Origin of the sequence: Streptomyces canus, from assembly GCF_001514145.1 — a bacterium.
Taxonomy (GTDB): domain Bacteria; phylum Actinomycetota; class Actinomycetes; order Streptomycetales; family Streptomycetaceae; genus Streptomyces; species Streptomyces canus.
On the sequence record NZ_KQ948666.1, the window covers coordinates 18,196 to 73,512 of the forward strand.

Annotated in this window: 55 protein-coding genes (1 of these 55 only partly in view); 28 read left to right on the top strand and 27 right to left on the bottom strand. The window is 71.5% G+C overall.

Features of this window, described 5'->3' with window-relative positions:
- The first annotated feature begins 437 nt into the window (after nucleotides 1-437).
- Nucleotides 438-887: an RpiB/LacA/LacB family sugar-phosphate isomerase gene (locus tag AQJ46_RS30725; RefSeq protein WP_059208656.1), complete on the top strand. Its 450-nt coding sequence runs from the start codon at nucleotides 438-440 to the stop codon at nucleotides 885-887.
- 213 nt (nucleotides 888-1,100) lie between these two features.
- Here the strand turns inward: AQJ46_RS30725 and AQJ46_RS30730 are convergent, their stop codons facing one another.
- Together AQJ46_RS30730 and ilvY are read right to left on the bottom strand one after the other, a co-directional pair.
- Nucleotides 1,101-2,072, bottom strand: coding sequence for an NAD-dependent epimerase/dehydratase family protein (locus tag AQJ46_RS30730; RefSeq protein ID WP_059208657.1), 972 nt, complete (start codon nucleotides 2,070-2,072; stop codon nucleotides 1,101-1,103).
- Nucleotides 2,073-2,103: 31 nt separating this feature from the next.
- Entirely contained in the window at nucleotides 2,104-2,967 is an 864-nt protein-coding gene (gene ilvY, locus AQJ46_RS30735) for an HTH-type transcriptional activator IlvY (protein WP_059208658.1), read from the bottom strand.
- An 85-nt stretch (nucleotides 2,968-3,052) separates the two neighbouring features.
- Between ilvY and AQJ46_RS30740 the strand changes: the two genes are divergently transcribed.
- Together AQJ46_RS30740 and AQJ46_RS30745 are read left to right on the top strand one after the other, a co-directional pair.
- Nucleotides 3,053-4,522, top strand: coding sequence for a ketol-acid reductoisomerase (locus AQJ46_RS30740; protein WP_059208659.1), 1,470 nt, complete (start codon nucleotides 3,053-3,055; stop codon nucleotides 4,520-4,522).
- Nucleotides 4,523-4,557: 35 nt separating this feature from the next.
- A complete protein-coding gene (locus AQJ46_RS30745; RefSeq protein WP_059208660.1) occupies nucleotides 4,558-5,085 on the top strand; it encodes a hypothetical protein in 528 nt (175 codons plus the stop codon).
- A gap of 6 nt (nucleotides 5,086-5,091) precedes the next feature.
- Here the strand turns inward: AQJ46_RS30745 and AQJ46_RS30750 are convergent, their stop codons facing one another.
- From AQJ46_RS30750 to AQJ46_RS30765, 4 genes are read right to left on the bottom strand one after another with little or no spacing between them, the layout of a single operon-like run.
- The gene (locus AQJ46_RS30750) at nucleotides 5,092-6,015 is read right to left on the bottom strand and encodes a phosphotriesterase family protein (protein ID WP_059208661.1); all 924 of its coding nucleotides are present in this window, start codon (nucleotides 6,013-6,015) and stop codon (nucleotides 5,092-5,094) included.
- Nucleotides 6,009-6,593 carry a DUF4865 family protein gene (locus AQJ46_RS30755; protein ID WP_059208662.1) on the bottom strand — a complete coding sequence of 195 codons (585 nt, stop codon included), beginning with the start codon at nucleotides 6,591-6,593 and terminating at the stop codon, nucleotides 6,009-6,011. Before AQJ46_RS30755 ends, AQJ46_RS30750 begins: the two co-directional genes overlap by 7 nt.
- Nucleotides 6,594-6,604: 11 nt before the next feature.
- Nucleotides 6,605-7,000: a (R)-mandelonitrile lyase gene (locus AQJ46_RS30760; RefSeq protein WP_059208663.1), complete on the bottom strand. Its 396-nt coding sequence runs from the start codon at nucleotides 6,998-7,000 to the stop codon at nucleotides 6,605-6,607.
- A 14-nt stretch (nucleotides 7,001-7,014) separates the two neighbouring features.
- Entirely contained in the window at nucleotides 7,015-7,593 is a 579-nt protein-coding gene (locus AQJ46_RS30765; protein WP_059208664.1) for a TetR/AcrR family transcriptional regulator, read from the bottom strand.
- A 140-nt stretch (nucleotides 7,594-7,733) separates the two neighbouring features.
- Between AQJ46_RS30765 and AQJ46_RS30770 the strand changes: the two genes are divergently transcribed.
- From AQJ46_RS30770 to AQJ46_RS30780, 3 genes are read left to right on the top strand one after another with little or no spacing between them, the layout of a single operon-like run.
- Nucleotides 7,734-8,027, top strand: coding sequence for an SHOCT domain-containing protein (locus AQJ46_RS30770; protein ID WP_059208665.1), 294 nt, complete (start codon nucleotides 7,734-7,736; stop codon nucleotides 8,025-8,027).
- Nucleotides 8,024-8,782: an ABC transporter ATP-binding protein gene (locus AQJ46_RS30775; protein ID WP_059208666.1), complete on the top strand. Its 759-nt coding sequence runs from the start codon at nucleotides 8,024-8,026 to the stop codon at nucleotides 8,780-8,782. Before AQJ46_RS30770 ends, AQJ46_RS30775 begins: the two co-directional genes overlap by 4 nt.
- Nucleotides 8,779-11,340: an ABC transporter permease gene (locus AQJ46_RS30780; RefSeq protein WP_059208667.1), complete on the top strand. Its 2,562-nt coding sequence runs from the start codon at nucleotides 8,779-8,781 to the stop codon at nucleotides 11,338-11,340. The genes AQJ46_RS30775 and AQJ46_RS30780 overlap by 4 nt, the downstream gene beginning before the upstream one ends.
- Nucleotides 11,341-11,516: 176 nt before the next feature.
- On the opposite strand, the gene AQJ46_RS30785 is transcribed toward AQJ46_RS30780, so the two are convergent.
- A complete protein-coding gene (locus tag AQJ46_RS30785; protein ID WP_059208668.1) occupies nucleotides 11,517-12,038 on the bottom strand; it encodes an ATP-binding protein in 522 nt (173 codons plus the stop codon).
- Nucleotides 12,039-12,223: 185 nt separating this feature from the next.
- Nucleotides 12,224-12,547 carry a hypothetical protein gene (locus tag AQJ46_RS30790; RefSeq protein WP_057617772.1) on the bottom strand — a complete coding sequence of 108 codons (324 nt, stop codon included), beginning with the start codon at nucleotides 12,545-12,547 and terminating at the stop codon, nucleotides 12,224-12,226.
- Nucleotides 12,548-12,891: 344 nt separating this feature from the next.
- On the opposite strand from AQJ46_RS30790, the gene cds1 reads away from it, so the two are divergent.
- Complete coding sequence (gene cds1 / locus AQJ46_RS30795) at nucleotides 12,892-14,037, top strand: L-cysteine desulfhydrase Cds1 (protein ID WP_057617771.1); 1,146 nt, start codon at nucleotides 12,892-12,894, stop codon at nucleotides 14,035-14,037.
- Between the two features lie 128 nt (nucleotides 14,038-14,165).
- Here the strand turns inward: cds1 and AQJ46_RS30800 are convergent, their stop codons facing one another.
- Nucleotides 14,166-14,645, bottom strand: a complete 480-nt coding sequence (locus AQJ46_RS30800) for an SRPBCC family protein (protein ID WP_059208669.1) — start codon at nucleotides 14,643-14,645, stop codon at nucleotides 14,166-14,168.
- Nucleotides 14,646-14,695: 50 nt separating this feature from the next.
- On the bottom strand, nucleotides 14,696-15,526 hold the full coding sequence (locus tag AQJ46_RS30805; RefSeq protein WP_057617769.1) for a DeoR/GlpR family DNA-binding transcription regulator: 831 nt from the start codon (nucleotides 15,524-15,526) through the stop codon (nucleotides 14,696-14,698).
- A gap of 307 nt (nucleotides 15,527-15,833) precedes the next feature.
- Here AQJ46_RS30805 and AQJ46_RS30810 point away from each other — a divergent pair, with 307 nt between their 5' ends.
- Nucleotides 15,834-18,152 (top strand): hypothetical protein, encoded by a 2,319-nt coding sequence (locus AQJ46_RS30810; RefSeq protein ID WP_059208944.1) that lies wholly within the window; start codon nucleotides 15,834-15,836, stop codon nucleotides 18,150-18,152.
- Here AQJ46_RS30810 and AQJ46_RS30815 read toward each other — a convergent pair.
- The 4 genes from AQJ46_RS30815 to AQJ46_RS30830 all read right to left on the bottom strand — a co-directional run bounded on the left by AQJ46_RS30815 (nucleotide 18,122) and on the right by AQJ46_RS30830 (nucleotide 22,801).
- Nucleotides 18,122-20,557 carry a right-handed parallel beta-helix repeat-containing protein gene (locus AQJ46_RS30815; protein WP_059208670.1) on the bottom strand — a complete coding sequence of 812 codons (2,436 nt, stop codon included), beginning with the start codon at nucleotides 20,555-20,557 and terminating at the stop codon, nucleotides 18,122-18,124. The two genes, AQJ46_RS30810 and AQJ46_RS30815, sit on opposite strands and share 31 nt — an antisense overlap.
- A 111-nt stretch (nucleotides 20,558-20,668) precedes the next feature.
- Entirely contained in the window at nucleotides 20,669-21,274 is a 606-nt protein-coding gene (locus AQJ46_RS30820; RefSeq protein WP_059208945.1) for an Rv1733c family protein, read from the bottom strand.
- A 219-nt stretch (nucleotides 21,275-21,493) separates the two neighbouring features.
- On the bottom strand, nucleotides 21,494-22,318 hold the full coding sequence (locus AQJ46_RS30825; protein WP_059208671.1) for an MOSC domain-containing protein: 825 nt from the start codon (nucleotides 22,316-22,318) through the stop codon (nucleotides 21,494-21,496).
- A gap of 42 nt (nucleotides 22,319-22,360) precedes the next feature.
- Nucleotides 22,361-22,801, bottom strand: coding sequence for a DUF6643 family protein (locus AQJ46_RS30830; RefSeq protein WP_059208672.1), 441 nt, complete (start codon nucleotides 22,799-22,801; stop codon nucleotides 22,361-22,363).
- A gap of 296 nt (nucleotides 22,802-23,097) precedes the next feature.
- Between AQJ46_RS30830 and AQJ46_RS30835 the strand changes: the two genes are divergently transcribed.
- Complete coding sequence (locus tag AQJ46_RS30835) at nucleotides 23,098-24,303, top strand: TerD family protein (RefSeq protein ID WP_059208673.1); 1,206 nt, start codon at nucleotides 23,098-23,100, stop codon at nucleotides 24,301-24,303.
- Between the two features lie 4 nt (nucleotides 24,304-24,307).
- Here the strand turns inward: AQJ46_RS30835 and AQJ46_RS30840 are convergent, their stop codons facing one another.
- Nucleotides 24,308-25,486: a glycosyltransferase gene (locus AQJ46_RS30840; RefSeq protein WP_225887427.1), complete on the bottom strand. Its 1,179-nt coding sequence runs from the start codon at nucleotides 25,484-25,486 to the stop codon at nucleotides 24,308-24,310.
- A 57-nt stretch (nucleotides 25,487-25,543) separates the two neighbouring features.
- On the opposite strand from AQJ46_RS30840, the gene AQJ46_RS30845 reads away from it, so the two are divergent.
- Together AQJ46_RS30845 and AQJ46_RS30850 are read left to right on the top strand one after the other, a co-directional pair.
- Nucleotides 25,544-26,332 (top strand): glutamate racemase, encoded by a 789-nt coding sequence (locus AQJ46_RS30845; protein ID WP_059208675.1) that lies wholly within the window; start codon nucleotides 25,544-25,546, stop codon nucleotides 26,330-26,332.
- 89 nt (nucleotides 26,333-26,421) lie between these two features.
- Nucleotides 26,422-26,970, top strand: a complete 549-nt coding sequence (locus AQJ46_RS30850) for a hypothetical protein (protein ID WP_057617762.1) — start codon at nucleotides 26,422-26,424, stop codon at nucleotides 26,968-26,970.
- Between the two features lie 15 nt (nucleotides 26,971-26,985).
- Here the strand turns inward: AQJ46_RS30850 and AQJ46_RS30855 are convergent, their stop codons facing one another.
- Complete coding sequence (locus AQJ46_RS30855; protein ID WP_059208676.1) at nucleotides 26,986-28,014, bottom strand: O-antigen ligase family protein; 1,029 nt, start codon at nucleotides 28,012-28,014, stop codon at nucleotides 26,986-26,988.
- A gap of 239 nt (nucleotides 28,015-28,253) precedes the next feature.
- Here AQJ46_RS30855 and lnt point away from each other — a divergent pair, with 239 nt between their 5' ends.
- The 4 genes from lnt (at nucleotide 28,254) to AQJ46_RS30875 (ending at nucleotide 33,205) form a co-directional block, all read left to right on the top strand.
- On the top strand, nucleotides 28,254-29,858 hold the full coding sequence (lnt, locus tag AQJ46_RS30860) for an apolipoprotein N-acyltransferase (RefSeq protein ID WP_059208677.1): 1,605 nt from the start codon (nucleotides 28,254-28,256) through the stop codon (nucleotides 29,856-29,858).
- A 10-nt stretch (nucleotides 29,859-29,868) separates the two neighbouring features.
- On the top strand, nucleotides 29,869-30,348 hold the full coding sequence (locus AQJ46_RS30865) for an NUDIX hydrolase (protein WP_059208678.1): 480 nt from the start codon (nucleotides 29,869-29,871) through the stop codon (nucleotides 30,346-30,348).
- Nucleotides 30,349-30,402: 54 nt separating this feature from the next.
- Nucleotides 30,403-31,203, top strand: a complete 801-nt coding sequence (locus AQJ46_RS30870; protein ID WP_059208679.1) for a 3-hydroxybutyrate dehydrogenase — start codon at nucleotides 30,403-30,405, stop codon at nucleotides 31,201-31,203.
- A gap of 82 nt (nucleotides 31,204-31,285) precedes the next feature.
- Nucleotides 31,286-33,205, top strand: coding sequence for a helix-turn-helix domain-containing protein (locus AQJ46_RS30875; protein WP_059208946.1), 1,920 nt, complete (start codon nucleotides 31,286-31,288; stop codon nucleotides 33,203-33,205).
- Nucleotides 33,206-33,257: 52 nt separating this feature from the next.
- On the opposite strand, the gene AQJ46_RS30880 is transcribed toward AQJ46_RS30875, so the two are convergent.
- Nucleotides 33,258-34,646 (bottom strand): MFS transporter, encoded by a 1,389-nt coding sequence (locus AQJ46_RS30880; RefSeq protein ID WP_059208680.1) that lies wholly within the window; start codon nucleotides 34,644-34,646, stop codon nucleotides 33,258-33,260.
- 270 nt (nucleotides 34,647-34,916) lie between these two features.
- Between AQJ46_RS30880 and AQJ46_RS30885 the strand changes: the two genes are divergently transcribed.
- Nucleotides 34,917-35,573, top strand: coding sequence for an alpha/beta fold hydrolase (locus AQJ46_RS30885; protein WP_225887428.1), 657 nt, complete (start codon nucleotides 34,917-34,919; stop codon nucleotides 35,571-35,573).
- Nucleotides 35,574-35,699: 126 nt separating this feature from the next.
- Nucleotides 35,700-36,620 carry a squalene/phytoene synthase family protein gene (locus AQJ46_RS30890; protein WP_059208682.1) on the top strand — a complete coding sequence of 307 codons (921 nt, stop codon included), beginning with the start codon at nucleotides 35,700-35,702 and terminating at the stop codon, nucleotides 36,618-36,620.
- 131 nt (nucleotides 36,621-36,751) lie between these two features.
- Here the strand turns inward: AQJ46_RS30890 and AQJ46_RS30895 are convergent, their stop codons facing one another.
- Nucleotides 36,752-37,015, bottom strand: coding sequence for a GlsB/YeaQ/YmgE family stress response membrane protein (locus tag AQJ46_RS30895; protein WP_059208683.1), 264 nt, complete (start codon nucleotides 37,013-37,015; stop codon nucleotides 36,752-36,754).
- A 441-nt stretch (nucleotides 37,016-37,456) separates the two neighbouring features.
- The gene (locus AQJ46_RS30900; protein ID WP_057617750.1) at nucleotides 37,457-37,723 is read right to left on the bottom strand and encodes a GlsB/YeaQ/YmgE family stress response membrane protein; all 267 of its coding nucleotides are present in this window, start codon (nucleotides 37,721-37,723) and stop codon (nucleotides 37,457-37,459) included.
- 267 nt (nucleotides 37,724-37,990) lie between these two features.
- On the opposite strand from AQJ46_RS30900, the gene AQJ46_RS30905 reads away from it, so the two are divergent.
- The 4 genes from AQJ46_RS30905 (at nucleotide 37,991) to AQJ46_RS30920 (ending at nucleotide 42,506) form a co-directional block, all read left to right on the top strand.
- On the top strand, nucleotides 37,991-38,347 hold the full coding sequence (locus AQJ46_RS30905; RefSeq protein WP_059208684.1) for an ArsR/SmtB family transcription factor: 357 nt from the start codon (nucleotides 37,991-37,993) through the stop codon (nucleotides 38,345-38,347).
- A gap of 236 nt (nucleotides 38,348-38,583) precedes the next feature.
- Complete coding sequence (locus AQJ46_RS30910) at nucleotides 38,584-40,290, top strand: LCP family protein (RefSeq protein WP_208617009.1); 1,707 nt, start codon at nucleotides 38,584-38,586, stop codon at nucleotides 40,288-40,290.
- 72 nt (nucleotides 40,291-40,362) lie between these two features.
- Nucleotides 40,363-40,626: a Sec-independent protein translocase subunit TatA gene (gene tatA, locus AQJ46_RS30915; RefSeq protein WP_059208685.1), complete on the top strand. Its 264-nt coding sequence runs from the start codon at nucleotides 40,363-40,365 to the stop codon at nucleotides 40,624-40,626.
- Nucleotides 40,627-40,748: 122 nt separating this feature from the next.
- Nucleotides 40,749-42,506: a serine/threonine-protein kinase gene (locus tag AQJ46_RS30920; protein WP_059208686.1), complete on the top strand. Its 1,758-nt coding sequence runs from the start codon at nucleotides 40,749-40,751 to the stop codon at nucleotides 42,504-42,506.
- 13 nt (nucleotides 42,507-42,519) lie between these two features.
- Here the strand turns inward: AQJ46_RS30920 and AQJ46_RS30925 are convergent, their stop codons facing one another.
- The gene (locus tag AQJ46_RS30925; RefSeq protein ID WP_059208687.1) at nucleotides 42,520-43,749 is read right to left on the bottom strand and encodes a PP2C family protein-serine/threonine phosphatase; all 1,230 of its coding nucleotides are present in this window, start codon (nucleotides 43,747-43,749) and stop codon (nucleotides 42,520-42,522) included.
- A gap of 166 nt (nucleotides 43,750-43,915) precedes the next feature.
- Between AQJ46_RS30925 and AQJ46_RS30930 the strand changes: the two genes are divergently transcribed.
- Complete coding sequence (locus AQJ46_RS30930) at nucleotides 43,916-44,611, top strand: NADPH-dependent F420 reductase (RefSeq protein WP_059208688.1); 696 nt, start codon at nucleotides 43,916-43,918, stop codon at nucleotides 44,609-44,611.
- Nucleotides 44,612-44,904: 293 nt separating this feature from the next.
- Here AQJ46_RS30930 and AQJ46_RS57385 read toward each other — a convergent pair whose 3' ends face one another.
- On the bottom strand, nucleotides 44,905-45,390 hold the full coding sequence (locus AQJ46_RS57385; protein WP_225887429.1) for a hypothetical protein: 486 nt from the start codon (nucleotides 45,388-45,390) through the stop codon (nucleotides 44,905-44,907).
- A gap of 77 nt (nucleotides 45,391-45,467) precedes the next feature.
- Here AQJ46_RS57385 and AQJ46_RS30935 point away from each other — a divergent pair, with 77 nt between their 5' ends.
- Complete coding sequence (locus tag AQJ46_RS30935) at nucleotides 45,468-45,716, top strand: hypothetical protein (protein WP_159064075.1); 249 nt, start codon at nucleotides 45,468-45,470, stop codon at nucleotides 45,714-45,716.
- A 151-nt stretch (nucleotides 45,717-45,867) separates the two neighbouring features.
- Here AQJ46_RS30935 and AQJ46_RS30940 read toward each other — a convergent pair whose 3' ends face one another.
- Nucleotides 45,868-46,146, bottom strand: a complete 279-nt coding sequence (locus AQJ46_RS30940; RefSeq protein ID WP_059208690.1) for a hypothetical protein — start codon at nucleotides 46,144-46,146, stop codon at nucleotides 45,868-45,870.
- Between the two features lie 290 nt (nucleotides 46,147-46,436).
- On the opposite strand from AQJ46_RS30940, the gene AQJ46_RS30945 reads away from it, so the two are divergent.
- Nucleotides 46,437-47,219, top strand: a complete 783-nt coding sequence (locus AQJ46_RS30945) for a DUF899 domain-containing protein (protein WP_059208691.1) — start codon at nucleotides 46,437-46,439, stop codon at nucleotides 47,217-47,219.
- 108 nt (nucleotides 47,220-47,327) lie between these two features.
- On the opposite strand, the gene AQJ46_RS30950 is transcribed toward AQJ46_RS30945, so the two are convergent.
- Together AQJ46_RS30950 and AQJ46_RS56590 are read right to left on the bottom strand one after the other, a co-directional pair.
- Nucleotides 47,328-48,296 (bottom strand): LacI family DNA-binding transcriptional regulator, encoded by a 969-nt coding sequence (locus tag AQJ46_RS30950; protein WP_263972884.1) that lies wholly within the window; start codon nucleotides 48,294-48,296, stop codon nucleotides 47,328-47,330.
- A 271-nt stretch (nucleotides 48,297-48,567) separates the two neighbouring features.
- Nucleotides 48,568-48,798 (bottom strand): hypothetical protein, encoded by a 231-nt coding sequence (locus AQJ46_RS56590; protein ID WP_208617018.1) that lies wholly within the window; start codon nucleotides 48,796-48,798, stop codon nucleotides 48,568-48,570.
- 107 nt (nucleotides 48,799-48,905) lie between these two features.
- Here AQJ46_RS56590 and AQJ46_RS30960 point away from each other — a divergent pair, with 107 nt between their 5' ends.
- The gene (locus AQJ46_RS30960; protein WP_059208693.1) at nucleotides 48,906-49,271 is read left to right on the top strand and encodes a hypothetical protein; all 366 of its coding nucleotides are present in this window, start codon (nucleotides 48,906-48,908) and stop codon (nucleotides 49,269-49,271) included.
- Between the two features lie 51 nt (nucleotides 49,272-49,322).
- Nucleotides 49,323-50,108, top strand: coding sequence for an alpha/beta fold hydrolase (locus AQJ46_RS30965; protein ID WP_059208694.1), 786 nt, complete (start codon nucleotides 49,323-49,325; stop codon nucleotides 50,106-50,108).
- Between the two features lie 127 nt (nucleotides 50,109-50,235).
- Here AQJ46_RS30965 and AQJ46_RS30970 read toward each other — a convergent pair whose 3' ends face one another.
- The 3 genes from AQJ46_RS30970 to AQJ46_RS30980 form a co-directional block, all read right to left on the bottom strand.
- Complete coding sequence (locus AQJ46_RS30970; protein ID WP_059208695.1) at nucleotides 50,236-52,221, bottom strand: glycoside hydrolase family 97 protein; 1,986 nt, start codon at nucleotides 52,219-52,221, stop codon at nucleotides 50,236-50,238.
- Nucleotides 52,222-52,393: 172 nt separating this feature from the next.
- On the bottom strand, nucleotides 52,394-53,098 hold the full coding sequence (locus tag AQJ46_RS30975; RefSeq protein WP_059208696.1) for a class I SAM-dependent methyltransferase: 705 nt from the start codon (nucleotides 53,096-53,098) through the stop codon (nucleotides 52,394-52,396).
- Nucleotides 53,099-53,118: 20 nt separating this feature from the next.
- Entirely contained in the window at nucleotides 53,119-54,249 is a 1,131-nt protein-coding gene (locus AQJ46_RS30980) for a hypothetical protein (protein WP_059208697.1), read from the bottom strand.
- A gap of 190 nt (nucleotides 54,250-54,439) precedes the next feature.
- Here AQJ46_RS30980 and AQJ46_RS30985 point away from each other — a divergent pair, with 190 nt between their 5' ends.
- On the top strand, nucleotides 54,440-54,853 hold the full coding sequence (locus tag AQJ46_RS30985; protein ID WP_057617739.1) for a cytidine/deoxycytidylate deaminase family protein: 414 nt from the start codon (nucleotides 54,440-54,442) through the stop codon (nucleotides 54,851-54,853).
- Between the two features lie 117 nt (nucleotides 54,854-54,970).
- Nucleotides 54,971-55,317 carry the 5' end (the start) of an aldo/keto reductase family protein gene (locus tag AQJ46_RS30990; protein WP_059208698.1) on the top strand. 652 nt of this gene lie beyond the right edge of the window, so 347 of the gene's 999 nt are visible here — the first part of the coding sequence; it begins with the start codon at nucleotides 54,971-54,973; the stop codon falls past the right edge of the window.

Below are 55,317 nucleotides of genomic sequence, written 5' to 3' on the forward strand. Positions count from 1 at the left end.
TTGCATCCACTGGTTGAACCTGGTCAGTGGTCGAGCCGCTTCGGGAGCAGCGGGAGCGGCAGAATCTGCAACGCATGCGGGCTGGCACGGCGTGGGTCGAAAACGACTACGTGTTCACGGGCAACCGGGGCCAGCCCATGAATCAGGATGCTTTGGCTGGCGCTTTCAAGGCCTTTGCAAGAGGTTGGGGCTGCGTGTCATCCGTCTGCACGACCTGCGCCACGGTGCCTCCAGCCTGCTGGCTGACACCGGCGCAGGCCATCTTGGGGCACAGCCACTTCGACACGACGATGTCCGTTTACACTCATGCTGCCCTCCAGGCGCAGCGTGAGACGTTGGACAGGGTCGGGTCGCTTCTGCGGGCCGACGAAACTGATGTCTAAAATTGATGTCACCGAGCCGTTCGAGGCCTCTGACTGGGGAGGACGAAGCCGCGCATGATGATCTCCGTCTCCTCGGACATGGACGAACCAGTCGCGCGCACCCTCGTCGACGAACTGGGCGCGCGGGGCCACGACGTGGTCGCCTACGGCGCCCTGAGCCCCGGCGCGGACCCGCAGTGGGCCGTCTGCTCCGAGGCCGCGGCCCGTGAGGTGGCCGCGGGGACGGCCGACCAGGCCATTGTGTGCTGCTGGACCGGCACCGGCGCCTCCATCGCCGCGAACAAGGTGCCCGGCGTACGGGCCGCCCTGTGCACGGACGCCTACACGGCGGACGGCGCCCGCCGCTGGAACGACGCCAACGTCCTGGCCCTGAGCCTCCGCCTCACCTCCGAGCCACTCCTCAAGGAGATCCTCGACGCCTGGTTCACCGCCTCGCCGAGCCAGGACGCCGAGGACCGGGAGAACGTGGCCCGAGTGGGACGCCTGGACGCCGGCCGGGCCTAGACCTGTCGTCAATTCCCGCCTGCCGTGCGGCGTCTGACACGCGCGCTCGCCGCGTTGCCGAACCGCCGACGTGGCTCCGTCACGACGGCGGTCCGGTGCCGTGCGATCGCACGCTCCCCCACGCTCGCGCGGGAGGGCCCATTGCCGCCGCTCGGCCCGCCCTCCGGAGGGACGACGGGCATGTGACGACAGGGCCTGGAAGCTCGCGTCGGGTCAGACGCCGAGCGGGCCGGCCACCTTCAGTTCCTCGCGGTCGATCAGCCATCGCACCGACTCCAGTACGGCGGCCTCCGGTTCGTAGCGCGGCGTGTAGCCGAGGAGGGTCCTGGCCTTCTCGATGGTGAGGTACTGGCTGCGGTACAGGTGCTCCCAGCTCGCCTCGGCGTGCTCCGGGGCCGTGGTCCGGCGGAACTGTTCCCAGGTCACCGGCTCCAGCGACGCGGCCCGGCCGAACCAGCCGGCCGCGATGCGGGCGTATCCGCGGACGTTCAGCGCGGTGGGGGCGACGACGTTGAAGTCCTCTCCCGCCGCCGCGTCCCGGTGCTCGACCGCCCTTTCGAAGGCCTGGGCGACATCGTCGGCGTGCACATGGTGCATCAGCTCGACACCGATCCCCGGGATCGGCAGCGGCCGTCCGGCCGAGAGGGCGTACCAGACCGCGGGGTCGAGGTTTCCCAGCGGACCGATCGGGTGCCAGCCCGGCCCGACGATGTGCCCGGGGTGCAGCGACGTGGTCACCAGACCCCCGGAAGCGGTCTCCTCCTTCAGCATCCGGGCGATCCGGTCCTTCTGGATGCCGTACTCCCCGATCGGCGCGGTGCCCGTGGTCTCGGAGATCGGCAGCTTGTCGCTCGGACCGAAGCGCCACACAGAGCCGCAGTGCAGCAGGTGCCCGACCTCGCCCCGCAGCCGCTCGACCAGTGCGGTGGCCGCTTCCAGCGTGAAGCAGACCAGGTCGATCACGGCGTCCGGGGCCAGGCCTGCCACCCGGTCACCGAAGGTGCCCTCGGCGTCCTCCTGTTGCCGGTCGGCGACGACCTGGCGGACCTGCTGCCACTCGGGAGCCTCGGTGTAGGCCCTGCGGGTGCCACGGCTGATGTTGATCACTTCGTGGCCGGCCCGCACCAGGCGGGGGACGAGGAAGGTGCCGATGTGGCCGCTTCCGCCGATGACGACGACTCGCATGCGTTTCCCCTCAGTGTCGAGCAGGTCAGTGTCAGGTAGGAGTATCCGGCGGCACCGTCAGGCTCCACAGCGCCGCCACCAGCGGTCGGCGCAGATCGGACCGCCGAACGCACAGGCCGATCGGGAAGTGTTCGGGCCGCGGATCGGCGGGAACCTCCGACAGCCGTTCGCGCCCCGCGCTGTGTTCCAGTACGAGGCGGGGGACCACGCCCGTGCCGCAGCCCAGGGCGACCAGCGTCAGCAGTCCTTCGTGACCGTCGGGCTCGCAGGCCACGTCGGGGACCGCGCCCCGGGCACGGAACCAGCGGTCGGCCGCCTCGCGGACGAGCCCGCGGTGGGGGAGGACGAACGGCCCCTCCAGGTCCGGGTCCGGACGGTCCCGCGCGGTGACGAGGACCAGGTCGGTCACCGCGACCGTCCGGCTCACCAGCCCTTCCGGCAGCCGCGCCGGGATCCCCGCCACGGCCACGTCCACCTCGCCCTCGTCCAGGCGGGCCAGGGCGGCCGCCGCGTCACCCGTGCGCAGGTCCAGCCGTACCTGGGGATGGGCCGCGCGGAACGGCGCCAACAGGTCGGGCAGCAGGGCCTGGCAGGCGGTGACCGTCGCGAACACCGCGAGGCGGCCGGTCAGTTCGGCCGGATCCGGATGCTCCTCGCGGTAGGCGCGCCACAACTCCAGGGCCTGGACGGCGTATGTGCGGAACCGGTGCCCTTGCGCGGTCAGCGACACCCCGCGCGGGCCGCGGTCGAACAGCCGATGCCCGAGGCCCGCCTCCAGCCGCTGCACGGTCCTGGTCAGCGTGGCCGGACTGACGTGGCAGTCGAGGCTCGTCCGGCCGAAGTTCAGCGTCTGAGCGAGGTGCAGGAAGAGACGCAACTCTCGGTGATCATCCATGTGACCTGAGCCTTTCAGTTCACGCAACAGTGTGCTGCGAAAGTTGCGCTTGCTGCAATGCTCGGCCGGAGCCTACAACTCCACCATGACCTCCACCACGTACACCTCCGGCGTCTTCGCCCTCGAAACCATGGACGTCCCCGGCGGCTCGGAGACCGTCCTGCGCGGCGGCCGGCACCTGTTCCCGCTGCTGCCCCGGGCCTTCGCCGGGGTCCGCCGCATCGGCGTGCTCGGCTGGGGCCCGCAGGGCCGGGCCCAGGCGCTCAACCTGCGCGACTCCCTCGCCGGCACCGGCATCCGGGTGGTCGTGGGCCTGCGCCCCGGCTCGCGCTCGGCCGCCGACGCGCGCGCCCACGGCTTCACCGAGGAGGACGGCACGCTCGGCGACTGGCTCGCGGTCGCCGCCGACAGCGACCTGGTCGTGCTGCTGATCGCGGACGCGGCGCTCGCCGCCCACCACCGGGAGATCTTCGCGGTGCTGAAGCCCGGCGCGGCCATCGGACTCTCGCACGGCTTCCTGCTCGGCCATCTCCGGGAGACCGGCGGCGAGTTCCCGGCCGGGCACCCCGTGATCGCCGTGTGCCCCAAGGGCATGGGCGACTCCGTGCGGCGTCTCTACCAGCAGGGCGCCGACGTCAACGGCGCCGGGATCAACAGCAGTTTCGCCGTGCACGCCGACCCCGACGGCCGGGCGGTCGACCTCGCGCTCGGCTGGTCGGTGGCGCTCGGATCGCCGTACACCTTCCGGACCACGCTGCACAGCGAGTACCTCTCGGACATCGTCGGCGAGCGCGCGATCCTGCTCGGCGCCGTGCACGGCATCGTCGAGACGCTGTACACGCGCTACCGCCTGGGCGGGGACGACGAGGTGACGGCGTACGAGAGGTCCTGCGAGAACGTCACCGGGCCGATCGCCCGCACCATCTCGCACTCGGGCCTGCGGGCGGTCCGCGACGGCCTCTCCCCGTCCGGCCGGGAGGCCTTCGACCGGGCGTACACGGCCACGTACGGGCCCGCTCGCGAGATCGTCGCGGAGATCTACGACGAGGTCGCCGACGGCACCGAGTTGCGCAGCGTGATCCTGGCCGAACGCCGGCTCGGGGCACGGCCGATGAGTGAGATCGGCGGCTCGCCCATGTGGGGCGCCGGGGAGAAGGTGCGGGCGCGGCGGGGCGAACGCGCCCTGCCCGTCGAGCCGGTCACCGCCGGGGTCTTCGTCGCCACCATGGTCGCCCAGATCGACGAGTTCGCCGAGCGCGGCCACCCCTGGTCCGAGATCGTCAACGAATCCGTCATCGAGGCCGTCGACTCCCTCCTGCCCTACATGCACGCCCGCGACGTGGCCCACATGGTCGACAACTGCTCCCGCACGGCCCGCCTCGGCGCCCGCCGCTGGGGGCCGCGCTTCCAGGCCGCCTACGAGCAGATCGCCTACCCGGCCGCCGAACTCCCGGCGGACGAGAGCCTGGTGGCGGCCTTCGTGAGCCACCCCGCGCACGAGGCGCTGGCCGCGGCGGCGAAACTGCGTCCCTCCGTGGACATCTCGGTGGCGTAGGGCCGTTGTCAGTGGCGGCGATTAGCCTGCTGCGCATGATCGAGACGACTGCGGGCGACCGCGCCTTTCCGCCCGCCCTGGCCGACGTGGCCCGCGTGGAGTTCGACTACGACGACGGCGAGGGCGTCGACTTCGAGCCGTACGACGCCTTCGACTCGGCCGAGGAGACCACCGACTGGCTGCGCCACTGGACCGGCAACCACCAACTGGACGGCGATGCCTACCGGGTCTTCGGGCAGGACGGCACAGGTGGCCTCGCCGCCCTGTGGTGCGTGCGGCCGGGGCGGCCCCTCGCCGAGCAGCCCGTGGTGTTCCTGGGCTCGGAGGGCGAGCGCGGTGTGGTGGCGGCGAACCTGTCCGACTTCCTGTGGGTGCTCGCCGATGGCCTGGGGCCTTTGGAGGTCGTGGATTTCGAGCAGTACGAGGGCCGTCCGAGCGCGGCGCTGACCGCACTCGCCCAACGCCACGCGACCACCCCGCGCCGCACCACCCGGGACATCGTCACCACCGCCCAGGCGGAGTTCCCGACCTTCTCCGAGGACATCGACGCGCTCTGCCGGTGAGCGGCGTCATGGCCGACTCCACTCCACGGCCAGGGCGCGACCAGGGTTGTCGGTGAGGATGCGCCGCACCAGATCCTCACCCAGGTCGGCCGTGAGGCGCGGCCGCACCCGGCGCAACAGATACGGCATCCCCGGGCCGCCGTTGACCGAGCGGGCCGCCGCGGTCGTGGTGTCACCGCCGAGCAGCAGCCGGTCGCCGTGTCCCGCGTCCGCGAGCTCCCGCACCGCGTCGGGCATGCGCCAGTCCGTGGCGTGGTTGGCGCGCGAGGGTCCGTCGAAGGCGAGGTAGCAGCCCGACGCCGCGGCCTGGCGGTGCACCGTGAAGTCGGGGGAGCGGTTGAGGTGCCCGAGGATCACTCGCTGCGCCGGCACCCCCAACTCCCCGCACAGCAGCTCCAGTACGTCCAGCGCACCGGTTCCCAGCTCCAGGTGGACGGCGATCGGCGCCCCCGTCGCGTGATGCGCCTCGGCTGCCGCGGTCATCGTCCAGCGGGCGTGCGCGTCCAGCGCGTGGAAGCCGCCCGCCACCTTGATCAGCCCCGCGCGGACCCCCGACGGCCCGATGCCCTCGGTCAGTTCGGTGACGAACACGTCGGCCAGCCGGCGGCGCAACCCGGCGAGCGTGGCGTCGTCGTAGTGGACGGCCTGGTGCAATCCGGTCGCGGCGACGATCCGCACCCCGGTCTCCCGGGACAGCGCCGGCAGCTCGTCGGCCCGCCGCCCCAGCCCGTACGGCGTCCACTGCACCACTGCGCCGCCGCCCTGCGCGGCGAACGCCGTCAGCTCGGCCCGCGCCGCCGAGACGCTCCGCAGCTCCTGCCCCGGCAGTTGGGGGCTGCCGAAGAACAGGTGGTCGTGCGCGTCGCACACACCGAGCTCCTCGGCGGGGACGTCCCCGGCCACCGTCCGGACCGCGACCGCGCTCACCACTGACGCCCCCGAGGCAGCCGCTCCCGTCCCGGCGCCGACACGTGCAGCACCTCGAACAGATCGCCGTCGGCCTTCGGTGCTTCGTGCGCCCACAGCGAGAAGTGCACGAGCTCCCAGCGGGCCGTGTCCACGGCGGCCGCCGCGAACACCGCGCCGTCCTCCCCGGCCAGCCGCCCCGTCTCCTCCACCGCGTCCACCATCAGCCCTGCCAACTCCACGCCCTCGGGCACCGGTTGACGCCTGCGGACCGCCGACCTGCCGGGAGAGCCGACTGCGCCGCCCTCCTCGTACGACAGACCTGTCCACTGCCGCACCGACGGCCGCCCGAAGTCGTTGCTGAGCCCCTGGAAGGCGCCTCCCCAGAGGAAGGTGTTCATGCCCTCCACGGTGTCCCAGAGGTAGAAGGGGGCGTACTGGTTGACGGGCGAGCCGTTCACCCCGCGCTCGCGGATCAGGTACGTCTTGAAGCCGAGCCCCTCCCAGTCGTCCAGCAGATGCCCGATCCGGGCCACCCGGGCGCGGATGACGGCCATGTCGTAGTCGGCGGGCAGGGTGAGCTCGTACTGCATGGCGTGCATCGGATGCCTCCTCAGGCGGAGTAGTCCTCGGGGGCGACGTGCGCGGCCCAGTCGGCGGTCGTGCCGTCCTCGGCGGCCTCGACGACCGCGAGATGGGTCATGAAGGTGCGCGGCCCGGCTCCGTGCCAGTGCCACTCGCCCGGCTCGATCCACACCGTGTCACCCGCGCGGACCGGCTCGACGGCACCGCCCCTGCGCTGCACCAGCCCCTCGCCCTCCAGGACATGCAGCACCTGGCCGTGCGGATGGCGGTGCCACGCGGTGTGGGCGCCGGGCGCGAAATGGACGTTGAACATCCGCAGCCGGGACGGCGAGGCGGGCGCGGCGATCTCGTCGAGCCACACCGTCCCCGTGAAGTTCTCGGCCGGCCCCTGCCGGGTCTCCGGGCGCTGTCGGGTGATCTGCACGTCGGTCGACTCCCTTACGGCGACGGTGGTGTGAGCAGTGAGAGCAGACCCCGCACGCCCGTGTCGAACGCGGCGGGCGAGCCGGACGCGCGGGCGAGGACATAGCCGCCCTGGACCGTCGCGAGAACGGTCGCCGCGATCTCCTCGCCGTCCAGCGAGGGCGCGAACTGGCCCTGTTCCTTGCCCTCTTCGACGATCCCGGCGATGCGCTCACGGATCCAGTCGATCGTCTCGTCGACGGGCGCGCGCAGTTCGTCGCTGGCGATGACGTCCGGGTCCATCGTGAGGCGGCCGATCGGGCACCCGCGCAGCACGTCCCGCTCGCGCCGCAGATACGCCTCGATGCGCTCGTACGGCGTGCCGGGCCCGCCGAGTACTCCCTCCGCGGTGGCCCGCAGGTCCTCGGCGGTCCGCCGAATCGCGGCCAGGGCGAGGTCGGGCTTGCCCTTGAAGTGGTGGTACATGCTGCCCTGTCCGGCCCCCGCGCGCTCCAGGATCGCCTTGGGGCTGGTTCCCACATAGCCGCGCTCCCACAGGAGCTCACGGGTGGACTCGATCAGTCGGTCCGAGGTGCTCATGGGCTCACTGTACATACTAGTAGTTACAAGAGTCGATGCCTTCTCGTACTCCCCGGGAGGTATCCGCACTGCCGCTGTCCGTACGACGACCCGACCCCCTCTCCGGAGCCAGTCTCGAGTCATCACGACAAGACCCACCGAGGAGATGACTCAAGATGCAGACACTCGCGCACTGGGACGGCGGCCCCGGCCCGTGGATCCTTTTCTTCCCGCTGATCTGGGCGGCCGTCGTGCTCGGCGTCGTCACCGTCCTGCGCCGCACCGTCTGGCGCGGCCGCCGCGGACCGTGGCGCGCCATGGCCGACGCCGGCCCCTCCGGCGACTCACCGATCGCCATGCTCGGCCGCCGCTTCGCCTCGGGTGAGATCGACGAGGACGAGTACTGGCGCCGGCTGTCCGTCCTGGACGAGCAGTTCGGCCGTACGGCGGGCAAGGGCGGTGCGGCATGACCACCACGACCGCCTCGACGGGGACCCTGTCGGCCGCCCGGGTGGTCGACGCCGTGAAGGTGTACGGCAGCGGCGACACCAGGGTGCGGGCCCTGGACGGGGTGAGCGTCGACTTTCCGGCCGGCCGCTTCACCGCGATCATGGGGCCCTCGGGCTCCGGCAAGTCCACCCTCATGCACTGCGCGGCCGGCCTCGACACGCTCACCGAGGGCGTCTCCTACATCGGCGACACCGACCTCGGCTCGCTCGACGACCGCCGTCTGACCCTGCTGCGCCGGGACCGCGTCGGCTTCGTCTTCCAGGCGTTCAACCTGGTGCCGACGCTGACCGTCGAGGAGAACATCAGGCTGCCGCTGGACCTCGCGGGAGGCAAGGGTGACCCGGAGTGGATCGACGCGCTGATCGAGGTGGTCGGCCTGCGCGACCGGCTCCGGCACCGGCCCGCCGAGCTGTCCGGCGGACAGCAGCAACGCGTCGCCGTGGCCCGGGCGTTCGCCGGCCGACCGGACGTCGTCTTCGCCGACGAGCCCACCGGGAACCTCGACTCCCGCTCCGGCGGCGAGGTCCTCGGCCTCCTCGCCAGGACCGTGCGGCAGACGGCCCGCACGGTCGTCATGGTCACCCACGACCCGGTCGCCGCCGCCCACGCCGACGAGGTCGTCTTCCTCGCCGACGGGCGCCTGGTGGACCGTATGGAATCCCCCACCGCCGACCGCGTCCTGGACCGGCTGAAGGCCTTCGAGGTGCCCTCATGAACGCCTCCGTACGGCTGAGCACGTCCTCCCTGCGGGCCCACAAGCGGCGCTTCGCCGGGACCTTCCTGGCGGTGTTCCTCGGCGTGGCGTTCCTCGCCGGGACGCTCGTCATGGGCGACACGCTCCGCGCCGGCTTCGACACCATGTTCGGCAACGCGACCAGCGGCACCGACGCCGTGGTCCGCAGTGCCGAGGCCATCACCACGCCGGGGGAGAGCCAGGGGGTGCGCGAGCCGGTCGACACCGACCTGGTCAAGACCGTCGAGCAGGTCCCCGGTGTCGCGGCCGCCGCCCCCGACGTCCAGGGCGCGGGCCAGTTGATCGGCGCCGACGGCAAGCCCATCGGCGGCCAGGGCCCACCCACCCTGGCCGGAAACTGGATCGACGACCCCGAGCTCAACCCGTACCGACTCGCCGAAGGCCGTGCACCGAAGAAGTCCGGCGAGGTCGTCGTCAACCGCGGTACCGCCGACCGGGGCGATCTGAAGATCGGCGACACGACGATCCTGCGTACGCCCGACCCCGTCGAGGTGACGATCGTCGGCCTCGCGACCTTCGGCGGCGAGGACGGCATGGCCCAGGTGACCTTCACCGGCATGACCCTGTCCGACGCCGAGAAGTACCTCACGGCCAGGCCGGGGGAGGCGTCGAGCATCCAGGTGCGGGCGGGTCCGGGCGTCGGGCAGCAGGAGCTCGTCGACCGGTTGACTCCCGTGCTGCCCAGGGGTGTTGAAGCGATCTCCGGTCAGGAGTCGACCGAAGAGAACACCGATATGATCTCCAGCCAGTTCCTGGACATCTTCACGACCTTCCTGCTGGTCTTCTCGGGCGTGGCCCTCCTGGTCGCCACCTTCTCCATCCACAACACCTTCGCGATCGTCGTGGCCCAACGCACACGCGAGAACGCCCTGTTGCGGGCTCTTGGTGCCTCCCGCCGTCAGGTCACCGCATCCACCCTGACCGAGGCGAGCGTGGTCGCGGTGACCGCGTCGGCCGCGGGCCTCGCCGGCGGCATCGGCGTCGCCGCCGGGCTCCAGGCGCTGTTCCCGGCGATCGGATTCCCCTTCCCCGAGGGTGACTTGGTGATCGGTGTGCTGTCGATGGCGCTGCCACTGGCGGTCGGCATCGTCGTCTGTCTGGGCTCCGCGCTGCTGCCCGCCGTGCGCGCGGGCCGCACCGCACCGCTCGCCGCACTGCGCGAGACGGCCGTCGACCAGTCGGGCGCATCCCGGGTCCGAGCGGTCATCGGCGGGGGACTGGCGGCACTCGCGGTGGCCGTGACGCTCACCGGCGTCCTGGTCTCGCCGTCCCTCTGGCTCGCGGGAGCCGGTTCCGTGACGACCCTGGCCGCGTTCGTGGTCCTCGGCCCGGTCGCCTCCACGACAGCCGTACGGGTCATCGGCGGCCCCCTCGACCGGCTCCGCGGCGTCACCGGCTCGCTCGCCCGGCGCAACGCCCTGCGCAGCCCCAGGCGAACGGCCGCCACCGCGAGCGCGCTGATGATCGGCGTGGCCGTGGTCTCCCTGTTCACGGTGTTCGGAGCCTCCCTGAAGGCCACCATGGACCAGACCGTGTCCCGGTCCTTCGCGGGCGACGTCGCCGTCAGCACCCCCTCGTTCGGTGCGGGCGGCAGCGGCCTCAGCCCCCGGCTCGCCGGAGCGGTCCAGCAACTGCCCGAGGTGGACACTGCGGTGGGCCTCGGTCGCGGTGTCGCCGAAGTCGACGGCAAGGGGCGGGTGTTGACCGTCACCGACCCACTCGCACTGGAGCGCACCTTCGACCTCGGCACGGTGCGGGGCTCCCTGCGCGACCTCGGCACCGACGGCATCGCCCTCACCGAGAAGGAAGCGGAGAAGCAGGGCCTCACGACCGGCGACAAGGCCCGGCTCACCTTCACCGACGGTGTGAAGGACACCTTCACGGTCCGCGCGGTCTACGGGCAGTCCGAGCTGGCGGGGGACTACGTCATCACCCGCGCGGCCTGGGCCCCGCATCGCACGCAGGACTCCGACACCCTCGTCGCGGTCTCCTTCAAGGACGGCGTGAGCACCGGCGCGGGCAAGGCGGCGGTGGAGAAGGTGGCGGCGCGGTACGGCGATCCCGAGGTGCAGACCCGCGACGAGTACGCGCAGTCCTCGGCCGGCGGCATCGACATGATGCTCACACTGGTCTACGCGCTCCTCGCTCTCGCGGTCCTCATCGCCCTGCTGGGCATCGCCAACACGCTGACCCTGGCGATCCACGAGCGCACCCGGGAACTGGGTCTGCTGAGGGCCGTGGGCCAGACCCGGTCCCAGCTCCGCGCCATGGTCCGCTGGGAGTCCGTCCTGGTCGCGGCGTTCGGCACGGTCGGCGGACTCGCCCTCGGCGCCTTTCTCGGCTGGGTCCTGGTCAAGGCCTCGGACGGCGCGAGCGACAGTGCCTTCGCCTTCGCGATGCCACCCCTGCGACTCGCGGTGGTGGCCCTGGTGGGCCTCGCCGCGGGAGCCCTCGCAGGACTGCGCCCTGCCCGGCGCGCGGCCCGTCTGGACGTACTGCGGGCGATCGCCACCGAGTGACGGGCAAGCCGCACCCACGGCGCCGGCGCGCCGGCCGCGAGTGTGCCGGAGGGGCGCGCCGGTGCCGGGACGACGAACGCGCGGTGGCCCGAGGGGCTGAGCACGATCGTCGTCCCGGCACCGGCGGAAAGCGCCCCGCGGGCGAACGAGCGTAAAGAGGAGTCGTCACCGCCCGGTCAGCCGGCAACGGCGGACCGGGCGGGAGCGTGTTCGGGCCTGCGGCTGTCGACCCGCACCTCGGCGTACTTGAGCGCGGTCTTGTCAAGGACGGTTCGCCGCTGTGGCCGCGCGGCGGAGGGCGTCGGCAGGGTGAACCACACGGCCTTCCCCGACTCGCCGTCCGGTCGGACACCCCAGCTCTCGCTGACCGCGGCGACCATCGCGAGCCCTCGCCCGCACGTGGCGAGCGGCTCGGTGTCCTTGATGTCGGCCACGACCGGCAGACGCGGGTCGTGGTCGTGCACCGAGACCGTGAGCCGGTCGAGCAGCAGCTCGATCTCCACGGTGCACGTCTTGTCGGGCTGGGCATGGCGGTGGACGTTGGTCAAAAGCTCCGTCACACCGAGCACGGCCCGGTCTATGAGGGGATCCATATGCCAGTACCGCAACTGCGCGGAAAGGATTCTGCGGACCTGGCCGATCCGCGACGGCAGGGCTTGAAGCTCCACCGTGCAGTGCCTGCTCGGATAACGGATCACGGCTGCGACTCCCCGACGTGAGGTCCGGAAGAACACGGAGTTCGGATCGATCCAGCAGGTGCCTGCGTGAAACGGCCGCCTGCTGTCGTGCCCGGCGGGCTGGTTCGCAGCGTGATCGCCGGTTAACCCAGAGTGATGTGAGATCAGCGTGACTCAGGAGGTGCGGTACCGCAACTCGCGGTGATTCAGCCGCTACGACCGGCAGCCCTGCGTACGGCCTCGATGAACCGGCGTGCGGCGGGCGGCCCCGGCTCGCCCGGAGCGGGGTCGTGATCGCCCAGGGTCAGCAGGTACCGGTTGCCGTTGAGATCCGCGAGGGCCCGGTCGTCCGCCGCGAACCAGGGCTTGGAGGCGCGCACCGCCTGCACGGGTGCGCTGTCGATCTCGCTGCCGTAGCTGGTGAGCAGTTCCAGCCTGCCGTCGTTGATCCGGACCTGACCGGCCCGGGTGAGCGAGCGCAACCTCTTCCCGATCCGCACGCCCGTAGCCGTGAACTCCGGCTCCGCCATGCCGCCCCCTTGTGCGCGTCGGTGTGCCGGCCCGTCGCTCCCGCGTGGGCCGAGAGCCGGCTCCTGTCGTGATCCAGTGTGCGCCCCCGTGCGAGACATCCGTCCCGCCCGGTGCAGTCTGCCCGCCACCGGCGTCCAGCACCAGTGCGCATGACATCTCGCCCGGGGGCGCCCGGAGCACTCGTCCGAATGCGCCCCCGTCGTCGCGTTCCGTGGTGACCCCAGGGGTGTCTTTGGGGCTCTCAAAGGTGTGTTTATGCAGGTGAGAAGCGTGCGGAAGGTGTCTATGATCGAGCCATCGGCCGCGCGACGCGCCGTCGGCGCGCAGTGTTAGGAGCCCAGCCGTGAGCACCCCTCAGCAGACCCGGACCGGCGACACCCTCGATATCGACCGCAGCGACACCGCCTATCGCGGCTGGCTGAAAGAAGCCGTCCGCAAGGTCCAGGCCGACGCCAACCGCTCGGCCGACACGCATCTTCTGCGTTTCCCGCTCCCGGAGATGTGGGGCATCGACCTGTACCTCAAGGACGAGTCGACCCACCCGACCGGCAGCCTCAAGCACCGGCTCGCCCGCTCGCTCTTCCTCTACGGCCTGTGCAATGGCTGGATCCGGCCGGGCCGCCCGGTGATCGAGGCGTCCAGCGGCTCCACGGCCGTGTCCGAGGCGTACTTCGCCAAGCTGATCGGTGTGCCCTTCATCGCGGTCATGCCGCGCACGACGAGCGCCGAGAAGATCCGCCTCATCGAGTTCCACGGCGGCCGGTGCCACTTCGTCGACGACCCGCGCACGATGTACGAGGAGTCCGCCCGCCTCGCGGTGGAGACCGGCGGCCACTACATGGACCAGTTCACCTACGCGGAACGGGCCACGGACTGGCGGGGCAACAACAACATCGCCGAATCCATCTTCCGCCAGCTGGAGTTGGAGCGCTTCCCGGAGCCCGCGTGGATCGTCGCCACCGCCGGCACCGGAGGCACCTCGGCGACCATCGCCCGGTACGTCCACTACATGCAGCACGACACCCGCATCTGTGTGGCAGATCCGGAGAACTCCTGTTTCTTCGAGGGCTGGACCACCGGCGATCCGGACGTCACGTGCGACTGCGGCTCGCGCATCGAGGGCATCGGCCGGCCGCGCATGGAGCCGAGCTTCGTGCCCGGAGCGATCGACCGCATGATGAAGGTCCCGGACGCGGCCAGCGTGGCCGCCGTCCGCGCCCTGGAGCGCACCATCGGCCGCAGGGCGGGCGGCTCGACCGGCACCGGACTGTGGAGCGCGCTGAAGATCATCGCCGAGATGGTGGCCGAAGGGCGCCGGGGGAGCGTCGTCACCCTGCTCTGTGATCCCGGCGACCGGTACCTGGACAAGTACTACTCGGACGCGTGGCTGGCCGAGCAGGGCCTGGACATCGAGCCGTACACGACGGCGATCGCCTCACTGCTGGAGACGGGGATCTGGCCCGGCCACGTCTCTCCCGGCAGGTCCTAGTCGTACTGACCCGCAGGATTGTTCACACAGCTGATCGGTGGCCGCCTGGTGAGGCGCAGGCGGTTCCCGATGACCTTGCCGTCCGTCACCGGCAGGCGACCGGGCCAGGGCCCTGGGGGACGCCCCGGCTAGGATCCCTGCGCAGCGAGCCGCCGGTCCAGCGTGCGGACCGCGTCCCGGAAGGCCCGTCCCAGCCCGGCGCGCCCCAGCTTGGCGACGAGGCGGAACGCCGCCGTGCCGTCCACCGCGAACGTCCAGCGCACATGGGTGCCCGCCCCGGCGGGAGTGAGCCGCCACTCCTCGACGATGGCGCGGGCACCGGGAGCGTTCGCCACGTCGACACGGTAGGCGTACAGCTCGGGGGCCTTCGCCGCGAGGACCGTCTCCTGGAAACGCCCGCCGCCCTTGAGGTGGATCTCCCGGGTCGAACCGTCCCCGGTCGAACGGGCCAGCGTCACGGCGGAGAACCATTCCGCCCAGCCCGGTACGTCCTCGGCGAGCGCCCGGTGAACGGCCTCCGGCGGGGCGGACATCTGCTGGGCGAACTCCAGCCGTACCGGCGCGGTCCCGATGAAGTCGAGCCCCACCTCACGCAGTTGGTGAACCATGGACACCCCCCTGGCGTCGAACGGGAGGTGCCACCCTAACTGACGCTCAGTCAGCTGTCTGTACCGTCAACGGACTCACCGGCCACGACCAGCCGCCGCAGATGCTCGGAGACCTCCGCACGCGCCCCGGCCGGCAGCCCCGCGTCCGTGACCAGCGTGTCGACCTGCTCCAGCGAGGCGAACGAACTCAGGCCCACCGTGCCCCACTTGGTGTGGTCGGCCACCACCACGACCCGCCGGGCCGACTGCACGAGACGCCGGTTGGTCTCCGCCTCCGCGAGGTTCGGCGTGGACAGTCCGGCCTCGACCGATATGCCGTGCACACCGAGGAAGAGCACGTCGAAGTGGAGCGCCCCGATCGCCTGGTCGGCCACCGGGCCCACCAGCGAGTCGGACGGGGTGCGCACACCGCCGGTCAGCACGACGGTCGCCGCGCCCTGACGGGGGCCCGTGGTGCGCTGCGCCGCGTGGAACACGTCGGCGACCCGCACCGAGTTCGTGACGACGGTCAGATCGGGCACATCGAGCAGATGGTGGGCCAGCGCGTACGTCGTCGTACCGCCCGACAGCGCGATCGCGGTGCCCGGGGCGACCAGCTCCGCCGCCGACCGCGCGATGTCCTCCTTGGCGGTCAGCTCCAGACCCGACTTCGCCTCGAAGCCCGGCTCGTGGGTGCTCGCCTCGACCACCGGCACGGCGCCGCCGTGCACCTTCTCCAGCACACCCTGGCGGGCCAGCGCGTCCAGATCGCGCCGCACCGTCATGTCCGACACGCCGAGCTTGCGGGTCAGCTCGTTGACGCGCACCCCGCCCCGGCGCCGGACCTCGTCCAGGATCAGGGCGCGGCGCTGCTCCGCGAGGAGGTTCTGATTCTCACTCACGTACGCTCCGGTCCTTTCGCCTGCCGTCCGACATGCCCTGCGCACCCTCTCCCACAAGCACATTTTGCCCGACCCTGGTGCGCGGGACGTCCCATACTCGCACGGGCCCCGGCGGGGAGTGCCACCGACCGCCCGGTCGTGCTCCTGCCACCGGGGTGACACAGGGCTCCGGCTGTCACCCGGATCGGGGAGATTCCGTGACTAGGGGTGTGCGGAGCGCGCAGACCGGAGATCCTGGTGTCCGCACGGACAGATGCCGAGAGCGCGTCACGGGGGAAGTGCGACAACAGTGGAACGTGTCACGACCATGGGCGGGGACGGCTCGGCCGCCCGGCCAGAAGAATCCGGAACCGCCCTGGAGCTCCTGGTCCACGGAGTGGGCGGCACCACGCCGGAGAAGATGCTCGACGATCCGCGCACAGTGCGGATCACCGGCGACGACATCGCGGCCGTCTTCCGGCGCGCCGACGACGTCGACGCCGAGAAGGGACAGCGCGACGGCCGCACCGGCCCGGTGCCCGAGGCGTACGTCTGGTGCAACCTCACCTCCGGCAACGGCACCCGCGCCCTGTGGCTGCTGTTGCTGCCGTTCATGGTGGTCAACCTCGCCCACTGGATGCGCCCCACCGCACGCGGCCGAAAAAGGACCGTGCGCCTCTACGGCCTCCTGGTACGACTCGCCGGCCTGACCCTGACCGTTCTGCTGGTCGCCGCCGCCTGCGAGGTCGCCCTGGACCTCGCGGCCTGGCAGTGCGCAGGCACACGCGCGTGTGCCGAGTCGCACTCCTGGCTGGGCTTCCTGTCGCCCGACGTGTCGGACGGCGGCTGGTGGAGCAGGCCGGGCCGCCGCCTCGCCCTCGCGGCCCTGGTCCCGGCCGCGCTCACCGGCCTCCTCTGGTACCTGTCCCACCGCACCTGGAGCGCCTACGAGTCCCAGCAGCCCATGTCCCGCGAGGGCGAACCGGAGGAGGACAACGGCCGCACCGCGCTCGGCCGGCCCGGCTTCTGGTACGGCCGCCGGCTGGTCGCCCGCCTGCGGGCCGCGCACACCGCTGCGGGCCTGCTGACCATCGCAGCGGCGGTCAGCTCGACGGCGGCCCGCTTCGACCGCGAACCGGGCGGCCCCGCACTGCTCGACACGCTCGGCCGGGTCCTGGAAGCCGGTCTCGTCGCTTCCGGGGTCGCTGTCGTCTGGGTGGTGTGCCGCCGGGGCCGCAGCGAGAGGTATCTCGACCGGCAGCTCGACGAGCACCTCGTACGGCGCCTGCCGCTCGCCGCGCTCGTCCTGCTCGCCGTCGCCGCGGTGTACGCCGGGTGGGCGCGGCCCGGGTGGGAGTCGCACGGCAGGCTGTCGGGGGACGCCACCTTCGGCGGCATCGCCTTCGTCCAGGGCCTGCTGATCATCGCCCTGGCCGCGGTCGCCCACCTGCTGTACCGCACCCATCCCGACCCCCGCTCCGCGATGCGGGGCCTCGGCGGTCCGGCCGTGGCGATGCTGGCCTGCGCCCTCGGCGGTGTGATGTCCGGCGGGGTGTCGCAGCGCGTGGCGGACTGGCTGGACGGCACCGGCACCACCATCCTCGGCCCGCCGGTCCTGCTGACCTGGCAGGCCTCCGTGATCCCGCTGGTCCTCATCGTGCTGCTGGGCCACTGCGCCTGGCTCGGCCTGCGCACCTGGCGCTCCGGCCGGGCCCAACTGGGCACGGTGGAGAGCGAGTACCCCGCAGAGCCCAAGGACGCGCAACGGACCCGCCGCATCGCCCGCACCCGCGCGATGGCCGCGCTGACGGACCGGGGGCCCCGTCTGATCGGGGTGACGTCGGCCAGCACCCTGCTCCTCGGCGCCGGAGCGCTCGTGGGCGCCCTGACCTCCCACAAGACACCCGGCAAGGCCGCCCAGGGGGCGTACGCCTTCGTCGAGAGCGCCGCGGAGACCGCACAGGCCCTCGGCTCCTGGCTGATCGGACTCGGCTTCATCCTGTTCGTCACCTGGGGCCGCCGCGCCTACAAGGACCCCTCCGCGCGCCGGACCATCGGCATCCTCTGGGACGTCGGCACCTTCTGGCCGCGCGCCGCCCACCCCTTCGCCCCGCCCTGCTACGCCGAGCGCGCCGTACCGGACCTGACCTGGCGGATCGCCACCTGGACCCGGTCCACGCGCGGCCGACTGGTCATCTCCGGCCACTCCCAGGGGAGCGTGCTCGCGGCCGCCGCGGCCTGGCAGCTGGAACCGGCCGTCCGCAAGCGGGTCGCCCTGCTGACCTACGGCTCCCCGCTGGAGCGCCTCTACGGCCGCTGGTTCCCGGCCCACTTCGGTCCGGCCGCGCTCACCGCGCTGCACCACGACGTGGACTGCTGGCGCAACCTCTACCGGCTCACCGACCCCATCGGCGGGCCGGTCCGGCTGCCCGGCGACTGCGGCCCCGAGGTGGACCGGGAACCCCTGAAGGACCCGCTCGCCTACGGCCGTACCGATCTGCATCCGCTGCCCGCGCAGATCCTGGGCCACTCCGACTACCAGGCCGACCCGGTCTTCGCCGAGGAGCGGGCGAAACTGCTGGGCCGTTTGCAGCCGGACGTACCGGGTCCGCGGTCTCAGGACGACTCGGGCAGATCCTCGGCGTAGAGCAGGGTCAGGTCGTCCGTGGTCGGGTCGTCCACCTGGGCGACCCGGCTCGCGTGCCGCTCCACCATCGCCTCGAAGGTCTGGCGCGCGGTACGGCCGTTGCCGAAGGCGGGGCCCTTGGGCAGCACCGTGAAGTACTTCAGCAGAGCCTCCGCGGCACCCGGCGCCAGTCGGTACTCGTGCTCCTCGGCCTGCTGCTCCACGATGCTGAGGAGTTCCTCGGGGTTGTAGTCGCTGAAGGTGATGGTCCGTGAGAAGCGGGAGGCCACACCCGGGTTGACCGACAGGAACCGCTCCATCTCGGCGGTGTAGCCCGCGACGATCACCACGACCGCGTCCCGGTGGTCCTCCATCAGCTTCACCAGCGTGTCGATGGCCTCCTTGCCGAAGTCCCGGCCCGAGTCCTCCGGCGACAGCGCGTACGCCTCGTCGATGAACAGCACTCCGCCGCGCGCCTTGTCGAAGGCCTCCTGGGTGCGGATCGCGGTGGAACCGATGTGCTCGCCGACCAGATCGACGCGGGACACCTCGACGAGATGGCCCTTCTCCAGAACACCGAGGGAGGCGAGGATCTCGCCGTAGAGCCGGGCAACCGTCGTCTTGCCGGTGCCGGGGGAGCCGGTGAAGACCAGGTGGCGCTTGACGGACGCCGCCTTGAGGCCCGCCTGCTGGCGGCGCCGGCCCACCTCGATCATGTCGGTGAGCGCCCGCACCTCGCGCTTGACGCTGTCCAGGCCCACCAGCGCGTCGAGTTCGCCCAGAACGGCCTTCGAGGTGCGCGAGGGCTTCTCCGGCTCCGTGGGAACGACCAGCGGCTCCTGCTCGGTGATCCGCTGCCCCGGGATCGCACCCAGCAGCCCGGTCGAGCGGGACTCGGTCTGTACGGCGGTCTCGTGGGCCGGCGGCGGGGTCAGGCCCCCGCTCTCGTCACTGGTGCAGTCCTCGACGACGGGACCCGCGCCGGCGGCCGCGTCCGGGGCGTCCGCGAACTCGTAGCCCCCGCGCGCGCAACGCTCGGTGCGGCACTTCTTGAGCGTCGTACGGCAGCCGTCTATCACATGGAAGCCGTACCCGCCGCTGCCCGTCACCCGGCAGTTCAGGAAACTGCCGCGGCCGCCCGCCGACACGTAGAAGCCCGCCTCGGCGGGGGAGTCGACCGTGCAGCGCTCGATCGTCGGGTCGGCGCCCTTGGTGACGATCACGCCGGTCTGGGTGGCGTCCACGGTGCAGTTGTTGAGGGTGCCGCCGCTGCCGTGGTCGCGGAACCAGGCGCCGGTCGCCGCGTCCCGGATCCGGCAGTCGTCGAGCTGCGCGGTGGCGCCGTCGCTCACCGACACGGCTGTGTTGCGGACCTGGGAGATGTCGCTGTCGACGACGTCCGCGCGGGAGCCGCGGTCCAGGACGAACAGGGCGTCCGGTACGTCGTGCACCCGGCAGGAGTCCAGGACGGCGGTGGCGCCGTCGCTGACCCAGACGGCCGGGTAGTCGCCGGTGCTGTCGAAGATCTCGCACTGGTTGGCGTCCACGCGTGTGCCCGGATCCCACACCGACAGGCCGTTGCGCCCGAACTGACGGACCGTCGTGCGGGTCAGGGTGAGCACCGAACGGGAGCGCAGGTCGACCGCGTTCTCCGGGATGTCGTGGATACGGCAGTCGGCGAGCGTCAGCACCGCGTCGGTGTCGAGCGTGACGCCGTCGCCTGTGGTGCGGTGCACATCGCAGTCGGTCAGGTGGGCGGTGGCCCGGCCCGTGATCTGCACGCCGCTGCCACGGACCTCGTAGACCTCGCAACCCACGGCCTCCAGTGCGGAGTTCTCGCCGGTGGCCGCCAGTCCCGCGCCGGAGGTGTGATGGACCCGGCAGCGCTCCAGACGGGGGTGGGCGCCGCCGCGCACCGCGATGCCGGACTGACCGGCCGCCACGATCTCGCACTCCTCGAAGACCCCGCCCGCGCCGTCCAGTACGGCGATGCCGATGCCGGCCGGGTTGTCGACGGTGCAGCGCCGCACGGTCGGGCGGGCTCCGCCGCGGACCTCGATGCCGGCCGCGGACCGGGTGACGACCCGGATGTCGGCGAGCTCCGGGGTGCCCTCCTCGACGAGCAGGGCGGGCGCTGCGGCGTCCTGGCCCTCGACGTGCAGATCCTGCACCACTGCGGAGGCACGGACCGTCAACGGCACCCCGTCCAGGGGCGCGATGCGCACGGAACCGGGCGAACCTTCGGGGCCGCGCAGGGTCACCGCCCGCTGCACGATCAGGTTCTCCCGGTAGGTGCCGGGCGCGACCGTGAGCACGTCGCCGTCGGCCGCGGCCTCCAGGGCAGCGGCGAGGGACGCGTACTCACCCGTGCGGCGCCGCCACCGCGATGTACCGGTGTGCGTCACCTGGACCGTGCCCTGTGCCATGGCGTTGCTGTGCCCCCACCTCGACGTACGCGGGTTTGTGCTGCCGAAGAACCTCGGCCGGTCCACCGTAGCGTGCGCGCGGGTGATGGGTTGACCAGAGCCGTAAGGCCGTCAGCTGCCGGTGCCGGTCCGGCCCCAGTCCGGGCCCGCGCGGTCCCAGGCCTGGTCCCAACGGGCGTACCGGCGACGGACCATGCGCCAGACGGCGAGCCGCCTGCCGCCCTCGATCAGGCCCGCGGTCAGCAGAGCAGCGCCGGTGCCCGCGAGGACGGCATGGGTGGTGGCGGTAGCGGAGTCCAGCGGCCGGGCCGCTATGCGTCCGTGGACGTCCGTCCACAGGCTGAAGTGGTCGCCTCGGTGCGGGGTCTGGAGGGCGGCCATCACCGTGCCCTTGTGCGGAGTGCCGTCCGGCGCGGTCCAGTCGGCCACCACCCGGCTGCGCACATCCCGCCCCGAGGCGGCCTCGGGGTCGGCGTCCAGCGGCGAGCGGTCCAGTTTGCGGATCACGGTCGCCGTCACCAACCGGCGGGATTCCTGCTGCTCACGGACCGACCGCTGCAGCGCGTCCTGGGCCACGCCCCCGGTGACGGACCCGATCACCGGACCGACGACCAGGATCAGCAGCAGGGCCAGCAGGCCCACCCAGGCCTCGGCCAGGTCGGTCCCACGGCGCAGCGGGTTGCGCCGCCAACGCCAGAGTCCGCTGATCGCTCGCACCGTCCGCACCCCCTTCCCCGCTCCGTGATAACCCCCGGCGGAGTCGTTCACGCGCGGTACCGGCCGAAGAGAGAGCGAAATCACCTGCGGCCGGGTCCTCTCATGAACTCCTCATGAAAGCCCCAACGTGCAGGCCCCCGGGCGGTGTTCCCGTGGCCGGGGCCCGGGTCGATCTTTGACGGAACTTTGTCCACCGCCGCCGCGTCGACCGCCGCCCGCCTATTCGAGAATCCTGACCGGGTCGCCGACCCGGATCGTGCCGCGGGACCGGGGCACCAGATTCTGTCCGAAGACGAGCTTGCTGCCGAAGCGACGGTGCCGGCCCAGGGTGTGCAGGGGCTCCTTGCCGCGGACGGCTGCGGCCTGGTCGGTGGTGGTCACCACGCATCGCCCGCACATCTTGGCCGCCCGGAAGGTCACGTCCCCGATCGCGAGGAGCTTCCAGTCGTCCTCGGCCCAGGCTTCGGTGCCGCCCACGACGACGTTCGGCCGGAAACGGTTCATGGGCAGGGGGCCCTCGGCCGCGTGCCGACCTTCGGAGATCAGGGAGTTGAGGGCGTCGAGAGAGGCCGCGGAGACGAGCAGCAGCGGATATCCGTCCGCGAAGGTGACGGTCTCGCCCGGCAGCGCGTACTCGGGTTCGACCGGCCGACGGGTGGCGGGGTCGTCCATGTGGACGAGGCGGGTCCGAGCGCCCAGATACTCGCTGCACCACGCGTGCGCGGCCGCGGCGGCGGGCACCCCTTCGACCTTGTCCCCGAAGAGATCCAGCCGGATGGTCTCCGCAGACTCGGGGACCGGCACGGTCAGCGGATCCATGCCGGGCGCGGACAGAACGACGCCGCCGCCGGGCAGCAGCTCGGCGGCGGCCAGCGCGAGGCGCGGCTGCTGGCGTTGTGTGACGACCTTTCCCCCGTCGTCGACCAGGGCCCAGCGCCGGTCTCCGGCCAGCCCCCAGGGCTCCACCTCGGCCTCCCGCGGTGCCAGACCCCGGAACGCCTTGACCGGATGGACGTGGATCGACAGCAGCTGCGCATTCCCCATGAGGCCATCGTGCCAGGTGGCACCGACAGCCCGGGAGGGGAATCAGTACCCGCGGTACTGCTGGTTGTTGTACGGGTCCTGGTAGGGAGCCGCCGGAGCGGGCCGGGGAGCCGCGGGGCGCATCGCCTCGTAGCCCGTGCCCATGCCGGGGCCGGCCGGACGCGGCTGCTGCTGTTGCGGCCCGGGATAACCGCGAGGCGCGGCCGCCTGCTGCGGGATGTACGCCCCGGGCGCCTGCTGCAGCGGAGAGGGCTGCTGCGCCTGCGGGTAGCCGTAGGAGGAGTAGGAGGGACCCGCGGGAAGAGCGGGCAGCCCGGACGACAGCGCGGGCAGGTTGCTTGCCGGGACGTCGTACGCGGCAGGGACCCGGATCGGGGCGATCTGCGGGGTGCCCCGCTCGGCCACGAGCGAGTCGTAGATCGGAGTGTCCGGGAAGGAGGCGGAGTAGTAGCCGCCGCCATAAGTGGAGCGGGGGGAGGTCATGGCACATAAGTTAAGCCCACGATGTGCTGGTTGGGGAGACCGATAAGAGGGTTGTTTTCCGTGTCCGCTGTGACGTGGGATCCCCAATGCGAGCGAACTCGGCAAAAAAGGACGCCAATCCAGGTCCGATCCATGTAAAGGCCGAGTTCCCGGCGGGTTACCGAGGGTTGACCGGCGATCTTCCTGTCCGTGGGATGGGAGTTCGGCGTCCTGGGGGAATAGGTTGAGCGGGTAGAACTCGAAGGGCCGCCGGGGCGCGTCCTGGACTCCGACATCTGAGGGGGGCGGACATGTCAATGTCGAAAGGGTCGAACGTTCCGGTGCCCACGACGGCGCTGCGCGTCGAATTGGGCTGGCGCACGGGCCCGGGAGTCCCCGACGCGGATGCCTCGGCCCTGCTGCTCGTCGGTGGAAAGGTCCGCTCCGACGCCGACTTCGTCTTCTACAACCAACCGCAGCACTCCTCCGGAGCGGTGCGCCACGAGGGCAAACGGACCGACGGCGGCCGGGTGACCGACACGCTGCTCGTCGACCTCGCGCGCGTGGAGTCGTCGGTGGAGACTGTCGTACTCGCCGCTTCCGCGGACGGCGGCACCTTCGCACAGATCCCGGACCTCTTTATCGAGGTACGGGACGCTGCTCAGGGCACAGTGGCGGCACGGTTCGACAGCGAGGGTGCGACCGTAGAAACCGCTTTCGTCCTCGGGGAGTTCTATCGCCGTCAGGGCGCCTGGAAGTTCCGTGCCGTCGGTCAGGGCTATGACAGCGGACTGGAAGGTCTCGCAACGGACTTCGGTATCTCCGTGGACGAACCCCAACAGGCAGCACCCATGGCCCCGCCACCCGCCCCCGCTGTGCAACCGGTCCGCCTCTCCAAGGTCACGCTGACCAAGTCGGCGCCATCGGTTTCCCTCGCCAAACAGGGCGGCACCTCGGGCGCGATGCGCGTGAACCTCAACTGGCAGGTACGTAAACAGTTCTCGGGCTGGGGCAGCAAGCGCGGTCGCGCGGTCGCCATGCACGCCGACCTCGACCTCGATCTGTGCGCCCTCTACGAACTCGCCGACGGCCGCAAGGGGGTCGTACAGGCTCTGGGCAACGCCTATGGAGCCCTGCACCAGCCGCCGTACATCCACCTCGACGGCGACGACCGCACCGGTGCCCTCGCGAGTGGCGAGAACCTCACCGTGAACCTCGACCACAAGCGGGACTTCCGGCGCATCCTGGTCTTCGTGACCATCTACGAAGGAGCGCGTTCCTTCGCCGACCTGCACGCCACGGTCACCCTTCAGCCGCAGCACGGCGCCGCGATCGACTTCTCCCTCGACGAGTGCACGGTGCCCTCGACGGTGTGCGCGCTGGCCCTGATCACCAACACCGGCGACGACTTGGTCGTCCAGCGCGAGGCCCGCTACCTGGTGCCCGACCGCGGGGTGAGCCCGCAGCGGACGGTGGACCAGGTCTACGGCTGGGGCATGAACTGGACACCGGGCCGCAAGTGAGGCCTCACCCCTCCTCGCCGGCGACGGCGTCCGGGCGCGCATAGGTGCGGCCCTTCCAGGCCGCGCCGCGCCCCCTGTAGTGCTGCACCGCCGAGTCGACCGTCATCAGGAGATAGAGGAACGCGGTGAACGGCAGCAGGGGTGCGAGCCACAGCGGCTGCCGGTAGTAGCGGAGCATCGGGATGTACGTCCCCGTCATGACCAGCCACGCGAGAGCACCGGGCACCACCGTCGCCGTACTCCCCGCGGCCAGACCCGTGAGGACGGCGACGGGCGGCACCAGATAGACCAGCGCGAGCCCGGCCGCCGTTCCGAGCAGCACCAGGGGGTTGTGGCGGAGCTGCGCGTAGGCGCTGCGCGACACCATCCGCCACAGGTCGTGCAGCCGGGGATAGGGGCGCACGCTGTCCACCCGCTCGGCGAGGCCCAGCCAGATGTGGCCGCCCCCGCCCTTGACGGCCCGCGCGAGGGCCACGTCGTCGATGACGGCCTGCCGGATGGCGTCCGGGATCCGCGCCCGCTCGGCGGTCTCGGCGCGGAGCAGGACGCAGCCGCCCGCCGCGGCCGCCGTCCGGGACCCCTTCCTGCCGATCCGGCGGAACGGATACAGCTGCGCGAAGAAATAGACGAACGCCGGCACCACGAGCCGCTCCCACAGGCTCTCCACCCGCAGCCGGGCCATCTGCGAGACGACGTCGAAGCCTCCGGCGTGCGCGGCGGCCACCAGCCGCCGCAGGCTGTCCGGCTCATGGGCGATGTCGGCGTCCGTCAGCAGCAGGTACTCGGGGTCACGCGCGCGTGCCAGGCCGATACCGTGGCGCACCGCCCAGAGCTTGCCCGTCCATCCCGCCGGCGGCTCGCCCGGCGAGGACACGGTCAACGGCAGCCCGCCCCGCAGGCGCGCCAGCTCGCGGGCCAGCTCCCCGGTGCCGTCCGTGCTGCCGTCGTCGACGAGGAAGACCTCCGCCCGGCCCGGATAGTCCTGGGCCAGGAGAGAAGGAAGGCTCGCGGGCAGCACCTCGGCCTCGTCGCGAGCCGGCACCACCACACCCACCGAGGGCCAGGCCCGCGGATCCCGCTGCGGCGGGAGTCTCACATCCGTGCGCCAGAAGAAGCCCTGGCAGAGCAGCAGCCACAGCCAGGCGGCGAGGGATACGGCGGCGGTCCACGCGATGGCGCTCACGCGCGCAGTCTGCCCCACAGGCCCGGCGCTCAAGGGCACATCGTCTATCGTGGCCGGGTGAAGATCGCGCTCCTGGACTCCGGAATCGGCCTGCTGGCGGCCACCGCCGCGGTACGGCGACTGCGCCCCGACGCCGATCTCGTGCTCTCCCTCGACCCCGACGGCATGCCGTGGGGCCCCCGGACGCCGGACGACATCATCGGGCGCGCTCTGAACCTCGCCGAGGCCGCCGCCGCCCATGGTCCCGAGGCCCTGATCATCGGCTGCAACACCGCCACCGTGCACGCCCTGACCGCCCTGCGCGCCCGCCTCGAACCGGATCTGCCGGTCATCGGCACGGTCCCCGCGATCAAGCCCGCGGCGTCCGGCGGCGGCCCCTTCGCCATCTGGGCGACGCCCGCCACCACCGGCAGCCCCTACCAGCGCGGTCTCCTCGACGAGTTCGCCGACGGGGTGCCGGCCACCGAGGTGCCCTGCCACGGCCTCGCCGAGGCGGTGGAGCACGCCGACGAGGCCGCCATCGACGCAGCCGTCGCCGCGGCCGCCGCCCTGACCCCCGAGGACGTGACGACCGTCGTCCTGGGCTGCACCCACTACGAACTGGTCGCCGAGCGCATCCGCGCCGCCGTACAGCGTCCCGGCCGTCCGCCACTCGTCCTGCACGGCTCTGCCGGAGCCGTCGCCGCCCAGGCGCTGCGCCGGATCGGCGCGCAGCCCGCGCCCGGGGCCGCGGCCACCGGAACCCTCACGGTGCTGCTGAGCGGACGCGAGGGAAGCGCCCTGCCCACGCCCGCCCTGGCCTACGCGGAAGGCCGGCTCCTGCGCACGGCCACACCCGCCCGCTGACCGCTGCGGGCGGCCAGAGAGCCCCATCCGGAGCAGTCACTCTCCGCGACGAGGTACCCGCAGGGCGAAACCTGAGTAACCTCGTAGGCATGAGGGACCACCCCCACGGCGAGCAGACCTCGCACCACACCGACGTCTGGACCGGTCGCGCCTCCAACCGGGTCCAGTGGCTGCTGGCGCTCGGCGGCGCCGCGATCGTGGCGCTCGGCGTCGAGCTCGCCGTCGACTCGGCGTGGACCTCGGGCGTCGCCCCGCTGGTCATGTCCGTGGTCGGCTGCATCGCGGCCGGGCTGCTGGTCCTCTTCCTCACGCTCGGCTTCGTCCATGTCGCCCTCAAGGTCGACATGGAGTGCCTGGAGGTGCGCTGCGGCCACATCGGCGTGCCGCGCCGGCGGATCCCGCTGGCGCACGTCGCCGGTGCCGAGTTCGCCCCCCACGTCAACCCGCGCCAGTGGGGCGGCTGGGGGTACCGGTGGCGCCCCGAGAAGGGCACCGCGGTGGTCGTACGCCGTGGTGAGGGCGTGGTCCTCCGACTGTGGGACGGGCATACGTTCACGATCACCGTGGACGACGCGGAGTCCGCGGTACGCGTCATCCGCGACCGGCTGCGTCCCGGCGCCACGGCTCCGCGAGGCTGAGACCGGGCCGATCGGTCACTTCGGGGCCGGTTCCTCGGTGAGCGGGTGGGCCGTCGCCAGACCCGCCAGGAGCCCTGCGCCCACCGACACCATCGTGAAGCTCAGCGCGTTGCCGACCGCGGCGATGGCCGCCAGCGCCGTCAGGGCCGCGCCCGCGGTGAGGACGACCGGCGTGGGGCGGGGAGAGCGCCACAGCGCGTACAGCAGCCAGCAGAAGGCCGCCGCCAGCAGAAGTGCCCCGACGAGCCCCTGCTCGGCGGCCATCTGAAGCGGTGCCGAGTGAGGTTTCCCGTCGGGCAGCAGTGACTGGGCCGCCGTCGTGCTGAGCTCACCGAAGCGGCCCGGTCCCACCCCGAGGGCGGTGTCCTGGCGGGCCAGGCCCAGGGCGTCGTGCCACAGGCCGATGCGGTGCGGGGTGAGCCGGCCGCGCAGCGACTCGGCGAGTCCGTCCGGTACCGCGTCACCGGCCACCGCCCAGGTCAGACCGGTCACCGCGGTCGCGGCGAGGGTGAGACCCGCGATGCCAGGACCGCGGTGGGGCATCTGGCCCGCCGCGAGGGAGCACAGCAGCACCGCCGCACAGGTGACCAGCCCGGATGTCGACCCCAGGGCGGCCGAGGCCGCCGCGATGCCCACGGCCAGCAGGCGCAGGAGGAGCCGCAGGGCGGGCGATCCGGTGGTCCAGGCGGCGCAGCAGGCGGCGCCGGTGGCGAGCGTCAGCAGGGCGGCCGTGGCGCCGGCGTGACCGAGCGGTGCGACGATCTCGGTGCCCGGCGTGAGGTGGGGGAGTCCCACCGCCAGGCCCAGTCCGGTCAGCGCGGCGGCGCAGGGGGCGGCGACCGGCAGCAGCGCCCCCGAGATCCGGCCGGCGGCATACCCCGCGGCCACGGCCAGCAAGGCGAGCAGGACGCCCTCCGGACGGCCGTCGTGTGCGGCGGCGGTGATCAGCGACCAGGTGGCACTGGCTCCGAGCACCAGCACGCCCACCACGTCGGAAACGTTTCGTCTGTCGCCGTCCTCCGTCGAACCGGCCACAGACGTCATCCCCGTGGAACCCACCCAGCCCCCCGAAACCCCGGTCCCCCGACCTGTGGTCCTCGCCGTCCGCCCGCAATCGGCCCGTACGACAGGGACTCCGGCACACCGTAACGGCTGATGGGTGATTTGTGGACGAGTTGCGCGGGGTTGCCCGGCCACGTCGCGGTGCAGTCACCCGGCGACGGCCACGGTCGCCAGGCGGACCGCGCTGTCGACGCCAAGGTCAACGGCCGTACACTCCCGGAGTGACCGTCACCGCAACTTCCGTGGACGAGTCGGACCAGCTGGAACCGAAGTCCGCGCCCGCCTCCCGCTGGGCCGCCCGGCTCCGCCGTCTCGTCCCGGCCGCCGCCGCGGCGCTCTCCGGAGTGCTGCTGTACGTCAGTTTCCCGCCACGCACCCTGTGGTGGCTGGCCCTGCCCGCCTTCGCCGTCTTCGGCTGGGTGCTGCGCGGCCGGGGCTGGAAGGCGGCCTTCGGTCTCGGCTATCTCTTCGGCCTTGGCTTCCTGCTGCCGCTGCTGGTGTGGACCGGTGTGGAGGTCGGCCCTGTGCCCTGGATCGCGCTTGTCGCGGTCGAGGCGGTCTTCGTCGCGCTGGTCGGCGTCGGCGTCGCCGCGGTGTCGAAGCTGCCGGGCTCGCCGGTGTGGGCGGCGGCGGTGTGGATCGCCGGGGAAGCGGCACGCGCGCGTGCGCCGTTCAACGGCTTTCCCTGGGGCAAGATCGCGTTCGGACAGGCGGACGGCGTCTTCCTGCCGCTCGCCGCGGTGGGCGGCACGCCCGTCCTGGGCTTCGCCGTCGTCCTGTGCGGGTTCGGCCTGTACGAGATCGTTCGGCTGGTCGTGGAGCGGCGGGGGAGCGGTGCCGTACGACGTCCGGCAGCGGCCGTGGCCCTGCTGAGCGTGGCCGTACCGGTGGTCGGGGCGCTCGCGGCCCGGACGCTGGTGAGCGACAAGGCGGAGGACGGCACCGTGACCGTCGCGGCCATTCAGGGCAACGTGCCGCGCGCGGGGCTGGAGTTCAACGCCCAGCGGCGGGCCGTGCTCGACTACCACGCGCGCGAGACCGAGCGGCTGGCCGCCGAGGTGAAGGCCGGCAAGATCGCGAAGCCCGACATCGTGCTGTGGCCGGAGAACTCCTCCGACGTCGACCCCTTCACCGACGCGGACGCGGCCGTGGTCATCGAGCAGGCGGCCAAGGCCATCGACGCGCCGATCTCCGTCGGCGGCGTCGTCGAACGGGACGGCAAGCTCTACAACGAGCAGATCCTGTGGGACCCGGTCAAGGGCCCCACCGACACCTACGACAAGCGGCAGATCCAGCCGTTCGGCGAGTACCTCCCGCTGCGCTCCCTTGTCGGCGCGATCAACAAGAACTGGACCACCATGGTCCACCAGGACTTCAGCCGGGGCACCAAGCCGGGCGTGTTCCAGATGGCCAACGCCAAGGTCGGTCTGGTCACCTGCTACGAGGCCGCGTTCGACTGGGCCGTGCGCTCCGAGGTCACCGACGGCGCGCAGCTGATCTCCGTGCCGAGCAACAACGCGACCTTCGACCGCAGCGAGATGACCTACCAGCAGCTCGCCATGTCCCGGGTGCGTGCCGTGGAGCACAGCCGGACCGTCACCGTGCCGGTGACCAGCGGTGTCAGCGCGATCATCATGCCGGACGGGAAGATCACGCAGAGGACCGGGATGTTCGTGGCCGACTCGCTGGTGCAGAAGGTGCCGCTGCGGTCGACGCAGACCCCGGCGACCCGGCTGGGCATCCTTCCCGAAATGGCGCTGGTGCTGGTCGCCGCGGGCGGGCTCGGCTGGGCGATCGGCGCCGGAGTGCGAGGCCGTCGCGGTTAGGGTCGGAGACATGGCTACTCCTGACTTCATCCGCACCCTGCGCCGGTCCATAGGTCATGACCTGCTCTGGCTCCCCGGCGTCAGCGCCGTCGTCCTCGACGACGACGGCAGAGTGCTGCTCCACCGCCGCTCGGACACCGGCAAGTGGTCGCTGATCGGTGGCATCCCGGAACCGGGGGAGCAGCCCGCGGCCTGCGCCGTGCGGGAGGTCGAGGAGGAGACAGGAGTGCACTGCGTCGTCGAGCGGGTGATCGTCGTCCAGGCGCTCAAGCCCGTGACGTACGACAACGGCGACATCTGCCAGTACATGGACATCTCGTTCCGCTGCCGGGCCGTCGGCGGCGAGGCGCGGGTCAACGACGACGAGTCGCTGGAGGTGGGGTGGTTCGCGGTGGACGCCCTCCCGGAACTCAACGAGTTCGGGCTGCAGCGGATCAAACAGGCACTGACCGACGCACCCACATGGTTCGACGCTACGAGTTCGGCGTGAAGTGTGGGGTGTGACCACATGTGGTGAGGGTCGGGCGCTCCCTACGATCGGAGCATGACCGCTAGCAGCGCCCTCCCGGGCTCCCACGCCCCCACGCTCGACCTCGGCGGCCGCACCGCCCTCGTCACCGGCGCGGCCGGCGGCATCGGCCGCGCCTGTGCGCTGCGGCTCGCGGCGGCCGGGGCCAAGGTGAGAGCGGTCGACCGGGACGCGGCAGGTCTGGAGGCGCTCGCCGAGCGGTCCGCGGGACTGGCGGGCACCGTCGAACCGCTGGTCCTCGACCTCACCGACCTGGACGCCGCCGAGCACGCCGCCGCGGGCACCGACGTCCTCGTCAACAACGCCGGCCTCCAACTGGTGCGCCCCATCGAGGAGTTCCCGCCCGAGGTGTTCCACACGGTGCTCACCGTGATGCTGGAGGCGCCGTTCCGCCTGATCCGCGGCGCCCTGCCGCACATGTACGGGCAGGGGTGGGGGCGGATCGTCAACGTGTCCTCGGTCCACGGCCTGCGCGCCTCGGCCTACAAGGCGGCCTATGTGGCCGCCAAACACGGTCTGGAGGGTCTGTCCAAGACGGCCGCCCTCGAAGGCGCCCCCCACGGAGTCACCTCGAACTGTGTGAACCCCGCCTATGTGCGTACACCGCTGGTCGAGCGGCAGATCACCGACCAGGCCCTCGCGCACGGCATCCCCGAGGAGCGGGTGGTGTCCGAGGTGCTGCTCCAGGACAGTGCGCTCAAGCGGCTCATCGAGCCGGAGGAGGTCGCGGAGGCCGTGGCGTACCTGTGCGGCCCGCAGGCGTCCTTCGTCACCGGAACGTCGCTCGTCCTCGACGGCGGCTGGACCGCGCACTGACCGGCATCCGGCCGCACGCCGCCCCGCCCGGAGTTTTCCACAGGCCTGACGGGGTGAGCGTGCGATGAGCAATCCTGTGGGCATGTCCAGCGATCATCTGCAGTCCGCCGAGCTCCCCGCCGGCAGTGCCGAGGCACCCTTCCTCGAACTGCTCGCCAGGGGCGCGTCCGCCGACGCCTACGAGCAGCCGGTGCTGATCGCCCGCGCCGAGGGAAGGCCGGCCGAGCGGATCGCCGCGCTCGAAGCGGCCAAGGCGGTCGATCTGCGGGTGCGCTCCGAGCTGGAGGGCCGACGCCGGCGGGAGGCCGAGCTGTCGGCCCTGTTCGAGACCGCCCACGACCTGGCCGGGCTCAGAGACCTGGACGCCGTGCTGCGGGCCATCGTGCAGCGCGCCCGGTCCCTGCTCGGCACGGACGTGGCCTACCTCAGCTTGAACGACCCGGCGCGCGGCGACACCTACATGCGGGTCACCGAGGGCTCGGTCGCCGCCCGCTTCCAGCAGCTGCGGCTCGGGATGGGCGAGGGGCTCGGCGGACTGGTCGCCCAGACCGCCCGTCCCTATGTCACCGACGACTACTTCAAGGACGACCGCTTCCAGCACACCCTCACCATCGACGCGGGTGTACGGGACGAGGGCCTGGTCGCCATCCTCGGCGTGCCGCTGACGCTGGGGCACCACGTCATCGGGGTGCTGTTCGCGGCGGACCGGCGTGCCCGGGTCTTCGAGCGTGAACAGATCGCGCTCCTCGGCTCGTTCGCCGCGCTGGCCGCGGCCGCCATCGACACCGCGAACCTGCTCACCGAGACCCGCTCGGCCCTCACCGAACTGGAGCGGGCCAACGAGATCATCCGGGATCACAGCGGCGTCATCGAGCGCGCCTCCGACGTCCACGACCGGCTCGCCGAACTGGTGCTGCGTGGGGGTGGGGTGCACGACGTGGCCGCGGCCGTCTCCGAAATCCTCGACGGCACGGTCGAGTTCTCCGAGGTCGCCCCCACCGAGGCGCTGGAGGCTTCCCGGGCGGAGGGCCACGCCGTACGGCACAAGGACGACTGGATCGCCGCGGTCGCCGCCGGCGGAGAGCTTCTGGGCGCCCTCGTGCTGCGCGGCCACCCCGGACTCGACCCCGTCGACCAGCGCACCCTGGAGCGCGCCGCGATGGTCACCTCGCTGCTCCTGCTGGCCAGGCGGTCCGCCGCCGAGGCCGAACAGCGGGTGCGCGGCGAACTCCTGGACGACCTGCTCGACGCGCGCGACCGCGACCCCCGTCTGCTGCGCGAACGAGCCGCCCGGCTGGACGCCGACCTCGACGCCACCCACATCGTGCTGGCCGCCCGTCTCGACGGCGCCGCGGCCGACGCCGACCAGGAGGCGGCCGCCCGCAGACGCCTGTGGTCCGCGGCCTCCCACCTCGCCGCCACCCGGCACGGCCTGGCCGCCGCCCGCGACGGCGGTACCGTCCTGCTACTGCCCCTCACCATCGGGGACACGGCCACCGAACTGGCCCGCCGCACCGCCGGACACCTCGGAACAGCCGTCCACGAGGCGGTGACCGTGGGTGCCTCGGCACCGGTGAGCGATCTCGCCGTCCACCTGGACGCCGTGGCCGCAGCCTACGAGGAGGGCCGCCGCTGTCTCGACGCGCTGCGCCTCCTGGGCCGCTCGGGGGACGGTGCCGCCGCCGAGGACTTCGGATTCCTCGGACTGCTTCTCGCCGGTGACCGGGACATCGCGGGCTTCGTCGACCGGACCATCGGTCAGGTCGTCGCGTACGACGACCGGCGGGGCACCGATCTCCTGCGCACCCTGGACGCCTACTTCGCGTGCGGGATGAGCCCGGCCCGCACCAAGGACGAGCTGCACGTCCATGTGAACACCGTCGCCCAGCGCCTGGAGCGCGTGGGCCGTCTGCTCGGTGAGGACTGGCAGAGCCCCGCCCGCGCGTTGGAGATCCAACTCGCGCTGAGGCTGCACCGGTTGTCGGCGCCGACGCGGCACTGACCCCCGCACGCACGCCGCGTACGGGGGCCGGTGGGTCGGGCACCGCCAGGATTCAGGCGGTCCGGGCGTCCGCGGCGGGGGACTTGGCCGCGGGCTCCCGCTCCGTGGCCGGCTCGGCGTCGGCCAGGTCCCGGTGGCGCGTCTCCTTGGCGACGCCTACGGCGACGACCGTCAGGACGGCCGCGGCGATGACGTACAGGGCGATCGGCGTGGAGCTGCCGTAGTCGGAGAGGAGCGCGGTGGCGATGAGAGGTGCCGGGGCACCTGCGGCGACGGAGGCGAACTGGGCGCCGATGGAGGCACCGGAGTACCGCATCCGGGTCGCGAACATCTCCGAGAAGAAGGCAGCCTGGGGCGCGTACATGGCGCCGTGCATGACGAGTCCCACGGTCACCGCGAGGATCATGTTGCCGAAGCCCCCGGTGTCGATGAGCCAGAAGAAGGGGAACATCCACAGCCCCACGCCGACCGCGCCGAGCAGGTACACGGGGCGCCGGCCGACGCGGTCCGACAGGGCTCCCCAGGCGGGGATCACCGCGAAGTGCACGGCCGAGGCGATCAGCACCGAGTTGAGGGCGGTCTGCTTGGAGACTCCGGCCGACGTGGTGGCGTAGACGAGGATGAACGCGGTGATGACGTAGTAGCTGATGTTCTCCGCCATGCGCGCGCCCATCGCGACCAGGACGTCACGCCAGTGGTGCCGCAGCACGGAGACGATCGGCAGCTTCTCGGCCGCTCCGTCCCGCGCCGCCTTGCGGGCCTCCGCCTGCGCCAACGCCTGCTTGAACACGGGGGATTCGTCGACGGACAGCCGGATCCACAGGCCGACGATCACCAGGACCCCGGAGAGCAGGAAGGGAATCCGCCAGCCCCAGCTGCCGAACGCGGCGTCCGACAGTACGGCGGTCAGCAGCGACAGCACACCCGTGGCGAGGAGTTGTCCGGCCGGCGCGCCGGTCTGCGGCCACGAGGCCCAGAAGCCGCGCCGCCGAGCGTCCCCGTGCTCGGACACGAGGAGTACGGCTCCGCCCCACTCCCCGCCGAGCGCGAAGCCCTGGACAAGGCGCAGCACGGTCAGCAGCACGGGAGCGGCCGTGCCGACGGTCGCGTGCGTGGGCAGCAGCCCGATGGCGAAGGTCGCCCCACCCATCAGCAACAGGCTCAGGACCAGCAGCTTCTTACGTCCGAGCCGGTCGCCGTAGTGCCCGAACACCAGGGCACCGAGCGGTCGGGCGGCGAATCCGACGGCATACGTCAGGAAGGACAGCAGCGTGCCGACGAGCGGGTCGGAGTCGGGAAAGAACAGCTTGTTGAAGACGAGGGCGGCGGCGGAGCCGTAGAGGAAGAAGTCGTACCACTCGATGGTGGTGCCGATGAGGCTGGCGGCGACGATGCGCCTCAGGTTGGTCGGCGTCGGGGGAGCGGATGCTGCGGAGGCCATGTGCGCCACTTCCTCGTGTGCGGTGGGGACGGGTATGTATGGCACACCGTAGGAACGCGCAATTCACGGGCACATGTGGCGGCGCAACATAGTTCTGGGGTGGGCTATGCGGACAGTCCACATGTGCGCTACCGCGACCGCGAAAACCCGTTCCCGACATGACCGTCGGTACGGCCGCTCTGCTGTCGGCCGAGAAAGTCGCGGCTGCGACAGCGGGCGCGACAGGATCGTCCCATGCAGCCGGTCTTCGTTCTTGTGCACAGTCCGTCCGTGGGGCCCTCGACCTGGCGCCCCGTCACCGAACACCTGGTGGCGGCGGGGTACCGGGCACGGGTGCCGTCCCTCCTGCATGTGGGCGCCGGCCCCGCGCCCTTCTGGCCCCGTGTGGTCGACGCAGTACGCGACGACGTCCGCGAGGTCCCGGCCGGCAGTCCCCTCGTGCTGGTCGCCCACAGCAACGCGGGTCTGTTTCTCCCGGCGATCCGCTCGGGCCTCGACCGTCCGGTGACCGCCTCGGTCTTCGTCGATGCCGCACTGCCGGCCCGGACAGGGCCCACCCCTGTCGCCCCGCCCGAGTTGCTGGAGTTCCTTCGCCCGAAGGCCGTGAACGGCAGGCTGCCGCGCTGGACCGACTGGTGGGACGAGGCAGACGTCGCCCGCATGTTCTGCGATCCGCAGATGCGACAGAAGGTGGTGGAGGAGCAGCCCGCGCTGCCCCTGTCCTACTACGAACAGCACATCCCGGTCCCCGACGGCTGGGACGACCACCCCTGCTCCTACGTGCTGTTCGGCCCGCCATACGACGGAATTGCCGACGAGGCGCGCCAACGCGGTTGGCGTGTGGCCCACTTGCCCGGTGCACACCTCCACCAGATCGTCGATCCCGCCGGCACGGCCCGGCACCTCGTCGAACTCTCCACTCCCTGAAGTCACCGGTGTACGCCCGCAGTTGGGAGAAGGTTAAGGTCACCCCGACCGCCCTTTCGATGCCGTAGCCGACCGGGGGCCGTGGCGGTCCGGCGGGCCGAGTCGGAGAGGAAAGGGCGGTACGCCGTGCCGAGTTGGGATCGCAGGCTGACGGCCGCCGGTGTGCGGGACCGTGCCCTGCGCGCGGACTATTCGACGGCTGCCCGGGTCTTCGCCCGCAGGATCCTCGCCCACTACGCCGCCGTACGTCTGCTGGTGGCTCCGGCACTGCATCCGCACGTGGTCGCCGCCTACGCCTTCCTGGCCCGGACCGACGACCTCGCCGACCAGGGGCCGCTGCGCGAACGCCTGCCCCGCTGGCGGGCCTGGGCCGAACAGGTCACCGTGGGGCTGGAGTCCGGGCACGCCGACGACCCCGTCCTGCGGGCCTTTCTGCACACCGTGGCCGCACGGCGGCTGCCGCATCACTGGGTGCACACCTATCTCAAGGCCACCACCGAGGAACTGCACTTCACCGGCCACGCCACTGAAGCCGACTTCCAGCGCTACGTCGACAACCTCGCACTGCCGGCCCTGATGCTGATCGAGGACCTGCAGTACGAGGGCGGCGGCGACGAGGTCTTCCGGTCCCGTTGCCGGTCGTTCGCCGAAGGTCTGCAGCGCCTGGATTTCCTGACCGACCTCATCGACGACCTGGCCGAAGGGCGCCTCTACCTTCCGCAGGAGGACCTGGACCGCCTGGGCGTCACCCGCGCCGACCTCGAGCAGGGTCAGGACACCCCGGCCGTACGGGAGTTGGTGGCCCTGACCTGCCGTAGGACCAGACAGTCCTTGACCGACTCGCGAGCCCTCCTGGACTCCACCGTGCCGGGCTTCCGGCCGTTGCAGCGGGCTCTGCTGGACCTGGCCGAGCACCAGTTGGGCCGTGTCGAGAACACCGGTACGTCCGTCACGAGGCGTGCGGTGGGTTACGGCGTCCGCGTGCCGGTCGCCGTCCTGTTCCGAGAGAGACGTCAACTCACGGGCGGCACAGCGCTCGACGGCTGAACGGGCTGGTTCGGACCGCCTGTGCGACCGCACCCGGGCGGTGGTCGCCCGCCCACCGGATCGTGCTGGTCGGCGCGATCCGGCAGGCGGCTTCGAGTTGATCCGCGCGCCTTACGGAACGCGTCGACGCGTCAGTGGCGCACCTTCACCTTGCTGAGCGCGGCCACCCCGAGCGCGGCCACGGCGATCTGGATCAGCCACTCGACCCAGTCGACGCCGTCGGTGTCGGCGACATCGAGGCCAGCCACGATGCCCGTGCCGATGAAGGCGGCGACGATACCGATCAGGATCGTCCACAGGATGCCTATGCGCTGGCGCCCGGGGACCACGAGCCGGCCGAGGACACCGATCACGATGCCGATGACAAGCGCGCTGATCACGCCTGAGATCTCCATGCGGTGTCACCCCATCTGTAGTTGGTGACGCACGAGTGCCCGCCGAAGGGGCACACACTCCACAGCCTTGGCCATGGCTTCGGCAACGTCTGGCTGCCACTCAGGGAGACGGTGTGAAGAGCACGTCCGGCCTGAACGGGGAGGACCGGGCGGATGTCGAGAGGGTTTGGGTCTGGCCGGCAACCTTCACCGGAAGGGCCGCGAGGCGTCTGGAGGTTCGCGCGCGTTCGGCCCCGCCGAGGAGACAGCGACCGCCGCGGATGACGAGTGCCAGGACTGTCCGGCCGCGGGCCCCGGCCGAGTTGGCAGATTTCCCGCCGCCGCACGCGCGCCGCTCGTGTCGGCTGCCGCGGCGGCCCTCTCCTGTTCATCGGGTACTGACTGCGCCTCGCCGCCCCGGTGGTGGCCGACGCCGCTGGATGGCCCTTCCGTCGGGCCGGGTCAGTTCCGCGAGTTCCCGAACAGCAGGCGATAGCCGATCAGCAGCACCAGGGAGCCGCCGATGGCCGCGCCCCAGGTGTAGAGGTCGAAGAAGTGACTTTCCACCGGGCGGTCGAGGAAGCGGGAGGAGAGCCAGCCGCCGACGAACGCTCCCGCGACCCCGATGAGGGTGGTGCCGATCAGGCCGCCCGGGTCGCGGCCCGGCAGCAGGATCTTGGCGATGGCTCCGGCGAGCAGACCCAGGATGATCCAGCCGATGATGCCCACGTTGTAGTCCTCCAGTCGGGGACGGGGCCGGGGGAAGTCCGCCGGGCGCCGCTCCTTCGAGTTGCCTGATTGCGCAAGCCTAAGGACTGACGAGCGGTACGAACGAGCACTGACGTGCCTGGTGACAAGTCGTCGATGTTCCTTCACACACTTATTACATTGCGCAATCAATGAACTGGAAGGGCCCTCGTGGGCCGTGCCCCGCCGCCCTTACACTGAGACAGCACCTGTGCGTCGACAGTGACCGGGGCGGGACGGGAGGGGACCGTGGCGACACTCGCCGGTGGTGTGGAGGATCCGTCCGCCGAAGTGCTGACGGAGGCGGCCGCCACGTTCGGACTCCTCGCCTCCGCCGCCCGGCTGCACATCATGTGGGCGCTGTCCCAGGGCGAGAGCGACGTCACCCACCTCGCCGACCGGGTCGGCGGCGCGCTGCCCGCGGTCAGCCAGCACCTGGCCAAGCTGAAACTCGCCGGGCTCGTCCGCTCCCGCCGTGAGGGCCGCCGGCAGGTCTACTACGTCGACGACCCCGACATCGTGACCGTGGTCCGCGTCATGGTCGGCCAGCTCACGGCCCGCACAGCCCCGGCCGCGGCGCACCGTCCCGTCTCGGGCAGGCCTTGATCCGCTCCGTAAGTGAAGGCAAATGTGTCCGCCAGGTTGCCGCATTCCTCCATGAGATCTCTCACCTGTGAAATGCGGCGGGCTCTGTGCTGCCCGGGCCAGGGGTTTGTTAGATTGCGCAACTACGCAACCCGGGCCGAAGTTCCTGCTTGGCCTGCCTGTACTCCGCCGCGCTTGCCCGGCCGCCCACCCCATGGCCCGGCCTGAGAGGCCCGACCGTTTCCTGGGAGTGGTAGATGAGCGACCCGTGGGCCGGCCCGGGCGGTCAGGCCACGCGCAGCCGCACCGGCCGGGTGCCGGAGCAGCGGGCGGCCGAGCCCGGCGGAGCACCTCGGCCCGGGGGCCGGGCCGCGGCGCGGGCCGCAGCCCGCTCGCACGGTGGCAAGCGCTCGCGTCGCCGGGCCCGTCCGGTGCGGCGCGGCAGGCGCGTACTGAAGATCGTCGGGATGTGTCTGGCGATGCTCGTCCTGGCCACGGCCGGTGCCGGATGGTGGTTCTACCAGCACCTCAACGGCAACATCAACAGCGTCTCGCTCGACGGCAAGGGCGGTTCGGAGAAGGCCGACGCGTTCGGCCGCACCCCGATCAACATCCTGGTCATGGGCTCGGACGGCCGGACCAGCAAGGCGGACTGCAAGCTGGGCGGCGGCTGCTCCCAGACCGGCGTGCAGACCGGAAACGGCAACGCGGACGTACAGATGGTGGTGCACATATCCGCGGACCGCTCCAACGCCACCGTCATGAGCATCCCCCGCGACACCATGGTCGACGTCCCGGCCTGCAAGGACAGTGAGAGCGGCCAGTCCACGTCCGGCTACTACGGCCAGATCAACAGCGCCCTCCAGTACGGTCCCGCCTGCCAGGTGGACACCATCCACCAGCTCACCGGCATCCCCATCGACCACTTCGTCAAGCTCGACTTCTCCGGCGTGGTCAAGATGTCCGACGCGGTCGGCGGTGTCTCCGTGTGCGTCAACCACAACGTGTACGACACCTACTCGCACCTGAAACTGTCCAGGGGCACCCACACCCTCAAGGGCGAGGCGGCCCTGGAGTTCGTCCGCTCCCGCCACGGGTTCGGGGACGGCAGCGACCTCGGCCGCACGGTCTCCCAGCACATCTTCCTCAGTGCGATGCTCCGGAAGTTCAAGAGCGCGGGCACGCTCACCGACCCCACCGCCGTCTACGACCTCGCCGACGCCGCCACCAAGGCGCTCACCGTGGACGACGGTCTCGGCAGCGTCAAGAAGCTGATCGGGCTCGCGGCCGACGTGAACAAGGTCCCCACCAAGCGGATGACCTTCACCACGATGCAGACCGCCGCCGATCCGAACAACACCAACCGGGTCGTGGTGGGCGCGGGTGCCAAGGCCCTCTTCTCCAGCATCGCCGACGACCAGTCCCTGACCACCGGCTCCGGCAAGAAGTCCACGGCGGCGTCCGCGACGGCCACGGCATCGGCGGTACCCGCCTCCGAGATCGCCGTGACCGTCGAGAACGGCACCGAGATCACCGGCCGCGCCTCCGCGATCGCGAACGCACTCACAGGCCAGGGCTTCAGCTCCGCGACGACCACCGCCAACGCGCCGAGCCCGGCGACCACCACCACCCTCACCTACGGCACCGGCCGGAAGGCCGAGGCCCAGACGGCCGCCAAGGCGCTCGGACTGCCCACCTCGCACCTCGAGGAGGGCACCGGAACCGCTCTGACCCTGGTGATCGGCAGCGACTGGACGAGCGGCACCACCTATCCGGGCGGTTCGTCCTCGCCGGCGCCCGCCGACACGAAGGCCGCGGTCTCCAACGCACACGCCCAGACCGCCGACGAGGCCAAGACCTGCGCCAAGGTCAGCCCCTACAAGACGGTCTCCCTCAACGGGGTCCCGATGACACCGGAGCAGGCGTACGCGGCGGCGCCCAACAAGAAGGACTCCGACGAGTGAGGCGGGGACGGGGTCTGCGGTTGTACAGTTGCGCAAGTTGGCAACCGTGAGTGTGGAGAAGGGACGGGCGGCATGCTGCGCAACGGACTGGAGCCCTGGCACCTGCTGGTCGTGGCGATCATGATCATCTTGCTGTTCGGCTCGAAGAAGCTGCCCGAGGCCGCCCGCGGGCTCGGCAAGTCGATGCGCATCCTCAAGAGCGAGGCCAAGGCGATGAAGGAGGACGGCATCGCGCACTCCGCCGCCCCGGCTGAGTCTGCCCCGCATGTCGTCCAGTCCACGCCAGGAGAGACCACGGCAGCGCAGCCGACGGCCGAGAGCAACCCGGCCCACTGAGCTCCCGTACGGCGTCCTTGGCCGGGCGACGGTCCAACAGTCCTACAGCAGAGGAGTGTTGCGGCGCGGAGCGGCATGTGCGGCGGCCATCGCTGTCGGTGGGGGCAACTAAGCTCCTGCCCATGAGCGAGGCAGACGAAGTCCCCGGCAGACGAGTCGTCGACGGGCGCTTCGAGTTGGAAGCCCGTCTGGGCGGCGGCGGGATGGGGACGGTCTGGCGGGCCAGGGATCTGGTGCTGCACAGGATGGTTGCGGTCAAGGAGGTCCGCCCGCCCGACCGGGACCTCGCCGAGTACGACCCCGACAGCGCGCGGATGCTGCGCGAGCGGGTGTTGCGCGAGGCGCGGGCACTGGCCCGGATCGACCATCCCAACGTCGTCACCATCCACCACATCGTCGACGGCGGCGACGGCACCTACCCGTGGATCGTCATGGAGCTGGTCAGCGGCGGCTCGCTCGCCGACCGGCTGGCCCGGGGGCCGATGCCGCCGGCCGAGGCGGCGCGGATCGGCCGGGGTGTGCTGGCCGCGCTGGCCGCCGCGCACGACGCCGGAATCCAGCACCGGGACGTCAAGCCCGCCAACGTCCTGCTCAGGTCCGACGGGCGCCCCGTCCTCACCGACTTCGGCATCGCCGCGATCCGCGAGACGACCAGCCTCACCGCCACCGGCTCCATCATCGGTACTCCCGACTTCATGGCACCGGAGCGGATCTCGGGCCACGAGGGCGGCGCCGCCTCCGACCTGTGGTCACTCGCGATGATGCTGTACACCGCCGTGGAGGGTCACCACCCGCTGCGCCGGGGCAACACCCTCGCCACCCTCGCCGCCGTCCTCAACGACGACGTGCCGCCGCCGGTGCGGGCCGGTGCGCTCGGGGACGTACTGATGAGCGTGCTCGTACGGGATCCGGCGGCGCGGCCGTCGTCCACCGTGCTGGACCGACGGCTGGCCGAGATCGAGTCGGGGCCCGCCCGTCCGGTCACCGCGTGGCAGCAGCCCACCGCCCCGTACCCGCTGAACCCGCCGTCCGCCGGTGCGGCCCCTTCGTACCCGGGCGCCTTCGGCCCGCACACGGCTCCCCTCGCCGGCGCCCCCGCTCCGGCGGGTGCAGCGGGCCCCGGCGGATTCGGGCCGCCGCCCCTCCTCGCCGGACCCGGCCAGCCGGTGACGTCGCCCGTCCGAGCGGGACGTAGGAGCCGGCCGGGACTGCGTGTCCTGCTCGGCGTCTCGGGGACCTCGCTGGCCGGTGCCGTGGTCCTGATGTGGTGGCTGCTGCCCGTCGGAGGAGACTCGGGCCGATCGGGCGACGCGGCGGACAGCGGCGCTTCCTCCGCCACCGCCCCCTCCGTCATATCGGCCCCCGAGTCGACCGGCTCCCCGGCCGCCGCCCCGGCAGTCCAGCAGTCGAAGGACACGACGACCACGAGCCTGCTCACCCCAGACGGCATCCGCACCGCCATCAAGGCGTTGAAGAAGGAGACCGGTCGGGACAGGTTCGGCGACTTCACCGTCTACGAGGACTTCGTGTCGGCGGAGGTGATGGTCAAAGGCAGCGACAGCAAGTACGACACCTACACCTACCGTCCGGGACAGGGCGTGGAGAAGGGCATCATCAAGGGCACCCTGTCCGGCGGCGACCAGCCCTTCGGCCTCGACGGCTTCAACTGGGACAAGGTGCCCACGCTCCTGGAAGAGGCCCGGAAGAAGCTCAACGTCGACGAACCGAACACCCGTTACGTGATGGTGCGACAGCCCAACGACGTCTTCGACACCCCCCTCGGCATGGCCGTCTACCTGAGCAACGAGTACAGCCAGACCGGCTACCTGGAGGCGAACACCAAGGGCAAGGTGACCCGCGTCATGCCCGCGGAGGACTGAGGGCCGTTAGGCCTCACAGGCGGATGACGACGAGAGCGGTGTCGTCGGCGTTGCCGGTGGGTGGGAGCAGCTCGGCCAGCAGCGCGTCGGCCAGGTCCTCGGGGTCGGCGCGGCGGTGGCGGGTGAGCGCGTCGGCGAGGCGCGCCAGGCCGGTGTCGATGTCCTCGGTGCGGCGCTCGATCAGACCGTCGGTGTACAGGACCAGCGTGGCGCCCTCGTCGAAGGCCGTGACGGCCTCCGGACGGATGGTGTGTTCGAGGCTGGCACCGAGCGGCGGGTCGGTGGCCCGGTCCAGGAAGGTGACCGTGCCGTCAGGGCGGAGCAGAGCGGGCGGAAGGTGGCCCGCGCTGCTGTACGTGAGGGTGCGGTCGCCCCAGTCGACGAAGGCCGTCGCCGCCGTCGTCGACTCGGCGCCGTCGACGGAGCGGGCGTACAGCCCGAGCGCCTCCAGAGCCCGGGCAGGGCCGTCGGCGACGCGGGTGGCGGCGCTCAGCGCGCTGCGCAGCTGGCCCATGACGCAGGCGGCCGCCAGACCGTGGCCGACCACGTCACCGACGGCCACCGCGAGACAGTCGTCGGGCAGGTCGACGAGGTCGTACCAGTCACCGCACACGTTCAGGGAGCCGACGGCGGGCCGGTAGCGCACGGCCGCCTGATGGTGGCCGAGGGGTCCGGGGGCGGGCAGCAGGGCCTCCTGCAGAGCCAGGGCGACCTCGCGTTCGCGGGCGTGTGCCTTGCGCAGGCGTTCGTTGACCTCCTGGAGTTCCCGGGCGCGGGTGTACAGCTCTGCCTCCAGGACGCGTGCCCGGCTGTCGCCGCCCGGTCCGCCGCGGGCGCGGATGAGTTCGGTGACCTCCTCCACCCGGTGCACGAGGAGTTTCACCTTCCCGTCGGTGCCGAGGACCGGCGCGTTGACCGGGCTCCAGAAGTGCTCCTGCCAGTGGCCGGGCCGCTGGGGCTCCTCGATGTCGTAGCGGAGAACCGCCATCGTGTCGCGCTCTCCGGTGGCCACCGCACGCAGCATCGACGCCCGCGTCTCCCGCATCCCGGCCGCGGCCGAGTCATTGGGGTTCTCGGGGAAGACGTCGAAGATGTAGTGGCCCAGCAACTGCTCGCGGGTACGACCGGTGAGCCGTAGGAAGTCGTCGTTGACGTCGACATACACCAGCTCGGGCGTCAGCAACGCCACCATGCCGGGCAGAGCCCGGAAGACCGCCGCGTAATCGATGTGCGGTTTCCTCATGTGCAGCCTGCCTCGACACGAGCCATCATGATGTGATTTTCCACGATAGATGGGAATGGGCTGCCGTCTCGACAGCTAACGTCACACGTGACAGCGAACGACCTGGTCGGTTTCTCATGGGCGCGGCCCCCGGCCGACCGCCCGAGTCCCGGAAGGACCCACTCGAATGCGTTACGCAGTCCTTGGTACGGGCATCGTCGGCCGGACGCTGGCCGGCAAGCTCGCCTCCCTCGGTCACGACGTCGTCATCGGCACCCGGGACCCCGGGGCCACCCTCGCCCGCACCGAACCCGACGGAATGGGCAACCCACCGTTCGCCCAGTGGCACGCCGACCACGCCCAGGTGCGTCTGGAGACCTTCGAGGAGGCGGCGGCCTTCGGCGAGACGGTCGTCAACACCACCGCGGGCGAGCGGAGCCTCGATGCCCTGCAAGCGGCCGGCGCATCCCATCTGAGCGGCAAGGTCCTGATCGATGTCGCCAACCCGCTGGACTTCTCCGCCGGGCGGCCGACGCTGGACCCGGTCAACACCGACAGCCTCGGCGAGCGCATCCAGCGGGCCTTCCCCGACGCGAAGGTCGTCAAGACCCTCAACACCATGAACTGTTTCGTCATGGTGGAGCCGGCCCGCGTGGCAGGGGAGCACACCGTGTTCGTCAGCGGTGACGACACCGGGGCGAAGAAGGCCGTCACGGCACTGCTGGGCTCCTTCGGCTGGCCCGAAGCGAGCGTCATCGACCTGGGCGACATCACCACCGCCCGCGGCGTCGAGATGCTCCTGCCGATCTGGCTGCATCTGTACGGCACACTCGGCCACGGCGACTTCAACTTCCACATCCAGGGGGCCCGGCCCGGCGGCTGATCCCGGGGTCCAGATCCGGCGTGAGCCGTTGAGCAGGGCTTCAAGCAGCTGAGGCGTGCGATCCGGGCCGTGTGAGGTACTCCGTGGTAGGACGGAGCCGCTCGTGGAGTCGGGCCGAGTCCGGCGAGCGGCTCGTGGGCCTGATCCGGGGCAGGCCCGGCCCGAGCCGGTCGGTTCGGACGAGACGGACGCTGGTCGGCGGTGCTTCTGCGCGGTCGGTTTGGCCGGGTGGGCGGCCAAGGTGGTCAGGGGCCATGGCGCCGTCACGGCGTCGGGCCGTGGTGGCCCGGCCGTCAACGGGGCGCCACCTCTGGGACCGGCTCCCAGGCGTGGGTCTGGATCCCGTCGCGGATGGGGCGTACGGCCTCGACTCGCTGTCCGGCCGGGTCGTCGGGCCGCCGGTCGAGGTAGCGCTTGCCGGGGAGAACGGGGTGCGCGTCGCCGTGGCCTCGGTGCCCGGGGGCCCGAGGCGGTGTTCGGGGCCCCGGCCGTCCGACACCGGAAGACCTGCGCCTGCTGAAGGAGGCGATGGCCGCCGGCCGGGACGTCGTCGACCTGGAGGTCCCGACGCATCCTCCCCGGCCGGCCTCGGCGCGCCGCTCGCTGGTCGTCCCCCTCCCGGGCGCGCCGTGCACGCTCACCAGCACGGACTTCCTCGACCAGTACGCCGACATCGTGCCGCGTGCGCCCAGGGCGGCCGTCCCGGACGACGGCTTCGGCTGGTGGCAGGGCATCGGCGCCGTCGAGAGCGCGCAGGCGGCGAGTGCTCGCGAGGTCACGGTCGTCAGCCCCGGCACCGGAGAACCGCACCCAGCTGCTGAACCGCCTCACCGGCACACCGCTCCGCATCGCCGCGATGAACACCGTGACGGCCATGACGGCCGGCGAACTGCGCCTGCTCAACGTCATGGACGGCCACGAGACGCTCCTCGCCGCCGACCTCCTGGTGACCGTCGGCGAACGCCGCCCGCGAGGCCCGGACTTCACCGCGGCCGACGGGCAGACCGTCCGCGCGATCGGCGACTGCGTCGTGCCACGCCGCATCGCGCACGCCCTCGCGGAGAAACGTGCGGCTGCGGAGGCGGTTGCGGCGAATCTGCCCTGAGCCCGCCGTGCACCACCGGCTTGATCACGAAACCGGTGACGCCGGAACGGGGTGCTGGGCTGAGACGGGCATCAGAGTGGACGGAAGACTGCTGGTCGCGCCGGAGGATGCCCGTGCTGAGGCGCCGGCCGGTGATCTGCCTGGCCACCCGCTAACCGGAAAAGATGTCCGTTTCCTGGGCGCGTGAGAGCAAGCGGTACTGCTCGCTGCGGCCGAGCAGTTCATCATGGGTGCCTGTGGCGACCACGCGGCCCGCGTCGAGCACGACGATCCGGTCCGCGGCGCGGATGGTCGACATGCGGTGGGCGATCACCAGCAGCGTGCACTCCTGCGCGGTCTCCCGGATCGACCTGCGGAGCGCCGCTTCGCTGACCGCGTCCAGATGGGCGGTCGGCTCGTCCAGCAGCAGCAGGCGTGGCCGGGTCCGCACCCGAGGTTGCGAGCGTTGCTGCGCGCCGTCGGAGACGCTCCGCTCGGCGGCCTTGCGCTGCGCGGCTGCGCAGGCGACGCTCCGCTGCTGGTGAACACCGCACCGCGGTGCGCCTCGCCATGCGCGCCAGACGCTGACCGGTTGTTTCGCCCACCGGCTGACCTGTTTCGTTCACGGTGGGCGTTCTGCGTCAAACCGAACCACGTTCGCGGCGATGAGTTCCGGCCGGGTCGGGAGTCTGCTCCGGAGACCGTCGTAGCGACCGTACGACCAGACATCACGGAGGAACCATGACCACCACGCCGGACGACCCGAACACCGCGCTGCCCGACCGCCCGCCCGTCGTCGACCTGGCCACCTGGCAGAGCGCCCGTGACGAGCTTCTGGTCCGCGAGAAGGCCCACACCCGCGAGGGCGACGCCATCGCCGCGGCCCGCCGCCGGCTGCCGATGGTGGAGTTCGACGGGACGGTCGAGGTCGTCGGCCCCGACGGCCCGGTGCCGTTCCTGGACCTGTTCCAGGGACGCGACGAGCTCGTGGTCTACCAGCACATGTGGTACGACGGCGCTCCGCACCAGGGGCAGTGCGAAGGCTGCACCACCACGGCCTGGCACCTGAAGGACGCCGTCTACCTCAACGCGCGCGGCGTCTCGTTCGCCATCGTGACCACTGGCCCGTGGCACGAGGTGGCCTCCTTCGTCGAGTTCATGGGCTACACCCAGCCCTGGTACTCGGTGCGGGGCGTGGACGGGCCGGTCGGCGGCGACATGGGGTACCTCGCCTGCTTCCTGCGCGACGGCGATCGCGCGTTCCTCACCTACTCCACGACGGGCCGTGGCAACGAGCGGGTCAGCGGCTCCCTCGGCCTGCTGGACATGACCCCCTACGGCCGCGGCGAGACATGGGAGGACAACCCCGAGGGCTGGCCCAAGGGGCGCGGTGCGTGCTGGACCTGGCGCTCCGACGCGGAGGGGAACCCCACCTGGGGCCCGACCGGCCGCCCCGTACCGCAGTGGACCCGCCCCGGCGCGACCCCGGTGCAGACCCTCGGCCGACGCGGTCACCACCACTGACACGCCTTCGTGGACGGCGCCGGCGAAGGGGCCCGGCGCCGGTCTCCACCTCGACGGACGCATCTGTCGGCGCCTCCGGCAACCGCTGCCCCGCTTTTCACCGTTCTCTCAGCCGGCAGGCGGACGCACCGAATCCCGGATCACGAGCTGCGTGCTCAGCACGACGTGGTTGTCGGAGGCGAACCCCACCTCGCGGTCCAGGGCGAGCCGTACGGCGGTGCGGCCCAGTTCCTCGTACGGGACCCGGACCGTGGTGAGGGCCGGGGTCAGGTCGGCGGCGAACGGGACGTCGTCGAAGCCGACCACGGAGACCTCGCCCGGGACGCTGAGACCTGCCTCGCGCAGGGCGGCCAGCGCGCCCAGCGCGACCACGTCGGATCCCGCGAACACCGCCGTGAACCCGACGCCCGTGCTCAGCGCTTCCCGGGTGCGCAGGTAACCCGAGGCGCGGGTGTAGTCCCCGCTCGTGTCCAGCTCATCGGCGTACGGCACGCCGTGGGCGCGCAGCGCGTCGCGGTAGCCGAGGCGGCGCTCCTCCGCGCTGCTGAAGCCCGGCGCGCCGCTGAGGAAGAGGACACGCCGGTGTCCGGCCGTCAGCAGGTGCGCGGTGGCCTGGAAGGCACCGCCGCGGTTGTCGTAGTCCACGACCGTGGCGGGCACACCCGCGGGCAGCGGCGGTCTGCCGCACAGCACCAGCCGGGACCCCGCGGAGTCCAGCGCCTTGGCATAGCCGGCCATACGGCGGTGATAGGCGTCGTCCGTCACGGTGCCACCCACGAGGAGGACCGCCGCCGCGTGCTGTTCCCGCATCAGCTGGACCAGGTCGTCCTCGCGCTTGGTGTCGTCCTTGGTCGAGCAGACCAGGCTGAGGCGGCCCCGGCTGCCGGCCTCCTCTTCCACTCCTGCCGCCACGTGGGCGAGGGAGGGGCCGGTGATGTCACGCAGGACGAGTGCGATGGGCCCGGCGACCCGGCCGGACAGCGCCTTGGCGTGGACGTTCACGACGTAGTGGAGGGAGTCGACGGCGGCCATGACCCGCTCCCTGGTCTCCGCGGACACCGGGTAGTTGCCCGCCAGCGTCCGGGAAACGGTTGCTACGGAAACACCGGCCTTCGCGGCGACGTCGCGGATCGTGCTGGGCCTGTCCGCCGGCCTCCTCTTCCGCTTCGCCCTCTTCGGCTCCTGGGCGCCGACTGGCCCCTCTTCCTCGTCCGTCACTGCTCCGACGTTACTGCACCGGCTCGGGCTTGTGAGTCCCATCGGTCGGAAAGCGCTCTGGGTGGGACAGTAAGCGTTTACCCAGAGTCGTCGTCAAGACGATCACCGAAGTCCGACCGCCCGGGCCGCATCAGGCACTGTTGACCTGGGACGACGTCATCGCCGCGGGCAAGGCCGTGCAGAAGAAGGACGAGAACGTCAAGATCTTCAACATGGCGGGCGAGGACCCCAGCACCCTCGTCGATCTGTCCTGGCAGGCCGGTGCGCAGTGGTACAGGATCGCCGACGACCACTGGGAGATCGGCTTCACCTCGCCCGAGGCGCTCAAGGCGGCCGACGTCGTCCAGCAGTTGGTGGACAACGACCTCGCCTCCAACGCCTCCCGCGCACCAGAACCCGGCCGCCCTGGACCGCGTCCTCCAGGCCATCGACCGCCGCTACCTGGCCTGGAAGTCCGACGCCACCGTCATGACCGGCTCCGACCAGCAGTGGCAGGGCTTCGGCCGGGTCGGCCTGGTGCCTGCCCTGCTGTGGGAGCACCTGGGTGACCGGCTCGACGAGCAGGTCACCGGATCGCCGTACGCGATCACCAACCCCGGCTTCGAGAACGGCGCCGACACACCCACCGCCTGGCAGATGCCCGGCTGGGCCGCCGCCGGTGGCGGCACCTGGGCCCATGACACCACCGTCTCCCGCTCCGGTACGGCCTCGCTCAAGCTCAGGTCGGCACCACGAACGGCTACAGCTACGTCAACTCCCGGGCCAGGGCGAGGATCGGCTCCGTGCGGGTCCGAAGGCGGGGCGTGCCGGCAGGGTGACCTGTACCGGGGCTGACCCACGCCCCGGGTCGGCCTCGCGCGCGACCTACCGGGAGGGAAGCGCCTGATGGGCGGACTCCGTCTGTTCCACACCGACCTCGGTCCGGCCGGAGCACCGGCTTTGCTGCTGGTGCACGGCTGGGGCGGTGACGGCAGGGAGTGGTCCCCGCACGCGGAGACGCTGGCGGGCCGGTTCCGTCTCGTCGTACCGGATCTGCGGGGGCACGGCCGCTCACCGGTCCCGGCGGACGACAACACGCCGGTGGCCATGGCCGACGATCTCGCGGGTCTCGTCGAATCCCTGGACACCGGTCCGGTGGTCGCCGTCGGACACTCCATGGGCGGGCAGGTGGTCAACCTGCCGGCCGTCCGGCATCCCGCCCTCGTCCGGTCGGTGATCGCCCTCGATCCCGCACATGGCGCGCACGGCGCCGAGGTGGACGGGATCCCGGCCAGGCTCGCCGCATACCGGGAATGGGGGGCCCGCGCGGCCGCCGAGTTCGTGGCCGGGGCGTTCGGTCCGGACGCACGGCGGGGCCTGCGCACGGCCCACGTCCGCACCATGCTGGGCACGCCCGACCATGTCATCGCCCAGGCGTACGCCGGCATGTACACCGACCCGGGCGCGGTCGGTATCCGCCCGCACAGCGAGGCCCACCTCCGGCTGCGCGGCCGGCCGGCGCTCACCGTATGGACGTCGGAGGAAGCGGCCGCATGGGAACGCGGCACACTGCACGCGCCCGGCTCCCGCGTGGAGCACTGGCCGGACTCCGGGCACTATCTGCACGAGGAGCACGTCCACCGCACGATCCGGCTGCTCCGCGACTGGGCGGAACGGGCGGCCGACGGCTGAGAATCCCGCACCGACGGTCAGTCGCCGCAGTGGGCCCTGGCGACCGCGTCGTTCCGCGTACCGTCCGCCGAGTCGACTTCCGGTACCCACGGGTTCGGCGGACAGCGCAACCGCCTCCGGTGCAGGGTCAGCTCGGCTTCAGGACGATCGCCTGGCCGCCCGCCGGGGCCATGGCCACGTTCAGAGTGCCCTCGGCGGTGACGGACCGGGTGCCGACCACGACCGGGGTCTGGTACGGGGCGGTCCCGGGGGTGCCGTCGGCGTACACGGTTGCCGTGTAGGTGCCGCCGCCCAGGAACGACAGGGGGATCGACAGGGTCCGGGAGGTCTCGTTGGTCATGGCCCCGAGGTACCAGGTGTCGCCGCTCCGGCGGGCCACCGCCACGTACTCGCCGATCGAACCGGCCAGGGTCCGGCTCTCGTCCCAGGTCGTGGGGACGGCGTTGAACCAGGGCAGTCCGGGCCAGTTCGCCGGGTTGGTGTACTTGGACGGCTTGTCGTACCAGAAGAGGAAGTTGAGGGGCTGGTAGTACACCGCTGCCATGGCCATCTGGTGGGCGTTGGTCGTCTTGTCCCGTGACTGGCCGTAGCAGATCGTGTAGTCCATCGGGCCGCCGATGTTGCGGGCGAAGGGCAGCGTCACGTTGTGCGTGGCGGTCGGGAACTGCTCGTTGCCCCGGACGCCTTCCAGGCTGATCCAGTTGGGGTAGGTGCGTTCGTAGCCGAACGGCCGGACGTCGTCGTGCATGTCGATCAGCAACTGGTATTTGGCGGCTGTCTTCGCCCAGTCGGTGATCTGGTCGGTCATCGTCCGCGTACCGTCGTTGATGAAGCCGAGCTTGATGCCCGCGACGCCCCAGCCCTTGTAGAGGCCGAACAGGGAGTCCGCGTCGGTCAGTGCGAGCCGGTTGACGTAGAGGAAGACGCCGATGCCCTTGCTCGTGGCGTACGAGATGACGGACGGGAGGTCGATGGCCGCTATCGGCCTGGTCGCGTCGGTGGTCGTGAACTCGGGGCCGTACCAGCCGGCGTCGTACTCGACGTACTCCAGGCCGCGGGCCACGGCGAAGTCGACGCCCGCCAGGCCCGCGGCGGTGCTGAGCTCGCAGCGGAAGACCTTGCCCGGCTTGATCCACGAGGTGTCGGCCAGGGCGCCGGGCGGGGCCAGGTTGAGGATCAGCTCGGCGTTGTCGACCAGCTCGGCATGGGTGGAACCGATTACTATCGCGCGCCACGGTGTGGCGAAGGGGGTCGTGACCGTGCTGGCCGGTTCGACCGGGCCGGTGCCACGGGCGGTGTGTTCCATCAGGAAGGCGGACAGGGTGCCGGGCTGCCCGTCGGTCGAACCGAGCATCAGGCGCGGGAAGCCGAGCCGGGCCGACTCGCAGACGCAGGCGATGAGCCCGTCCGCGAGGGTGGCGGTGAGCGGCAGGTCGGTGAGGGGGCCGTTGTCCGTGGTGGAGGTGCCGGTGACCGGGATGGAGCCCGGCGCCACCGGGAGGTAGGCGTCCTCGTCGCGGGCGCTGTAGACGGTGGTGTCGTCGGGGAAGGCGAACGTGGTCAGTTCGCTCGCGACGGTGGCGGTGCCTTCGTCGAGCAGGAGGTAGCGCAGCGCGACACCGGTCCGGTAGGCGCGGATCTGGACGCCGAAGCGGGCCCCCGAGGCGGTGTCCCGCAGGTTCCACCGCTGCTCCTGATAGTGGTCGGTGATGGTGGCATTGCGGCCGTACACCGGGTTCCAGGTGGTGCGGGCGGTCCCGTGCTGGTTGCGGGTCACGGTCACGTCGCTGCCGAAAACGGTTCCGTCGCTCAGTTCGAGGCCCAGGACGGACGTGTCGACGACCGTCCTGCCTTGGTGGTGGACGGACCACCGGAGCGCTCCGTCCACCACCGACATCGTGATGGCGTTGCCGCCCATCCGCGCGGTCGCGCAGTCCGACTGCCCTGCGTCGGCCGCTCCTTCGGCCGCGTGGACCGGCTGCGCGGTGCCGGCCCCCGCCGCGGCCAGACCGACGGTGACGGCCGTGCCCTTGAGGACACCCCGGCGCGACAGCGCCCCCGGGCTGCCGGCTCTGTCCCGCGGGGGCTCTTCCCGGTCCTCTGTGGTTCTCATGGTGAGCGAGGCCTCTCCGTCGAGTAAACGTTTTCTACTGGAGAACGTTGTACGTCGCCGGGGGAGTTGGGTCAAGACCTGCGGAAGGCCCAGGCGCTGTGGATCCGCCTGGGCCCCGGGGCGGGTCGGCGACGATGCGCAGCCTTCCGCCGGCACGACACGCCTTGGTTCTCTAGATCTTCCGCATGCGGACGGCGACGAAGAACGGCGTCTGAAGAGTCTTGAGGTAGCGGACCTCGTCGACCTGGCGGGCGGCCTCAGTGGCCCGCGGCTCCACGAAGCGCTCCAACGCGAAGCCGGTGTCAAGGAGTTCGCCCAGGAAGGTCTGCATCGTCATACGGCGGTGGGAGTTCGTGGTGCCGCTGTCCCCGAAACGTGTCTCGACACGGTCCTCGTCGAAGTAGGAGCCGCCGTGCCAGACCCAGTCGGCGGTCGGGTGGACCGTGGAGACCAGCAGGATCCCGCCGGGACGCAGCACGCGGTGCAGTTCGGCGAGCAGTTGCCGGCGGGCCTCCAGATGATGATGCACCAGGGCCATGACCACCAGGTCGAACGAGTCGTCCGGCAGGAAGTCGAGTGGTTCCTCCAGGTCGTGGTGGTGCAGGGTGACGGAGTCGTCGTCGCCGATACGGTCGCGGGCATGGCGCAGCAGCGTCGCGCTGCCCTCGACGCCGACCACCTCGGCCGCGCCGCGCGCCCGCAGTTCCGTGACGTAGTGCCCGGCGCCGCAGCCGATGTCCAGGACCCGCAGCCCGGTGACGTCACCGGCCAGGGCGAACATGGCGGGCCGGTCGGTGTGGGCGTTGTAGGGGCCGTCGGTCGCGTTGTCGGCGAAGTAGTCGCCGAGGTTCCCCTCGTAAGCGGTGTTGATGCGCATCACCGCATGCTGTCAGGGATTCAAGCAGGGACAACAGACGACGGCAGGGGCTCGCGGTCCCCGGCCAGCCGCAGTGTCACGAAGGCCGCCAGTCCTGCCGTGACGCCGAAGGTGAGGGCGGCGGGGACGCCTGAGCCGAGAGCGGAGAACAGGTGCACGGGACCCCACACGGCGGCGGTGTCGTCGATCGCCATGTGCAGGACCTGGCTCGCGAACAGTCCCAGCACGGTCGCGCAGACCGTGCCCATCGCCATCGCCGGCACGGTGGTCCTGGTGAGCAGGCCGGGCAGCAGACGCAGTGACCACCACACCACGGCCAGCAGGAGCCCGTCGGCGGCCCGGTACAGCAGCCAGTGTCCGAGGGGCGCGGTCGACGGCCCCGCCCAGGCACCGAGCAGCAGCCACTGACGCAGCAGGTCACCGGGCTCGGACAGCAGGCCCGCGCCACTGAACGTGGTCTGTATCCAGGCCGCCGCCGACTGGTACGACAGGACCACCAGGGACAGTGCGACCACGGCGGTTCCGGCGCTCGCCGCCAGTCGGGCGGGGCGCGCCGGCACATCGCGCCGGGGCAGTGGTTCCGCGCCCTTGGCGCAGACACGCGCCACGAGCACCGTGATCAGGGCGGTCAACAGCCCCGCGAACACCGGGACCGGTCCGCTCGAGGCGATCACCCCCGCCAGCTGCGTCAGGACCCGGAAGCTGCTGTGCGGCCGGGACGCGATCAGCCAGGGCGCGGAGACCGTCACGGCCAAGGTCGCGGACACCGGTGCCCAGGCCCACAGGGTGAGCAACGTGGCCGGGGTACGGCCCCGCGTCGGCGGGATCCTGCGGAGCAGGAGCAACGTGCCGGCCAGGAAGAAAGCGAAGACGGTCACGAATCTGATCTGCATCGCGGTGCTGTACAGAGCGGTATACCGGGTGTCTCCGCCCGTGCCCGCGTCCGCGGATCCGTCGGAGGGCAGGGCCACCGAGGAGTCGTACGACCAGGGCATGAGCCAGCGCCGGAGTTCGTTCACGGAGTCCACGTCGAACACGCTGGTGCTGCCACGCAGTTGCAGTGCCTCCGCGCTCGCCCCCGCCCACCACAGCAACAGCGTGAACAGCAGGCCCCCGACCAGGGCCGGTATGACCGCGCGCCGGTATGTCATGTTGCTTCCCCCGCCTCGCCCCTGTGTCCGTGGGTGTCTCGAACAGAGGAAGAGTAGGGGCAGGTGATCGCGCGTGAACGGGCGGGGTGATCCGCTTCCAACTGATCCTTTTCGAGCGTGCGTGACTCCCGGAGCCGATCCACCGCCGATACTGTCGACGTCGCCTGAACCAACGACCAAGGCAGAGAAGTTGACCTCGCAGACCCACCCCGTCGACCACGAACTCGTCCAGGCCGCGGCGCATGTCGCTCGCACACGGTGCCGAGGCGACAACCACACCATGGCGGCCGCGGCCCGTGCCCGCGACGGGCGGATCATCACCGCCGTGAACGCGTACCACTTCACGGGAGGCCCCTGCGCCGAACTGGTCCTCCTCGGCGCGGCGGCCGCCCAGGGCGCCTACGAACTGGAGACGATCGTCGCCGTGGGCGACCGCGACCGAGGGGTCGTTCCGCCGTGCGGCCGGTGCCGGCAGGTCCTCCTCGACTACTTCCCCGACCTCGAGGTCATCGTCGGCGAAGGCACCCGGACCCGGACCGTGCGCATCACCGACCTGCTGCCCGAGAGCTACGTCTGGGCCGACCACCAGCTCGACGCCGAGTGACACCGACCACTGACGACGGTCGCGACGGACGCGTGGCATGGTCATCAGCGCAGTGGACAGCAGCCTCGTAAGCCGGCGCCGGAGGCGCCGGCCCACCCGACACAAGGAGCGACAACCATGCGGTACCGCACACTCGGCAGTTCGGACCTGAACGTCTCGGAGATCTCGCTCGGGTCCTGGCTCACCTACTCCGGCGGCGTCGAGGCGGACGCGACCCGTGCCTGCACCGAGGCGGCCTTTGACGCGGGCATCAACTTCTTCGACACCGCCAACGCCTACGGGCGAGGAGCCGCCGAGACGGCCTGGGGCGAGATCCTGTCCGCCCACCCCCGTGACTCCTACATCCTGGCCACCAAGGTCTATTTCCCGATGTCGGACGACCCTGCCGACCGTGGACTGTCCCCCGCCCACATCGCCCAGCAGATCGACGCCTCCCTCACCCGCCTCAGGACCGACCATGTCGA

Bases quoted from the DNA above. Each gene is read 5' to 3' on its own strand.
- AQJ46_RS30870 (WP_059208679.1), top strand. From the start codon at position 30,403: ATGACCGCTAGCAGCGCCCTCCCGGGCTCCCACGCCCCCACGCTCGAC.
- AQJ46_RS30780 (WP_059208667.1), top strand. From the start codon at position 8,779: ATGAACGCCTCCGTACGGCTGAGCACGTCCTCCCTGCGGGCCCACAAG.
- tatA (WP_059208685.1), top strand. From the start codon at position 40,363: ATGCTGCGCAACGGACTGGAGCCCTGGCACCTGCTGGTCGTGGCGATC.
- AQJ46_RS30725 (WP_059208656.1), top strand. From the start codon at position 438: ATGATGATCTCCGTCTCCTCGGACATGGACGAACCAGTCGCGCGCACC.
- AQJ46_RS30810 (WP_059208944.1), top strand. From the start codon at position 15,834: ATGGGCGGGGACGGCTCGGCCGCCCGGCCAGAAGAATCCGGAACCGCC.
- AQJ46_RS30965 (WP_059208694.1), top strand. From the start codon at position 49,323: ATGGGCGGACTCCGTCTGTTCCACACCGACCTCGGTCCGGCCGGAGCA.
- AQJ46_RS30925 (WP_059208687.1), bottom strand. From the start codon at position 43,749: ATGAGGAAACCGCACATCGATTACGCGGCGGTCTTCCGGGCTCTGCCC.
- AQJ46_RS30945 (WP_059208691.1), top strand. From the start codon at position 46,437: ATGACCACCACGCCGGACGACCCGAACACCGCGCTGCCCGACCGCCCG.
- AQJ46_RS30935 (WP_159064075.1), top strand. From the start codon at position 45,468: ATGAACACCGTGACGGCCATGACGGCCGGCGAACTGCGCCTGCTCAAC.
- AQJ46_RS30855 (WP_059208676.1), bottom strand. From the start codon at position 28,014: ATGACGTCTGTGGCCGGTTCGACGGAGGACGGCGACAGACGAAACGTT.
- AQJ46_RS30790 (WP_057617772.1), bottom strand. From the start codon at position 12,547: ATGGCGGAGCCGGAGTTCACGGCTACGGGCGTGCGGATCGGGAAGAGG.
- AQJ46_RS30765 (WP_059208664.1), bottom strand. From the start codon at position 7,593: ATGTACAGTGAGCCCATGAGCACCTCGGACCGACTGATCGAGTCCACC.
- AQJ46_RS30745 (WP_059208660.1), top strand. From the start codon at position 4,558: ATGATCGAGACGACTGCGGGCGACCGCGCCTTTCCGCCCGCCCTGGCC.
- AQJ46_RS30815 (WP_059208670.1), bottom strand. From the start codon at position 20,557: ATGGCACAGGGCACGGTCCAGGTGACGCACACCGGTACATCGCGGTGG.
- AQJ46_RS30895 (WP_059208683.1), bottom strand. From the start codon at position 37,015: ATGGAGATCTCAGGCGTGATCAGCGCGCTTGTCATCGGCATCGTGATC.
- AQJ46_RS30825 (WP_059208671.1), bottom strand. From the start codon at position 22,318: ATGGGGAATGCGCAGCTGCTGTCGATCCACGTCCATCCGGTCAAGGCG.
- AQJ46_RS30880 (WP_059208680.1), bottom strand. From the start codon at position 34,646: ATGGCCTCCGCAGCATCCGCTCCCCCGACGCCGACCAACCTGAGGCGC.
- AQJ46_RS30850 (WP_057617762.1), top strand. From the start codon at position 26,422: ATGAGGGACCACCCCCACGGCGAGCAGACCTCGCACCACACCGACGTC.
- AQJ46_RS30755 (WP_059208662.1), bottom strand. From the start codon at position 6,593: ATGCACGCCATGCAGTACGAGCTCACCCTGCCCGCCGACTACGACATG.
- AQJ46_RS30730 (WP_059208657.1), bottom strand. From the start codon at position 2,072: ATGCGAGTCGTCGTCATCGGCGGAAGCGGCCACATCGGCACCTTCCTC.
- AQJ46_RS30830 (WP_059208672.1), bottom strand. From the start codon at position 22,801: ATGACCTCCCCCCGCTCCACTTATGGCGGCGGCTACTACTCCGCCTCC.
- AQJ46_RS30930 (WP_059208688.1), top strand. From the start codon at position 43,916: ATGCGTTACGCAGTCCTTGGTACGGGCATCGTCGGCCGGACGCTGGCC.
- AQJ46_RS30865 (WP_059208678.1), top strand. From the start codon at position 29,869: ATGGCTACTCCTGACTTCATCCGCACCCTGCGCCGGTCCATAGGTCAT.
- ilvY (WP_059208658.1), bottom strand. From the start codon at position 2,967: ATGGATGATCACCGAGAGTTGCGTCTCTTCCTGCACCTCGCTCAGACG.
- AQJ46_RS30970 (WP_059208695.1), bottom strand. From the start codon at position 52,221: ATGAGAACCACAGAGGACCGGGAAGAGCCCCCGCGGGACAGAGCCGGC.
- AQJ46_RS30920 (WP_059208686.1), top strand. From the start codon at position 40,749: ATGAGCGAGGCAGACGAAGTCCCCGGCAGACGAGTCGTCGACGGGCGC.
- AQJ46_RS30740 (WP_059208659.1), top strand. From the start codon at position 3,053: ATGACCTCCACCACGTACACCTCCGGCGTCTTCGCCCTCGAAACCATG.
- AQJ46_RS30800 (WP_059208669.1), bottom strand. From the start codon at position 14,645: ATGGTTCACCAACTGCGTGAGGTGGGGCTCGACTTCATCGGGACCGCG.
- AQJ46_RS30910 (WP_208617009.1), top strand. From the start codon at position 38,584: ATGAGCGACCCGTGGGCCGGCCCGGGCGGTCAGGCCACGCGCAGCCGC.
- AQJ46_RS30980 (WP_059208697.1), bottom strand. From the start codon at position 54,249: ATGACATACCGGCGCGCGGTCATACCGGCCCTGGTCGGGGGCCTGCTG.
- AQJ46_RS30960 (WP_059208693.1), top strand. From the start codon at position 48,906: ATGACCGGCTCCGACCAGCAGTGGCAGGGCTTCGGCCGGGTCGGCCTG.
- AQJ46_RS30975 (WP_059208696.1), bottom strand. From the start codon at position 53,098: ATGCGCATCAACACCGCTTACGAGGGGAACCTCGGCGACTACTTCGCC.
- AQJ46_RS30875 (WP_059208946.1), top strand. From the start codon at position 31,286: ATGTCCAGCGATCATCTGCAGTCCGCCGAGCTCCCCGCCGGCAGTGCC.
- AQJ46_RS30770 (WP_059208665.1), top strand. From the start codon at position 7,734: ATGCAGACACTCGCGCACTGGGACGGCGGCCCCGGCCCGTGGATCCTT.
- AQJ46_RS30775 (WP_059208666.1), top strand. From the start codon at position 8,024: ATGACCACCACGACCGCCTCGACGGGGACCCTGTCGGCCGCCCGGGTG.
- AQJ46_RS30835 (WP_059208673.1), top strand. From the start codon at position 23,098: ATGTCGAAAGGGTCGAACGTTCCGGTGCCCACGACGGCGCTGCGCGTC.